Source organism: Rhodomicrobium lacus (genome assembly GCF_003992725.1).
In the GTDB taxonomy this organism is placed as follows: domain Bacteria; phylum Pseudomonadota; class Alphaproteobacteria; order Rhizobiales; family Rhodomicrobiaceae; genus Rhodomicrobium; species Rhodomicrobium lacus.
Window position 1 is genome coordinate 171257 of sequence record NZ_RZNF01000012.1, and the last position, 56142, is coordinate 227398.

General features: G+C 63.9%; 51 protein-coding genes (2 of these 51 only partly in view). 22 read left to right on the forward strand and 29 right to left on the reverse strand.

Annotation, left to right across the window (positions count from 1 at the left end; translation table 11 throughout):
* Positions 1-891: the 5' portion of an FAD-dependent monooxygenase gene (locus tag EK416_RS10235; RefSeq protein ID WP_164729973.1), read on the reverse strand. Its footprint begins 366 nt before the window's first position; 891 of the gene's 1257 nt are visible here — the first part of the coding sequence; its start codon is at positions 889-891; its stop codon lies beyond the left edge, outside the window.
* 87 nt (positions 892-978) lie between these two features.
* Here EK416_RS10235 and tesB point away from each other — a divergent pair, with 87 nt between their 5' ends.
* On the forward strand, positions 979-1845 hold the full coding sequence (gene tesB / locus EK416_RS10240; protein WP_127077399.1) for an acyl-CoA thioesterase II: 867 nt from the start codon (positions 979-981) through the stop codon (positions 1843-1845).
* A 137-nt stretch (positions 1846-1982) separates the two neighbouring features.
* Here tesB and EK416_RS10245 read toward each other — a convergent pair whose 3' ends face one another.
* On the reverse strand, positions 1983-3011 hold the full coding sequence (locus tag EK416_RS10245) for a 5-oxoprolinase subunit C family protein (RefSeq protein ID WP_164729974.1): 1029 nt from the start codon (positions 3009-3011) through the stop codon (positions 1983-1985).
* A complete protein-coding gene (gene pxpB / locus EK416_RS10250) occupies positions 3008-3763 on the reverse strand; it encodes a 5-oxoprolinase subunit PxpB (protein ID WP_164729975.1) in 756 nt (251 codons plus the stop codon). The genes EK416_RS10245 and pxpB overlap by 4 nt, the downstream gene beginning before the upstream one ends.
* 635 nt (positions 3764-4398) lie before the next feature.
* Here pxpB and EK416_RS10255 point away from each other — a divergent pair.
* Together EK416_RS10255 and EK416_RS10260 are read left to right on the forward strand one after the other, a co-directional pair.
* A complete protein-coding gene (locus EK416_RS10255) occupies positions 4399-4812 on the forward strand; it encodes a Ros/MucR family transcriptional regulator (protein ID WP_127079711.1) in 414 nt (137 codons plus the stop codon).
* 197 nt (positions 4813-5009) lie between these two features.
* On the forward strand, positions 5010-5537 hold the full coding sequence (locus EK416_RS10260; protein ID WP_127077402.1) for a PAS domain-containing protein: 528 nt from the start codon (positions 5010-5012) through the stop codon (positions 5535-5537).
* A 290-nt stretch (positions 5538-5827) separates the two neighbouring features.
* Here the strand turns inward: EK416_RS10260 and EK416_RS10265 are convergent, their stop codons facing one another.
* On the reverse strand, positions 5828-7450 hold the full coding sequence (locus EK416_RS10265) for a L,D-transpeptidase family protein (protein WP_127077403.1): 1623 nt from the start codon (positions 7448-7450) through the stop codon (positions 5828-5830).
* Between the two features lie 21 nt (positions 7451-7471).
* Positions 7472-8317, reverse strand: coding sequence for a formylglycine-generating enzyme family protein (locus EK416_RS10270; RefSeq protein ID WP_127077404.1), 846 nt, complete (start codon positions 8315-8317; stop codon positions 7472-7474).
* A 436-nt stretch (positions 8318-8753) separates the two neighbouring features.
* Between EK416_RS10270 and EK416_RS10275 the strand changes: the two genes are divergently transcribed.
* Entirely contained in the window at positions 8754-11096 is a 2343-nt protein-coding gene (locus tag EK416_RS10275) for an NADP-dependent malic enzyme (protein WP_127077405.1), read from the forward strand.
* A gap of 70 nt (positions 11097-11166) precedes the next feature.
* Here the strand turns inward: EK416_RS10275 and dksA are convergent, their stop codons facing one another.
* A complete protein-coding gene (gene dksA / locus EK416_RS10280; protein WP_127077406.1) occupies positions 11167-11583 on the reverse strand; it encodes an RNA polymerase-binding protein DksA in 417 nt (138 codons plus the stop codon).
* Between the two features lie 291 nt (positions 11584-11874).
* Between dksA and EK416_RS10285 the strand changes: the two genes are divergently transcribed.
* Genes EK416_RS10285 through EK416_RS10295 form a run of 3 tightly spaced genes read left to right on the forward strand, consistent with a single transcriptional unit; the run spans position 11875 to position 14856 of the window.
* On the forward strand, positions 11875-12990 hold the full coding sequence (locus EK416_RS10285; protein ID WP_127077407.1) for an ABC transporter permease: 1116 nt from the start codon (positions 11875-11877) through the stop codon (positions 12988-12990).
* Entirely contained in the window at positions 12987-13775 is a 789-nt protein-coding gene (locus EK416_RS10290) for an ABC transporter ATP-binding protein (RefSeq protein WP_127077408.1), read from the forward strand. The genes EK416_RS10285 and EK416_RS10290 overlap by 4 nt, the downstream gene beginning before the upstream one ends.
* The gene (locus EK416_RS10295) at positions 13768-14856 is read left to right on the forward strand and encodes an HlyD family secretion protein (protein ID WP_164729976.1); all 1089 of its coding nucleotides are present in this window, start codon (positions 13768-13770) and stop codon (positions 14854-14856) included. The genes EK416_RS10290 and EK416_RS10295 overlap by 8 nt, the downstream gene beginning before the upstream one ends.
* A 76-nt stretch (positions 14857-14932) precedes the next feature.
* On the opposite strand, the gene EK416_RS10300 is transcribed toward EK416_RS10295, so the two are convergent.
* Positions 14933-15538 (reverse strand): hypothetical protein, encoded by a 606-nt coding sequence (locus tag EK416_RS10300; protein ID WP_164729977.1) that lies wholly within the window; start codon positions 15536-15538, stop codon positions 14933-14935.
* Positions 15539-15747: 209 nt separating this feature from the next.
* Between EK416_RS10300 and rplS the strand changes: the two genes are divergently transcribed.
* Together rplS and EK416_RS10310 are read left to right on the forward strand one after the other, a co-directional pair.
* The gene (gene rplS, locus EK416_RS10305) at positions 15748-16401 is read left to right on the forward strand and encodes a 50S ribosomal protein L19 (protein ID WP_127077411.1); all 654 of its coding nucleotides are present in this window, start codon (positions 15748-15750) and stop codon (positions 16399-16401) included.
* A gap of 343 nt (positions 16402-16744) precedes the next feature.
* Entirely contained in the window at positions 16745-17326 is a 582-nt protein-coding gene (locus EK416_RS10310; protein ID WP_127077412.1) for an LOG family protein, read from the forward strand.
* An 84-nt stretch (positions 17327-17410) separates the two neighbouring features.
* Here EK416_RS10310 and tam read toward each other — a convergent pair whose 3' ends face one another.
* The 3 genes from tam to EK416_RS10325 form a co-directional block, all read right to left on the reverse strand.
* Positions 17411-18178, reverse strand: a complete 768-nt coding sequence (gene tam, locus EK416_RS10315) for a trans-aconitate 2-methyltransferase (protein WP_127077413.1) — start codon at positions 18176-18178, stop codon at positions 17411-17413.
* Between the two features lie 84 nt (positions 18179-18262).
* A complete protein-coding gene (gene rsmD, locus EK416_RS10320) occupies positions 18263-18820 on the reverse strand; it encodes a 16S rRNA (guanine(966)-N(2))-methyltransferase RsmD (RefSeq protein WP_127077414.1) in 558 nt (185 codons plus the stop codon).
* Positions 18817-21138 carry a pseudouridine synthase gene (locus tag EK416_RS10325; RefSeq protein ID WP_127077415.1) on the reverse strand — a complete coding sequence of 774 codons (2322 nt, stop codon included), beginning with the start codon at positions 21136-21138 and terminating at the stop codon, positions 18817-18819. The genes rsmD and EK416_RS10325 overlap by 4 nt, the downstream gene beginning before the upstream one ends.
* Positions 21139-21209: 71 nt before the next feature.
* Here EK416_RS10325 and EK416_RS10330 point away from each other — a divergent pair, with 71 nt between their 5' ends.
* The 3 genes from EK416_RS10330 to EK416_RS10340 all read left to right on the forward strand — a co-directional run bounded on the left by EK416_RS10330 (position 21210) and on the right by EK416_RS10340 (position 23655).
* Positions 21210-22262, forward strand: a complete 1053-nt coding sequence (locus EK416_RS10330) for a hypothetical protein (protein WP_127077416.1) — start codon at positions 21210-21212, stop codon at positions 22260-22262.
* A gap of 218 nt (positions 22263-22480) precedes the next feature.
* Positions 22481-23167 (forward strand): protein-S-isoprenylcysteine O-methyltransferase, encoded by a 687-nt coding sequence (locus EK416_RS10335; RefSeq protein ID WP_127077417.1) that lies wholly within the window; start codon positions 22481-22483, stop codon positions 23165-23167.
* Positions 23168-23181: 14 nt separating this feature from the next.
* Entirely contained in the window at positions 23182-23655 is a 474-nt protein-coding gene (locus tag EK416_RS10340) for a nucleoside deaminase (RefSeq protein WP_127079713.1), read from the forward strand.
* Between the two features lie 27 nt (positions 23656-23682).
* On the opposite strand, the gene EK416_RS10345 is transcribed toward EK416_RS10340, so the two are convergent.
* Both EK416_RS10345 and EK416_RS10350 read right to left on the reverse strand, forming a co-directional pair.
* Positions 23683-24237, reverse strand: coding sequence for an ActR/PrrA/RegA family redox response regulator transcription factor (locus EK416_RS10345; protein WP_127077418.1), 555 nt, complete (start codon positions 24235-24237; stop codon positions 23683-23685).
* Positions 24238-24344: 107 nt separating this feature from the next.
* Positions 24345-25673 carry an ActS/PrrB/RegB family redox-sensitive histidine kinase gene (locus EK416_RS10350; protein ID WP_127077419.1) on the reverse strand — a complete coding sequence of 443 codons (1329 nt, stop codon included), beginning with the start codon at positions 25671-25673 and terminating at the stop codon, positions 24345-24347.
* Between the two features lie 160 nt (positions 25674-25833).
* Between EK416_RS10350 and EK416_RS10355 the strand changes: the two genes are divergently transcribed.
* Complete coding sequence (locus tag EK416_RS10355) at positions 25834-26460, forward strand: SCO family protein (RefSeq protein WP_127077420.1); 627 nt, start codon at positions 25834-25836, stop codon at positions 26458-26460.
* A gap of 122 nt (positions 26461-26582) precedes the next feature.
* The gene (locus EK416_RS10360) at positions 26583-27965 is read left to right on the forward strand and encodes a polyhydroxyalkanoate depolymerase (protein WP_245434017.1); all 1383 of its coding nucleotides are present in this window, start codon (positions 26583-26585) and stop codon (positions 27963-27965) included.
* Here the strand turns inward: EK416_RS10360 and EK416_RS10365 are convergent.
* Entirely contained in the window at positions 27936-28637 is a 702-nt protein-coding gene (locus tag EK416_RS10365) for a DUF1045 domain-containing protein (RefSeq protein ID WP_164729978.1), read from the reverse strand. The two genes, EK416_RS10360 and EK416_RS10365, sit on opposite strands and share 30 nt — an antisense overlap.
* Positions 28638-28748: 111 nt before the next feature.
* Between EK416_RS10365 and EK416_RS10370 the strand changes: the two genes are divergently transcribed.
* Positions 28749-29216, forward strand: coding sequence for an acyl-CoA thioesterase (locus EK416_RS10370; RefSeq protein ID WP_127077422.1), 468 nt, complete (start codon positions 28749-28751; stop codon positions 29214-29216).
* A gap of 165 nt (positions 29217-29381) precedes the next feature.
* Here EK416_RS10370 and EK416_RS10375 read toward each other — a convergent pair whose 3' ends face one another.
* The 8 genes from EK416_RS10375 to EK416_RS10410 all read right to left on the reverse strand — a co-directional run bounded on the left by EK416_RS10375 (position 29382) and on the right by EK416_RS10410 (position 35807).
* Positions 29382-29606, reverse strand: a complete 225-nt coding sequence (locus EK416_RS10375) for a hypothetical protein (protein WP_037232354.1) — start codon at positions 29604-29606, stop codon at positions 29382-29384.
* A gap of 463 nt (positions 29607-30069) precedes the next feature.
* The gene (locus EK416_RS10380) at positions 30070-30699 is read right to left on the reverse strand and encodes a nicotinate-nucleotide adenylyltransferase (RefSeq protein ID WP_127077423.1); all 630 of its coding nucleotides are present in this window, start codon (positions 30697-30699) and stop codon (positions 30070-30072) included.
* Positions 30696-31994: a glutamate-5-semialdehyde dehydrogenase gene (locus tag EK416_RS10385; protein ID WP_127077424.1), complete on the reverse strand. Its 1299-nt coding sequence runs from the start codon at positions 31992-31994 to the stop codon at positions 30696-30698. Before EK416_RS10385 ends, EK416_RS10380 begins: the two co-directional genes overlap by 4 nt.
* A 21-nt stretch (positions 31995-32015) precedes the next feature.
* Positions 32016-32537 (reverse strand): YcxB family protein, encoded by a 522-nt coding sequence (locus EK416_RS10390; protein WP_127077425.1) that lies wholly within the window; start codon positions 32535-32537, stop codon positions 32016-32018.
* 93 nt (positions 32538-32630) lie between these two features.
* The gene (gene proB, locus EK416_RS10395) at positions 32631-33800 is read right to left on the reverse strand and encodes a glutamate 5-kinase (protein ID WP_127077426.1); all 1170 of its coding nucleotides are present in this window, start codon (positions 33798-33800) and stop codon (positions 32631-32633) included.
* A 33-nt stretch (positions 33801-33833) separates the two neighbouring features.
* A complete protein-coding gene (locus EK416_RS10400; protein WP_127077427.1) occupies positions 33834-34334 on the reverse strand; it encodes an Lrp/AsnC family transcriptional regulator in 501 nt (166 codons plus the stop codon).
* Positions 34335-34444: 110 nt separating this feature from the next.
* Positions 34445-35188: an MBL fold metallo-hydrolase gene (locus tag EK416_RS10405; protein ID WP_164729979.1), complete on the reverse strand. Its 744-nt coding sequence runs from the start codon at positions 35186-35188 to the stop codon at positions 34445-34447.
* Positions 35189-35195: 7 nt separating this feature from the next.
* On the reverse strand, positions 35196-35807 hold the full coding sequence (locus tag EK416_RS10410) for a glutathione S-transferase (protein ID WP_127077429.1): 612 nt from the start codon (positions 35805-35807) through the stop codon (positions 35196-35198).
* 289 nt (positions 35808-36096) lie between these two features.
* On the opposite strand from EK416_RS10410, the gene EK416_RS10415 reads away from it, so the two are divergent.
* Positions 36097-37506 carry a sensor histidine kinase gene (locus EK416_RS10415; protein WP_164729980.1) on the forward strand — a complete coding sequence of 470 codons (1410 nt, stop codon included), beginning with the start codon at positions 36097-36099 and terminating at the stop codon, positions 37504-37506.
* Positions 37507-37581: 75 nt separating this feature from the next.
* Here EK416_RS10415 and EK416_RS10420 read toward each other — a convergent pair whose 3' ends face one another.
* Both EK416_RS10420 and EK416_RS10425 read right to left on the reverse strand, forming a co-directional pair.
* Positions 37582-38496 (reverse strand): PRC-barrel domain-containing protein, encoded by a 915-nt coding sequence (locus EK416_RS10420; RefSeq protein ID WP_127077431.1) that lies wholly within the window; start codon positions 38494-38496, stop codon positions 37582-37584.
* 101 nt (positions 38497-38597) lie between these two features.
* Positions 38598-38996, reverse strand: coding sequence for a hypothetical protein (locus EK416_RS10425; protein ID WP_127077432.1), 399 nt, complete (start codon positions 38994-38996; stop codon positions 38598-38600).
* A 711-nt stretch (positions 38997-39707) separates the two neighbouring features.
* Between EK416_RS10425 and EK416_RS10430 the strand changes: the two genes are divergently transcribed.
* Both EK416_RS10430 and EK416_RS10435 read left to right on the forward strand, forming a co-directional pair.
* Positions 39708-40130 carry a dihydroneopterin aldolase gene (locus EK416_RS10430; protein WP_127077433.1) on the forward strand — a complete coding sequence of 141 codons (423 nt, stop codon included), beginning with the start codon at positions 39708-39710 and terminating at the stop codon, positions 40128-40130.
* 60 nt (positions 40131-40190) lie between these two features.
* Complete coding sequence (locus tag EK416_RS10435) at positions 40191-40982, forward strand: hypothetical protein (protein WP_127077434.1); 792 nt, start codon at positions 40191-40193, stop codon at positions 40980-40982.
* A 79-nt stretch (positions 40983-41061) separates the two neighbouring features.
* On the opposite strand, the gene EK416_RS10440 is transcribed toward EK416_RS10435, so the two are convergent.
* The 3 genes from EK416_RS10440 to EK416_RS10450 are packed head-to-tail and all read right to left on the reverse strand — an operon-like array spanning position 41062 to position 44488.
* Positions 41062-42177: a glycosyltransferase gene (locus tag EK416_RS10440; protein ID WP_127077435.1), complete on the reverse strand. Its 1116-nt coding sequence runs from the start codon at positions 42175-42177 to the stop codon at positions 41062-41064.
* Between the two features lie 47 nt (positions 42178-42224).
* Positions 42225-43694, reverse strand: a complete 1470-nt coding sequence (locus EK416_RS10445) for an ATP-binding protein (RefSeq protein WP_245434019.1) — start codon at positions 43692-43694, stop codon at positions 42225-42227.
* Positions 43695-43753: 59 nt separating this feature from the next.
* On the reverse strand, positions 43754-44488 hold the full coding sequence (locus EK416_RS10450) for a response regulator transcription factor (protein WP_127077436.1): 735 nt from the start codon (positions 44486-44488) through the stop codon (positions 43754-43756).
* 177 nt (positions 44489-44665) lie between these two features.
* Here EK416_RS10450 and EK416_RS10455 point away from each other — a divergent pair, with 177 nt between their 5' ends.
* The 4 genes from EK416_RS10455 to EK416_RS10470 all read left to right on the forward strand — a co-directional run bounded on the left by EK416_RS10455 (position 44666) and on the right by EK416_RS10470 (position 53510).
* Positions 44666-45583, forward strand: a complete 918-nt coding sequence (locus EK416_RS10455) for a branched-chain amino acid aminotransferase (protein ID WP_127077437.1) — start codon at positions 44666-44668, stop codon at positions 45581-45583.
* Between the two features lie 275 nt (positions 45584-45858).
* Positions 45859-46596 (forward strand): nucleotidyltransferase family protein, encoded by a 738-nt coding sequence (locus EK416_RS10460; RefSeq protein ID WP_127077438.1) that lies wholly within the window; start codon positions 45859-45861, stop codon positions 46594-46596.
* Entirely contained in the window at positions 46571-49810 is a 3240-nt protein-coding gene (gene addB / locus EK416_RS10465; RefSeq protein WP_127077439.1) for a double-strand break repair protein AddB, read from the forward strand. The genes EK416_RS10460 and addB overlap by 26 nt, the downstream gene beginning before the upstream one ends.
* Positions 49803-53510 carry a UvrD-helicase domain-containing protein gene (locus tag EK416_RS10470; protein ID WP_164729982.1) on the forward strand — a complete coding sequence of 1236 codons (3708 nt, stop codon included), beginning with the start codon at positions 49803-49805 and terminating at the stop codon, positions 53508-53510. The genes addB and EK416_RS10470 overlap by 8 nt, the downstream gene beginning before the upstream one ends.
* A gap of 303 nt (positions 53511-53813) precedes the next feature.
* Here EK416_RS10470 and pufC read toward each other — a convergent pair whose 3' ends face one another.
* The 3 genes in view from pufC to pufL are tightly spaced (at most 14 nt apart) and all read right to left on the reverse strand, a layout consistent with a single transcriptional unit that may run on beyond the window.
* On the reverse strand, positions 53814-54878 hold the full coding sequence (gene pufC, locus EK416_RS10475; RefSeq protein ID WP_127077441.1) for a photosynthetic reaction center cytochrome PufC: 1065 nt from the start codon (positions 54876-54878) through the stop codon (positions 53814-53816).
* Positions 54875-55852 carry a photosynthetic reaction center subunit M gene (pufM, locus tag EK416_RS10480; protein WP_127077442.1) on the reverse strand — a complete coding sequence of 326 codons (978 nt, stop codon included), beginning with the start codon at positions 55850-55852 and terminating at the stop codon, positions 54875-54877. Before pufM ends, pufC begins: the two co-directional genes overlap by 4 nt.
* Positions 55853-55866: 14 nt before the next feature.
* On the reverse strand, positions 55867-56142 hold the 3' portion of the coding sequence (pufL, locus tag EK416_RS10485) for a photosynthetic reaction center subunit L (RefSeq protein ID WP_127077443.1). Its footprint extends 549 nt past the window's final position; 276 of the gene's 825 nt are visible here — the last part of the coding sequence; the start codon falls outside the window, past its right edge; its stop codon occupies positions 55867-55869.

A 56142-nucleotide genomic window follows, 5' to 3' on the forward strand; every position in this document is an offset into this window, starting at 1 on the left:
GAAGCGCGGTCGCACGAAATCGCGCGCCAGCACCATCGACAAAGGAAACGCCTGCGGGATCGACAGCAGCGTCAGCGCGCCGAGTTCCGGGCCAAAACGCTGCGACAGCTCGGCCAGCACGGTCTCGCGATCCTGCGCAAGGATGCGCCGGGCGACGGCCGCATACTCGGTCCACACAACGGACGCGCGATTGCCGCCATCCGGCCCCGGCGTCATCGGCAAAATCGCGAACGGTCCCGCAGGCAGGAAATGCTGCCACGCCGTGCCATTGTGAGGCCGTTCGATGCCGACGGTGGCCACGATGCCGACCTTGTCCGATGGCCAGCTTTGCGTCCGAATGCCGATCATCTCGCGTAAAGCCGAGTTGCGCCCGTCCGCCGCAACGAGAAGCTTCGCCGAGAGCACAGCCCCGGAGCGCAGCGCGATGGACACGTCCTCATCGCGCGTCTCGAAACGGTCGATGGCGTCCGGCGCGAAGAGAGACACGTTCGGCAAGCCGTCGAGCGAGGCGAGAAGCGCGGGCAGAAGCGCCGCGTTCTCGATGACGTAGGCGGTCGGCTCGCCCGTGGGGGTATCCGCCGCGTCGAGGCCGATAAGGCCGGGACGCACGGGCGATTCGAGCGGTGAATCGGTCAGGACGATGCGGCGCACCGGCTCGGCCCTGTCGGCGATGCGTTCCCATATGCCGATTGCCTGGAGCATCGCCCTTGCTGTAGCCGTGAGCGCGACGGTGCGCGGGTCGGCGGTGGCGGCGGCGAGCGTGCGTTGCTCGATGACCGCGATGGCGAACGCGCCGGGCGCCGACGTTTCAAGCGCACGGGCCAGCGCGAGCCCGACAAAACTGCCGCCGCTGATGACGATGTCGAACCGGCTCTTCTGAATATCGTTCACGGCCACCTCGCGTCAGGCTTCCGACTAACTTGACAGATTTCGAAGGAGAACCGTTATCTCGGATGGAGAAGCTTAGGAAGGGCACCCATGCCGGCGGTCGATCAACTTCTGTCGATACTCGATCTTGAACAACTGGAACACAATCTGTTCCGTGGACGAAGCCCGCAAAACGGCTGGCAGCGCGTTTTCGGCGGTCAGGTGGTCGGGCAGGCGCTCACCGCCGCCTATCGCACGGTCGAGGATCAGGATCGCGTGGCCCATTCGCTGCATGCCTATTTCCTGCTCGGCGGCGACCCGAAAGTGCCGATCATCTACCACGTCGACCGCATCCGCGACGGCGGCAGCTTTACGACGCGTCGCGTGACGGCCATTCAGCACGGGCGGCCGATCTACACGATGGCCGTCTCGTTCCACGCACCCGAGACGGGCTTCGAGCATCAGATCGAGATGCCGAAAGTCGCCCAGCCGGAAGAGCTGCCGTCGGAAGAAGAGTTAAAGGCGCGCCTGCTGCCGATTCTGCCGGACGTCATGCGCCTTTACTGGGAGCGCGACCGGCCCATCGAACTGCGGCCCGTGGATCTCTCGCGCTTCTTCTGCAAGGAGAAGCTCGAACCGAAGCAATATATCTGGTTCCGCGCGAACGGCGCGCTGCCCGACAATTTCCGGCTGCATCAATGCGTGCTGGCCTATGCGTCGGATTTTTCCCTGCTCGACACCGCGCTCGTCGCGCATGGCCGCTCGCTGTTCGAGCCGGACCTGATGCTTGCGAGCCTCGACCATGCGGTGTGGTTCCATCGCCCGTTCAAGGCGGACGAGTGGCTGCTTTATGCGATGGACAGCCCAAGCGCTCAGGCCGCGCGCGGCTTCTGCCGGGGCAGCATCTTCTCGCGCGACGGGACGCTCGTGGCATCGGTGGCGCAGGAAGGGCTGATCCGAGAAAAGGCCGCGAAGTAGGCGGCGGCGCTGCCGTCTCGCGACTTCGCCGCGCATCGAGTGTCCCGAAAGCCGCGCACACGCGCCGCCGCGAGGCTGAAGGGGGCCGACGCGGCTTTCCGACACAACCGCGAAAAAACAGAAAGATAGTGCGCGCTCTACATCTCGCCCGCCGTCACGCCGCCGATGAGGTTTTCGCCGAGAAGGCGTTCGGAGGTGAGGGCGTCTTGTGGCGCCGCGCGAAGGCGCGACGGCAGCGCGGCCAGCCACTCGGCCCGCGCCTTGAGCGCCGCAAGCGCCTCTTCGCGTCCAACCTCGATGAAACGCACCGCCATGCCCGGCGCGAGCCGCCCAGCCGCCGCGATATCGGCGCCGATCACGGTCGCGATGCGCGGATAGCCGCCCGTCGTCTGCCGGTCCGCCAGCAAGAGGATCGGCTGCCCGTCCGGCGGAACCTGAAGCGCGCCCGCAGTCGTGCCTTGCGACGGGATCTCCCCGGAATTGAGCCGGTCGAGCGCTTCCCCCTTGAAGCGCAGCCCCATGCGGTCGGAAGCGGGCGAAACGGTGTAAGGAGCGCCTGCCAGAGCCTCGAACGCGCGCTCCGTGAAATAATCCGCATTCGGCCCACGCATCACGCGAATGCTCTTCGGCGCTTCGAAGCTCGCGTCGAGAAGAAGCGTCGGCGCGACGGGGGCGGCCTTACGCAAGAGCGGTATCGCATCGCCCACCCGAAGCGTGCGGCCTTCGATGCCGCCGAGGCTGGCGCGCGCGTAGGTCGAGCGGCTGCCAAGCACGGGGGGAATGTCGAAACCGCCCGCCGCCGCGATGTAATAAACCGCTCCGTTCTTCGGTGGCGGAAATCGCAAGACGTCGCCCCTATGCACCGTGACGCCGCGGAGCGGGCTCGCTGAAAGCACCGCCCCTGCACCCTCGATACGGAACGGCGCGGCGCAGCCCGCCAAGGCCAGCGTCGCGCTCTCGGCATCGACGCGCAGGCGAAGCCCCGCGCCCATCGCCTCGATCGTGGCGGAGCCGGGCGCATTGCCAACGAGGATATTGGCTGCCGCTAGCGCTTCCGGATCGAGAGCGCCCGACACCGGAACGCCGAAACGCTGCCAGCCCACGCGCCCGCGATCCTGGATGGTCGCAGCGAAGCCGGGGTCGAGAATTGTCAGCGCTGGCCTCAAACTGCGGCCTCCGGAGCGGGCACCCATCCCTCGGCGACGCGAGCGCGCAGCGCTTCCGCCTGCTGCGCGTCGACCGCCTCGAAGCGGACGCGGTCGCCGGGCGCGAAAAGCGGCTCCTCCTGCCGGGACACATCCCACATGGGCACGGGTGTCCACCCGATGAGGTGCCAGCCGCCGGGGCTTTCGAGCGGATAGATTGCCGTCATGCCGGACGCGATGGCGATGGACCCGGCCGGAACGCGTGGGCGCGGCGTAGCCCTGCGCGGCAGGCGCAGCCGCTCGGGGAGTTCGACAAGATAGGCGAAGCCGGGAAGGAACCCGAGCATCGAAACGACATAAGTCTGGCTCGCGTGAAGAACGGCGGCCTCGGCCTCCGAAACCCCGGCCTCGCGGGCGACATCGCCAAGGTCCGGACCCGAAGCGCCACCATAAACGCAGGGAATCGTCCAAAGACGGCCGCCAGCGCTTGTTCCGGGTGGCATCGCGCACGCCGATTCGATTGCCGCGACGAGGCTTTCCCTCGACAGCACAAGAGGATCATAGGAAATCGTGAGAGAAGACGCCGCCGGTATGCTTTCCACATAGCCTTCGAGATGGCTGCCATGCAGCCTCTGCGAGATTTGAAGGATGGCAAGACTGATCGATTTGCTGTAGCCGACATCAAACTCCACGAGGACGGCGCTTTCGCCGCAGTCGTATACCTTCGGAGTCAAGGAAGATGGGGGGGCGGCGGCTCCGTCTTCTGATGGCATACGGTCATCCCCTTGATTTGAAGCAGGCGGAGCAAACGCCGGACCGGAAGCTATGACCGTGTGCGCAATCCGCGACGACATAACCGCGTTTCGCAAAAAACCTTGATGAAATTAGGTCCACCCCGAAGGCAATACAAGCGCATCTCGCCAATCAAATGAACTTAACCCTCAACGTAGCGGTCGCTACCCGAAGCAAGCGGCCAATATAGCGCCTCAGCTCTCAGGTTGCGGTCTGTATCTTTTGCGCAACTGCACAAACGTTTTCCGCGCGCAGGCGCAGTCGAATCGCGGAGCCTATGATTTCCGCCGAGTTACCGCTGCGACATTGCGTACACGCGAAGCAGAGTTTCCACGACGACAAAAACGGGCCTGTTTTCCGAAAGAAGCGCTCAATCCGCGTACAAATTTGAGACCAGAATCCTTGAATGAAATCTTGAGTGGTTCCGGTGGTATGATATATAGCATGTATTCCGTCCAAATACGAAAGGCAGACGATTGTGAAACAAGCAAATAAGGTCAAGGATCTCGGCACAAAGCGTAAATCCGAGCCGCGCTGGCTTGACAAAGCGGAAATCCAGAGCAATCCATACAAAGGATTGGAGAGTGCAGCTCAAGGCCGAACCAGGAGCCCGCAAATGCTTGATGAGACGTTTGAGAATAATGAACTGGTCGAATTCACGACCCAAATCGTTTCTGCCTATGTTAGCAATAACGCAGTCGTTGCGGGTGACTTGCCCAGCCTTATCGGCGAGGTTCATTCGGCCCTTACTCGCGCCTCATCGAATGTCGTTGCAGTACCGAAGGAAGAGCTGAAGCCGGCTGTCGCCGTGAAGAAATCGTTGACGCCCGACTACATCATCTGCCTCGAAGATGGCAAGAAGTTTAAATCGCTGAAGCGGCACCTGCGCACGCATTATAATATGTCGCCCGAAGAATATCGGGAAAAATGGGGTCTGGAACCGAATTATCCGATGGTTGCCCCGAAATACGCCGAAGCTCGCTCCAATCTTGCCAAGAAAATGGGCCTCGGTCAGCGCAAGGGCCGCTAGAGCGCCCTTTCACATAGAATCTTCCTCCTTCGAGACCTGTTGTCGCCGCTGCTCCGCCCCTCGATCACGTGTTCTTCGATTTGAGGGGCGCAGTCCGGCTCGAATGACTTGCACTGCAACATGCAAATCACCGATAGTTCGCGAAACATGGTGGTCGGCGCTGGTGGCGGACCTGCGCGCGGACATCGGAGGGTTGGATGGCTTCGGAAATCGATTTCCGGGCGCAGGCTATTATGCGCGAGCAACAGGAGCTTTATGGCTATTGGCGGGCCTGCGCACAGTCGCGTCCGCTGCCATCTCGCTTCGACATTGACCCGATCGCTATCCCTCATCTTCTCTCGGGCCTGAGCCTTCTCGATTGCGGTGACGATCTCGAGTCCTTGCGCTACAGACTGGCCGGCACGCGTGTCGGCGCGATTTACGGCGCGGAAATCACGGGGCGCGCGGTTTTCGACATCGGCTTCCAGCACAAGCGCGACTATTGGCGCACGGTCTACCGCAGCGTCATCGAAGACCAAATGCCGATGCAAGGCACCGTGCGAGGTCCAGCCGCGGGCCGCGAACATCTCCTCCTCATCTGGTTGCGCCTTCCGTTGAGCGGCCTTTCCGGCAAGGTCGAGCGCATTCTCGGCTACGACGCCGCAATACCGGCCACTTTCGCACATGGAGCGCCGCAAGCGCATATCGTCGGCGAGCGCATCGAGAAGCGGCGCGCGCGTCTTTAATCGGCCAGCATCGGTCGGCCCCGTCCGCGAGCCGCACTGTTAAGGCAGCTTCGTCTTGAAGGCCGCGTCGCGGCTCACCCAGCGAATTCCCGAGTGCTTCCGTGTCGTTAAGCCGGAGGATGAATATCCGCGAGTCTACGCGACGGTTCCGCGAACGCCTTGTGGATCGGGCGAGCCCCTGATCGTGTCAAAGCCGCGCTTAATCTTTGCCTGGTAGAGCTTCTGAATTTGACATCTGAGCGAGAGTTTCTCGGCAAACGGAACTCAAATATCAAATTCGCTCCGCTCCACTAGAACCCGCCGAAGAAAGACGGGAAACCGCCGCGCGACCAGCCGCCGCCTCCGCCGCCATATCGGCGCGGGCGCGGATTGCCCCAGAAGTCGCTCTCGCCACCGCTCCGTCTTGCATAACCCTGGCTCGGCGCGCGCTTGCGGATCGCCATGCTGCCCGCCGGTTCGCCGCTCATGAAAACGACGAAATCGGTATCCTTACCCGTTTCGACGCTTGGGGCTTCATCGGTGATGATGAGCGACGAGCCCGGCAGCACCACGGCTGAAATCTTTTCAAGCGCTTCCTGCGGCACCGTGAGCCGTTCGAGAGCCGCGCTCGCGGCGGCGACATCGGTCGGGTGCGGCGGTGCGGGCGGCTGCTTCTTCTTAGAAGCCGCCTGCTCCTTCGTCTTCACATACGGCTCGACGTTGAGCGCGTCCTTGTACATCGAAACCACGTTCCAGTTCAGCGCGCCCGACCGCGACGTGTCGACAGCCGTGTAGACGAAAGAGCCGATGGGCTTGTCGGCATCGCGGATCGAGACCGGGCCTTCGTAGATCGGTTGATTGGCCTTGCGAATATAAAGACGATGCGTCTTGCGGCTGATGAGCACCGAGACCGGCGCGGTGTTGAGTTCCGCCTCCTCTGCGGCACCCTGCGCCACGTTCTTCGCCTCTTCGGCCGCTTCCGCCTCCTGCCTTGCCGTTGCCGCTACGGCTGCTTTCGCCTCGACCTGCGCCTTCGCCTGCGTAAGCCTTTCGCGCGCGGAAGCGAGCTTCGTGGTAGCCAGTTCCTTCGCTTGCGCCGCCTTTTCCGCCTTGGCATCGGTGTCGGCGGTCTCGATCAGCTTCGCCGTCGCAACGAGGTCGGCTTCAGCCTTCGCCACATCGCGCTCGGCGGCGGCGACGACCTTCAGCGCGGGCGCGGCCTCGGCTGCCTTTTTCTGCGCTGTCTGTTTCAGCTCCCTCTCGCGCCGGGCGGCGGCTTCCGCTTCGCCCGTCTTCGCCATCGCGTTGAGGCGCAGACGCTGCAAGAGGTCTGAGCCGTTATCGCGGCCGACGCTCACCGGAATACCGAGAATCGAAGTCTCGCCTTCGCTTTCGTTCGCGACTTCGCGCGTTCCGAACAGGAAGGGCTGCGCGATCGGAGCGGGAGCGATGTCTTCGCGTGTCACGATCACGCGCATGCCCATGTTTGTCAGGCCGAACAGACGCTGTGCGAACGAGCCCGGCAGCCGGATGCAGCCATGGCTTGCGGCATAGCCCGGCAGAACGCCCTCGTGCAACGCGATGCCCGTCCACAGGAGACGCTGCATATAGGGCATCGATGCATCGTCATAGAGGTTGGAATGATGCTCTTCCTTCTTCTGGACGATGCTGTAGATGCCGGGCGGCGTCTCATAGCCGGTCGCGCCGCTCGATACGGGAGACTCCAGCATCTTGCCGCGTGCGTCGTAGAGCGTGATGCGCTGCTCCTTCAGGCCGACGATGGCGAGAACGGGCGCGGCGCCATATCTCGGCCGCGTGTAATCGTCGTCGATGTAGCGGTTCGAACGGGCATCGGCAGGCGTCAGCGCGGGAGCGGTCAGCGCCGCCGTGACGAGAACGGCAAAAGCACAGGACGTGATCAGCTTCAATTTCATGTCGTGGCCCTCAGAGATGCATCAAAGCGGCCTCGCGACGCGAAACCCGAACGAATTGAGACGAATGGTGCCGGGCGTGGCATACCGATAAGCCGAACGCAAAAGCCGGGGGTGATAGTTCCAGGAGCCGCCGCGCAAAATGCGAAGCTCGCAGGCGGCCTCCTGTACGGCCGCGCCGTCCGTCGGCGCACCTTCGTAGGTCGGGCGATAGCAGTCTTCCACCCATTCCCAGGCATTGCCGTGCATGTCGTGCAGACCGAAGGCGTTCTTCTGGAATGAGCCGACATCGGTCGTCTTCTGCCGGTATTCGCCCTGCTGACCGCCGGGATAGACGAAATTGGCGTCGTAATTCGCCTGTCGATAGTTGATGGTTCGCCCCGTGGAGAAGGGTAACGCGCGCTCGGCGACGGTCGTCTGAGCGCGTGCGGCGTATTCCCACTCCGCTTCCGTGAGCAGGCGATAGGGCTGGCCGGTCTTGCGCGAGAGCCACGAGACATAGGCTTGCGCGTCGTCCCACGAGACGTTGATGGCGGGCTTGCGGCCGCGTCCCCATCCCTCGTCGCCGGGCTTGTAGGCACAGCCGCCATCCGCCACGCAGGCATCATATTCGGCGAAGGTCACTTCATATTTGCCCGCAGCGAAGGCCGGAACCGACACGCGGCGCTGCGGCCCTTCGTCCTTGTTGCGGCCGCGCTCCGTCTCGGGCGACCCCATCAGGAACTCGCCGGCCGGAATGGGCACCATCTCCGGACAGTTCGGGCAATCGCGAAGTGTCTTGGGAGCCTCGACCCGCGCGGAACGCCGCTGTGCATCGGCGCTTTGCGGCATGAACAGAAGAACAAGCACAACGATAAATGCGCCAATCATGGGATGCTTCCAATCGATACACTGCTCCACGTCTACTCCATGCATCGTTACCACGCGCTGAAATCGGGCGTGCAGGGCCGCCAACCGATGGAACGACCCGCAGGTGTCGCAGGTTTTCGCAAGCCATGCCTAAAACTTTGCTTCAATATATGATCAACAAACTGGAATAAAAACCGATCGCCCGGAAGCAAAATATTCTTTATACGCCCTATGATTGCACACGCGGCGCGCCTCGCCCGCAGGCTGCGCGCGCAACGCCTTCGGTGCTGCTGAACGCCATCGTCAAAAGCTGTTATCAATCGAAAGGTTGAGGCGAAAAGGTTCAGCATGAGACGCCAGCGCGCTTGTGTGGCCGGTTCGCCGGCGCTAACGTCCAACCCAAAAGCGTTCCGGCGTGCGAGACCGGGCCGCGTCCCCATCTCATCAGAAGATCGACATGTCCGTTTCCAAAAACACGTCGCCGACGCGACCGAAAGCCGTTTCCGAAGGCCAGACCGGCGATAATCGCCATGCCACGCCGGTCGCCGCACCGCCAAAATTCACGCGGCAGGAAGCGCTCCAGTTCCACGCGGAAGGCAAGCCCGGCAAGCTCGAAATCGTGCCGACGAAGCCGATGGCGACCCAGCGCGATCTTTCGCTCGCCTATTCGCCCGGCGTGGCCGTGCCGGTGGAGGCCATCGCCGAAAACCCGCGCCTCGCCTACGACTACACTGCGAAGGGCAATCTCGTCGCCGTGATCTCGAACGGCACGGCTATCCTGGGGCTCGGCAATCTCGGCGCGCTCGCCTCGAAGCCCGTCATGGAAGGCAAGGCCGTTCTCTTCAAGCGTTTCGCCGACGTGGACGCCATCGATCTCGAAGTCGATACGCAGGACGTCGACGCCTTCATCAATGCCGTGCGCTATCTCGGGCCGTCCTTCGGCGGCATCAACCTCGAAGACATCAAGGCGCCCGACTGCTTCATCATCGAGCAGCGCCTGCGCGAACTGATGGACATTCCCGTTTTCCATGACGACCAGCACGGCACCGCGATCATCGCGGCGGCAGGGCTCATCAATGCCGTCCACCTCACGGGCCGCGACATCGCCGATATCAAACTTGTCGTCAACGGCGCAGGCTCGGCCGGCATCGCCTGCCTCGAACTCATGAAGGCGTTGGGCGTGCGCCACGAGAATTCGATCCTGTGCGATACCACGGGCGTGATCTATCGCGGCCGCGAGAAGGGTATGAACCAGTGGAAGTCCGCGCATGCGATCGACACGAAGGCGCGCACGCTCGCCGACGCAGTCGAAGGCGCGGACGTTTTCTTCGGCCTGTCCGCGGCTGGCGCTCTCACGAAAGAGATGGTCGCCAGCATGGCTGACAAGCCCATCATCTTCGCGATGGCGAACCCCGACCCGGAGATCACGCCGGAGGAAGTGGCCGAAGTGCGCAGCGACGCCATCGTGGCGACGGGACGCTCGGACTATCCGAACCAGGTCAACAACGTGCTCGGCTTCCCCTATATCTTCCGTGGCGCGCTCGACGTGCAGGCGAGCACGATCAACGAGCCGATGAAGATCGCGGCGGCTTATGCGCTTGCCGAACTCGCGCGCGCCGACGTACCGGACGCGGTGGCGAAGGTCTATGGGCGCCGTCTCCGCTACGGACCGGATTACATCATCCCCGCACCTTTCGACCCGCGCCTCATCACGTCGATCCCGTCCGCCGTTGCGAAGGCGGCCATGGATTCGGGCGTCGCGCGCCGTCCCATCGTCGACATGGAAGGTTACAAGGTGCGCCTTTCAGCCCGGCTCGATCCGGCGGCGGGCTTCATCAATTCGATCTATGACGCGCTGCGCCTGCGCCCGAAGCGCGTCGTCTTCGCCGAGGGCGAGGAAGAGCAGGTCATACGTGCCGCAAGTTCTTTCGCGAACCAGAAGCTCGGCACGCCGATCCTGATCGGCCGCGAGGCGCAGATCCGGCAGGCGTTCTTCATGGCGGGCGTGAACAATCAGGAAAGCTTCGAGCAGCACAACATCGCGACGTCGGAGTACAACCAGCAATACGCGGAATTCCTCTACCAGCGGCTTCAGCGCAAGGGCTATCTCTACCGCGATTGCCTGCGCCTCGTGCACAACGAGCGCAACGTCTTCGCCGCCTGCATGGTGGCGATGGGCCACGCCGACGCGATGGTGACGGGCGTCACGCGCAACTGGTCGACCGCGCTTCAGGACGTGCGCCGCGTGCTCGATCCGATGCCGGGCCGTCGCGTGATCGGCGTCTCGGTGATCGTGAGCCGGGGTAAGGTGGTGCTCATAGCCGACACCTCCGTGCACGATATGCCGAATGCTCAGGAGCTTGCCGACATCGCGGTGGAAGCCGCGGGCGTGGCAAGCCGCTTCGGCATGACGCCGCGCGTGGCCATGCTTGCCGCCACGACCTTCGGCAACCCGCAAAGCGATCGGTCGGATCAGCTTCGCGGCGCGGTGAAGCTGCTCGACGAGCGGGGCGTCGACTTCGAGTATGACGGCGAGATGGCGGCGGATGTGGCGCTGAACCGCCGTGCGATGTCGCTCTATCCGTTCTGCCGCCTGTCGGATACGGCGAACGTGCTCATCATGCCCGCCTTTCATGCCGCGAGCATCGCAACGAAGATGCTTCAGGAGCTGGGCGGCGGGATCGTGATCGGCCCGATGCTGGTCGGCCTGTCGAAGCCGGTGCAGATCGCCTCCCTCGGCTCGTCCGATAACGACCTCGTGAACATGGCGGCGCTCGCGGCCTTCGACGTCACGGGTTGATCGTTCGCAAAGAGAAACCCGCCGCTTTTGCAAGCGGCGGGTGCGATGGCAAACAAGAAGTTCGATACGATCAGTCGTCGCGATAGATCCGCTCGCGGCGCTCGTGCCGCTCCTGCGCTTCGAGGCTCAGCGTCGCGACGGGGCGGGCGTCCAGCCGCTTCACGCCGATGGGCTCGCCAGTCTCCTCGCAATAGCCGTAGGTGCCGTCCTCGATCCGGCCTAGCGCCGCATCGATCTTGGCGATGAGTTTCCGCTGACGATCGCGCGCGCGAAGCTCTATCCCGCGATCGGATTCGTAGCTCGCACGGTCGGTCACGTCGGGATGCTGGGTTGAATCCTGAAGAAAATCGAGGGTTTCCTTGCTTTCGCGAAGAATCTCGTCCCGCCAATCCAGAAGTTTCTTCCGGAAATAAGCGCGCTGGCGCTCATTCATGAAAGGTTCGTCTTCAGATGGCCGGTAGTCCGGAGGCAGATCGACTGCTCCCATGTCGCCCCCTATCGCACGAACTCCCGCCAAGTCTGGCGGGGTCTTGAAGACGCTAAAAACTTACAATCGCGATGATTGCAGCCCTTATGACGTTCAACGCGTTCCAAGTCAAGATCGTAGCACTGCCGCGAAGGCCCGTTACACTTCGCCCGCATCTTGCCACAGTTGTTTGTTCATTCGCCCCTCTATCAGAAGTTGGGCGTTCATATTTGCCGACCCACGGCGCGTTGCAGATTTTGCTTCGGAACCCGCCCTTCGCAGCGCCAAAGGACGGATACCGCCCGCGTTCATATGGTTACCAAACTCGCAATACGCAACCTCGTTCACGATCGAGCCCGCTTTCTCGTGACGCTTGTCGGCATTCTGTTTGCCGTCGTCCTGTTGGCGGTGCAGCTCGGGCTGTACCTCGGCGCACGCAAGATGATCGTCGATACCATCGATCACGCGGGCGGCGACATCTGGATTGCCGCCTACGGCTCGAACAGCTTTGAACAGGCGACGATCCTTCACGGGCGCGAACGCTTCGCGGCGCTCTCTGTTCCAGGGGTCACCGCCGTCGAGCCCATCGTGGCCTCCTTTGCTCCGTGGACGCGGAGCGACACAAGCACGACGAGCGTCGTCATCGTAGGGGCTGACGGCACGTTGCCGCCGTGGAATGTGGTGGAAGGCGCGGTGTCCGCCATCTCGCCCGATGGCGTCGCGGTCGACCGCACCTATGCCGACACGCTGGGTATTTCCGGGATCGGCTCTGTGGCCGAGATCAATGGCCAGCGCCTGCGCGTGGATGCCTTGACGGATGGCATCCGCTCCTTCACGACCTCGCCCTATATCTTCATGTCGCTGGCAAAAGCGCGGGAGCTTCTTTCGGTACCGTCCGACCAGGCGACGTTCTATCTCGTGACGGTGCAGCCGGGCGTCGACATCTCCGGCGTGAAGCGGGCGCTCGAAAAGAAGCTTCCCGGCACGTCGATCTTCACCAAGGCCGAGTTCCGGCAGACAAACCTCGACTACTGGCTGTTCGGCACCGGCGCGGGCGTGGCGTTGCTAGGCGGCGCGGTGCTCGGTCTCATCATCGGCACGGTTGTCGTCGCGCAGACTCTCTATTCCAGCACCAAGGATCACCTCGCCGAGTTCGCCACCCTGCGCGCGCTCGGCTCCTCGTCCTTCTATATCCACAAGGTGATTCTCACCCAGGCGACTGCGAGCGCTTTCCTCGGCTATGGGCTCGGCATCGCGGTCTCGTTCGCGGTGGCGCGGGCAAGCCTCCATACGCCCATGCCGATCATGCTGACCCCGCAGCTCGCCGCAATGCTTCTCGTCGTCACCGTCGTCATGTGCGCGGTGTCGGCCCTTTCCTCCATTTTCAAGGTGACCAAGATCGATCCCGCCATGGTGTTTGCACGATGAGAGCGTTTCCCATTCTCGAAGCCCGCCAGATCGTGAAGGAACTCGGTCAGGGCGAAGGCAAGGTGCAGGCGTTGAAAGGCGTCGACCTCGCGCTCTGCGAGGGAGAATTCACACTGCTGATGGGCCCCTCCGGCAGCGGCAAGACCACGCTGCTGTCGATCCTCGGATGTCTGCTGACGCCCACATCCGGCACGCTGACCCTCGGCGGCGAGACGGTCACCCATCGCTCGGCGGAAGATCTTGCCGACCTGCGCCGTCGCCATCTCGGCTTCATCTTCCAGTCCTACAACCTGTTTCCGACGCTTTCCGCGCTCGACAACGTGCGGCTCGGCCTCGACGTGCGCGGCTTTTCCGCTCGCGAGTGCAAGGAGCGCGCGGCAGAAGCGCTGATCGAGGTCGGCCTCAGGCACCGGCTCAAGGCTTATCCCGGCACGCTGTCGGGCGGCGAGAAACAGCGCGTCGCCATCGCGCGCGCCATCGCCCCGGAGCCGCCGGTCATCCTCGCCGACGAGCCGACCGCTGCCCTCGATACCGAAAACGGTTACGCGATCATGGAGCTTCTGAGCCGCGTGGCAAGAAAGGACGGCCGCGCCGTCCTCGCCGTCACGCACGATCCCCGCACCATCCCCTTCGCCGACCGCGTGATCGAAATAGAGGATGGCTGCATCTCGGGAGAGCGGAAGAAGCACGCCGCGACCGTCATCCCGGCACGGCCGAGACAAGCGCAGGCGGCCCACGGCAATGCCGCCGCCTATCAGGAGAGAAAGAGACAAGCGCATGCTTAATTTCCGCCTTGGTTCAGTAGCGCTCGTCTCCGGCTCGGCCGGGCTCGGCCTCGCCATCCTCATCGCCACCGGTGTCTACCAGCCGGGCGGCGCCCCCGCTTGGTCGGAGCCTCAGCCCGCCTCGCCCGCGACGCCACTCTGGGCGGCAGCCGCGCCGGGCCGGGTCGAACCGAAGGGGCGCGAGCTTCGCATCGCCGCGCCGGTGCCAGCCGCGATAAAAGACGTTCTGGTCAGCGCGGACGATCATGTGCAGCAAGGCGACCTGCTGTTCCGTCTCGATGACGGGGAACTGGCCGCGAGGCTCGCGGCGCTCGAAGCGCAGGTGGCGGTGAAAATCGCCGACCGCGACGACGCGAAAGCGAAAGGCGGCGCGCTCGACCGCCGCAAAGCCGAAGACGCGGTCTACGATGCCGAGCGCGAAGCCTTCGACGCGCGTATGGACCTCGATGCCACGCTTGCGAACTGGAAGCACTACAAGGCGAGCGAGCCCGATGTCGCGAAGGCGCGCACGGCTGTCGCGAATGCCGCCGACCGGCTCGAACGCGAGCGGCAGAGGCTCCGGCGTGTGGAGGAGCGGGATCTTCCGGCGCTGACCCGCGAGGAAGCGGCCCTCGCCGCCGCGCGCGCCGAAGTGACCGCCGTTTCCGCGAACCTCGAACGCCTGCGAGTCCGCGCTCCGGCCGATGCGAGCGTGCTCAAGGTCGATGCGCGCGCCGGAGAGATGGCCGCAGCCGGCGCGCCGCTCATCCTGCTCGGCGACAGCGACCACATGCAGGCCCGCGCCGAGGTGGAAGAGCGCGACGTCCGCAAGGTATTCGTCGGACAGCGCGCGGTCGTGAAGTCCGAGGCGTTCCCGGATCGCGTCTTCGATGCGCGCGTCTCGTCGATGGCGAAGACGCTCGGCAGCCCGCAGCTGACCTCGCGAGGCCCCCGCAAGCATACCGACGTCGACATTCTGGAAGTGGTCCTCGACATGGAACCCGGCGGACCGCTGCTTCCCGGCATGCGCGTCGATGTGATGTTCCGCGACGCCGAGAGCACCGAGCAGACATCTCTCGCGACCGGCTCGGCCACGCGGTAGACGGCCCGGGAAACAGCCATTCCGGTTCGATCACTGCGAATGGCTCCGCCGGTGCTCGGCGATCAGCCGTAGCCGCCTATTGGACAGGCGCGGCCGGAGCGGGGTTGAGGAAGGGCTTCAGCTCGTTTTCCTGCGGGGCCGTCGGCTTGTCCGGCCTGGGACGATAGGGCAACGCCGCCCCGTAACCGGTAAACGGCAGCGGCGCGAACAGGCGATCTACGTCCGCAACCGAGAGATACCGGCCCGCGCAATCGGGTTGCCACCCCGCGCGAAAGCGCACCTGGATATCGCGGTAGGCGACGTTCACCTCTTCGCCGCCATAGGACGCGGTGCCGAAGAACATGTGGCTCGACGGCAGGCAGAAGCCCTTCACCAGCAGCTTCAACTGATCCGCGAACCCCACGAATCGCTCGGCGAAGCTCCGCCCGACGCGATCGTAGGTCATGACCGGATTCGAGCCGGGCCATATGAAAAGAAAACGGAATGTGTTTGCGGAAACCGGCGTGATGTTCGTCAGCGCGGCGTCGGGCTGACGGCGCGAGACTTCAAACAGCTCCGTCATGCTCTTGGGATCGAGCGAATTGATGATCGTCTTCGCCTGATCCCCCGCGCTGGCTGGGGAATGGACCACGAAAAGCGCAATGAATGCGGCGGCGGGGGCCCGGAACGAAAGATGTCGCATCATACTCCTGATATGGGGGCTACGTTGCATTTCCGCCAACATAATCCAGCTATCTTGCGCGGAAATCGGCCCTTCACCGAAATGTTGCAATCGACAAGCCGGATTTTTTCGCTTACACAGGCGAAATTCCAGCTCAACTGGCGCGGCGGCTTGCGCTTTTCAGCGCGGCAAGAAGGTGCCTTTGATCGCCGTAGAAGGATTTCGCAGAGATGAACATCATCCAAACGCTTGAAAAAGAGCAGATGGCGCAGCTTGAGGCAAAGCGCCGCATCCCCACCTTCCAGCCCGGCGACACGCTGCGCGTCAACGTGAAGGTGGTCGAAGGCAGCCGCGAACGCGTTCAGGCCTATGAAGGCGTCTGCATCGCGCGTTTTGGCGGCGGCTTCCAGGAAAGCTTCACCGTCCGCAAGATTTCCTATGGCGAAGGCGTGGAACGCGTGTTCCCGCTTTACTCGCCGCTCATCGACAGCATCACGGTCATCCGCCGTGGCAAGGTTCGCCGCGCGAAGCTGTATTACCTGCGTGGCCTGCGCGGCAAGGCGGCCCGTATTCCGGAGCGCACCGACAACCGCGCCAAGGCGCTCAAGGCCGAATTCAAGGGCTTCAAGCGTCCGAAGGGCAACCCCGACGACCTCAAGCTCATCAAGGGCCTGCAGGCTGCTGACGAAAAGCGCCTCGCCGAGATCAATGTGATCAAGTTCGAGCAGCTTGCGAACCTCACCGATGAGGAAATCGCCCTCGTCGACGATTACCTGAAGCTTGGCGGCCGCCTCGAACGCGAGGATTGGCCGGGCCAGGCGCTGAAGCTGCTCGCCGAAACCACGGCCAGCGAAGTTCCCGCCGAGGAAACAGCCGAGGCGTAAGCGCTTCGCGGCGAGCTTCGCCGAATACCAGATTGGCAGCGGCATCAGAACCGCTCAAGGACCGCTCCGGCGGTCAGCTCCGGCCGGGCAACGCCCGGCCTTTTTTGTGCCCGCCGTCTGTCGACATCTGAAATGCGATGCGCCGGGTACGATTCAGGCATGATGTGCCACCCGATGCCGCCACGGCAGGCCGGGGAATTGCGCCGCTTCCATCTTCCGCGAAAAATGGTACACAGCCGCCTCGGCACGATCCGGGAAAGCGGCGGCGCTTGCGCAATTCGTCATGCGCGACAAAGCTGGCGCGCCTTCCTTCGAATCGGGCAGGGCAATGCAGGATGACATCATGAAAAGGCTTTGTGTTTTCTGCGGATCGAGCCGGGGCGTCCACCCCGCTTATGCCGAGGCCGCGCGGCTGCTCGGCGTCGCGCTCGCAGAGGCCGAGATCGGGCTCGTCTATGGCGGCGCCGCCGTCGGCCTGATGGGGGTTCTCGCGGATGCCTGCATGGAGGCAGGCGGCACGGTGACGGGCGTCATCCCCGAGGCACTGGTGCGCAAGGAAGTCGGCCATGCCGGCTTGTCGGACCTTCGCGTTGTCGGCTCGATGCACGAGCGAAAGGCGCTGATGGCCGAGCTTTCGGACGGCTTCGTCGCGCTGCCGGGCGGCATCGGCACGCTTGAGGAGATTTTCGAGGTGTGGACGTGGGCGCAGCTTTCCGACCACGAGAAGCCCTGCGCGCTCCTCAACGTGAACGGCTTCTACGACGGCCTGAGCGGTTTTCTCGACCACGTCGTGGCGCAGGGCTTCCTTCGCCCGCTCCACCGCGACATGCTGATCGTGGCGGACGAACCGGGCGCGCTGCTCTCGGCGCTTGAAGCTTACCGCGCGCCCGCCGCCGTCAAGTGGATCGGCGAGGACGAATATTGAGGCCGCACCGCCGCGCCCGTCGAAAGCGGTATCGAAATCAAGCGACTGTTCCAGAAGTCGCGTTGCAATAAGGCATCGGAACGGTCACCGCGTCGCGACGAGGAAGAAGCGCGGGAACGGCAGCAGCACGGTGCCGTCTTCAAGCGCCGGGTAGCCCTTCGTCAGTTCTTCGCGATAAGCGGCGAGGAAAGCCGTTTGCTCATCCGCGTCGAGCGGCTTCAGGAACGGGCGGGCTCCGGTGCCCTTCACCCATTCCACGATGGCGTCGTGGCTCTCCATCACGTGCAGATAGGTCGTCCGCCAGATGTCGACGCGCGATGCATAAGGCTTGAGCAGGCGGTAATACCACTCCGCGCGCGGCAAAGGGCTTCGGGCCTTGATCGCCTTGCCGAGCTTCGCAACATAGACGGGCGTGGCCGCCACCGCGCGCAGGCTCGCATGCGACGGCTCGCCGAGGTTGTCCGGCATCTGCACGGCGAGCGAGCCGCCTTGCGAAAGCCGTTCGGCGAGCCTTGGCAACAGCCGCTCGTGCTGACCGACCCATTGCAGCGACGCGTTCGCATAGATCAGATCCCATGGCCCCGGTTCGCTCCACTCCTCGATGCGACCGAAACGGAACTTCACGCCGGGAAGGCGTTTCCTCGCCGCGTCGAGCATATCGGCGGAACTGTCCACGCCGACAATGTCGGCTTCCGGGAAGCGCGCGGCGATGAGTTCGGTGGAGTTACCCGGCCCGCAGCCGAGATCGGCGGCCCTCGCGATCACATCGGCCGGAACGGCATTGAGCAGGTCGCGCGCTGGGCGCGTGCGCTGATCCTCGAATTTCAGGTATTGCTCGGACGACCACGGCATGCACGCCTCCGATTGCGCCCCGCTCAGGCGTTCGGCGCGTGCGGGAAGCTTATCATGCGTCGGGACGTCGAAAAAAGCCGCTGTTCAGGGCTTGCGGAAAAAATGAAGCGCGGTGTCGCCGTAGACGCGCGTATCGACCAGCTCGAAGACTTCCGGCAGCGCGACAGCCACGTCTGCACGCTCTTCCAGTACGCAGATCGCGCCCGGCGCGAGCCAGCCGCCGTCGAGCGCGGCTTTCAATGCAAGTTCGCCGAGACCCTTCGCATAGGGCGGATCGGCGAAGACGAATTGAAAGGGCTGCATCGGCGCCGCAACCCCGAGCTTCGTCGCATCGCGCCGCCAGAGCTTGCTCGCGCCCGTCAGCCCCAGCGCCTCGATGTTCTCGCGGATGGCGCCGCGTGCCGCCGCCTCGTCCTCCACGAACAGGCAATAGGCCGCGCCGCGCGAGAGGGCTTCGAGGCCGAGCGCGCCCGTGCCCGCGAAGAGGTCGAGCACCCGCGCGCCTTCAAGCGGCGGGCCGTCGACGCCGTGCGCCAGAATGTTGAACAGCGATTCGCGGACGCGGTCCGAGGTGGGCCGCGTCGTCATGCCGTCGGGCGCGGCGATGGCGCGCCCGCGAAATCGCCCGCCGACGATCCTCACGCCTTATCGCCGCGCGGCTTGCGGGGGCCTCCGCCCGTGCGAGGCTTCGACGGGCCGGCGCGCCGGGTGAAAGGTTTGCCGCCCTTTCCGCCAGCGCCGCCGCCGGGCTTGCCGCCGCGTGCGCCGAACGACTTGCGCGCGCCGAAAGATTTGCGTTCGCCGCCTTCGCCACCACTGCTGTCCCTTGCCGGGGCATCACCGGACCTGGCCCCGAAAGGCTTGCCGCCCGCACCGCTCCGGCCCGAAAACGACTTTGCACCGTCTCGTGTACCGAACGGCTTCTTGCCGAACGACCGTCCACCGCCCGAAGCGCGTTCGCCCTCCCCTTGCGGGGCACGATCGCCGAAACCTTCCCGCCGCTCGCGGAAAGGCTTGTCGAAGCTCTTGCGCTCGCCGCCCGCGCCCGCGTCGTTGCTGCGGCTCCGGTAGGCGGGACGCTCGCCGCCCGCACGATCGGGCCGTGGCCCGCGCGCGGTATCGCCGCCGTCCTCCGACCTGCGAAAGCGCGGCCTGTCTTCGCCCGCGGCACGCGAAGGCCGCTCCGCGCGGTCTCCCTCGCGTTTGCGGAAAGTCGGGCGGTCGCCCCCTTCGCGAGGGCCGAAACTCTTGCGCTCGCCGCTGCCTTCGCGCGGACGGAAGCTCCTGCGTTCACCGCCCTCGCCATCTCTCGCGAAACGCGCGGGGCGCTCGCCATCGCTGCGGCTGCGGAACGCCGGGCGCTCCGCACCATCTTCACGGCGCACGAACGGCCGACGTTCGCCGCCCGCATCGCCGTCGCGCGGCTTGCGCTCGAAGCGGCCCTCGGGGCGTGCATCGCGGTTGAACGGACGGCGCTCGCCACGCGCATCGCTCGGACGCGACGGCCTGCCTTCGCCGCCTTCCTCGCGCCTTTTGAAGCGCGGCGCCGAATGCTCCTCTGTCGTCGCGTCGATCCGGGGCGCCCATCCGCGCGTCGGCGCGTCGCCGCCTCGATCCGCGCCGCTCTCCGCCTCGCGCCGCCGGAAAGGCGGACGGTCGCCGCCGTCCGTACGAGAAGGACGCTCCGACCGGGCGCCGTCGCGTTTGCGGAAAGCGGGACGGTCTCCCGCATCACGGGGGTTGAAGCGGCTCTCGCCCTCCCCTTCGCGCCGCGTCCGATACGGCTGGCGCTCGCCGCCATCGCCGTCTCTCGCGACACGGGGCGCGCGGTCGCCTTCGGCGCGGCTGCGGAACGCCGGGCGCTCCCCGCCGCTATCCTCGCGACGCGCAAACGGACGACGCTCACCGCGATCGCCATCGCGCGGCCTGTCGAAACTCCGTTCGCCCCGATCACGTGGGGCGAAATCGCGCTTTTCTCCGCGCTCTGCGCGCGGCGGCTTCGGCACCGGCACGAGTTCGACGATGAGCGCTTCCGTGGCGTCTTCGGACAGCACGCGCCGCTGCCGCATCTGCGGCTCATCGGCGACGCGGCGCGGACGCTCCAGCTCGGCCGGCTTGCGGCGCAGATAGGTCGGCTTGCCGCGCGACGGCGTCGGAAGGCGCTTTTCCTCGCGCACGACCTCGCGGCGAACGCCGAGCGAGCGGGCGAGGCGCGGGCCGAGCTGGTCCTTCAGGACGCTCGTTTTCACTTCCTCGACCTGACCAGGTTCCAGATCGCCGAGCATGAACGGGCCGAACGAGATGCGAATAAGCCGGTTCACGGTAAGGCCGAGGTGCTCCATGATGCGGCGCACCTCGCGGTTCTTGCCCTCCCGGATCAAGAGCGTGATCCAGACGTTGTCGCCGGTCTCGCGTTCGAGCGACGCTTCGACGGGGCCGTAATTCACGCCCGCGATCTTCACGCCGTCTTTCAGCTTGTCGAGCGACGCCTGATCGATTTCGCCGAAAGCGCGCACGCGATAGCGCCGCGCCCAGCCGGTCGACGGCAGTTCCATATGGCGCGCAAGCTCGCCGTCGTTGGTCAGGAGCAGCAGCCCTTCGGTGTTGAAGTCGAGACGCCCTATGGAGATGAGGCGCGGCAGGTTGTCGGGCAGCGCCTCGAACACCGTCGGGCGGCCTTCCGGGTCCTTATGGGTCGTCACGCGACCCTTCGGCTTGTGGTAACGCCACAGGCGCGGCGGCTCGCGAGCGGGCAGCGGATGGCCGTCTACGGCGACTCGGTCGGTGGGAGAAACGTCCAACGCGGCGCTTTCTATGATCGAGCCGTTGACGGAAACCCGCTTTTCCCCAATCAGAACTTCAGCGTCTCTTCGAGAGCAAAGCCCTGATCTGGCTATGACTTTTGCGATCCTCTCGGCTCCCGCAGTGTCCTGATCGCGTGTATCGTTCGGTGAAGGCATGATGTGAACCAATAAAAAAGGCTAACCTTCCGAAAACCGCAAATGATTCGGCGAGGTTAGGAGACAGAGACATGCGGCGAGAGAGGATTATAAAGGCTGTCAACAGTTTGCGGGAAGCCCTTCATGCCGCGCAGATTCGTGAATTGCTGCGAGTCGCTCGAACCGGCCAGCAGGCCGATGGCGTGAACCGCACGCAACGCATACTTCTCGCATATAACGAGTTCACGCGCCACTATCAGCAGTTCGGCGACGAAGAAAAAGACCTCATGACATTTTTCGGGCTTAACCCGCTGCTGGATCTGGCTTTCTGGTCGAGCCTCATCGATGGCGAGCAGGCCGTGAACCGGAAGCTTCTGTCTGATGTCGATGTCGGTGCGTACAACGTCATCTTCGTCATGCCGAAGCTGCGGGAACTCCTTACGCGCGACACGGACAAGGGCGAACTCGTCATCGCCGACGCGCAGGGCGTGGAGCGCGAGATCAGGCGCGTGCGCGTGCTGATCGCCGAAAAGGAGCGCTCGCTGACCGATCCGCAGATCGTCATCAACGTCATCCGTTCCATGGACGAGCTTTACGGCTCCCTGTCCGCGCTCCATCCCGATATGGGCGTGAGCCTTGCCATCGGCTCCATCGACTCGGGCGGCGCGAAGTCCTTCGACTTCTTCGGCGCAGGCGTCGTCATGGACGACCTGAGCACGCTGCTCGTCAACGTCTGGGACCGTGTGAAATACTCGCCCGAGGAGAATTTCCGCTATCAGATCGAGGTGGCCATGATGGCGGCGGGTTTTGTGTCGCGCATCAAGGAGGCGCAGGCCCAGCAGATCATCGGCGAGGAACTCGCGCAACGCACAATGCGCGTCGTCGCGAAGTCCATCGAGACGCTGTTCCGCTCGGGGGCCTATACGGAGGAGATGGACGCCGGTCGCGAGGTGCGCGCAAGCACCGTGCTGAAGCCGCGCACACAGCTCATCGAGTTCAAGCATGAAGACCGCGCCGACGTGAAGCGCGACGATGCGCGGCTCGAAGCGCCCGGGCCCTCAGCCGTGCCGATGCCGAAAGCCGCCGACATCCTGCGCGATCTCCAGGATCAACTGGATCTGAAGGAAACCGCCGAGGCGGCTTGACCGCGCTGAGATCGACAGAAGACAAATCCCGGCCGTTGTGCCGGGATTTTTTTGTCGCGATCCATTCTTGTTTTTATTCTAACGCGTTGTTTTTTATAGATTATCTCTCTTAAACCTCTTAACCGGTCCGGCAACTTGTTATATAGTCGCCAGAGCCCCGCTTGGTCGCGCGCGGTTTTAAACGCTGGGTTGTTTCGATGGCTGTTCAGAAAAAATCGATGATAAGGAGTGGAATTGGCGCCATCACCTCGCTGATCGGGATCGTGTTGCTCGTTCTCGCCGTTCTCCGCTGGCGCGAAATCGAGTGGCCCGCGATGCTGTGGCTCATCGCCTTCTTCGTTCAGACGGCGATCCGCGCTCCTTACTCCATCCGCAACGCGAAAAACACGATCTCGACTTCACAGAAGGATGCCGTCGAAGTGGCGCTTCTTATGGGGATGTTCGCCACGATGATGGTTCTGCCGCTTCTCTACCTCGGACTCGGTGTCTTCTCGTTCGCCGATTACGGGCTGCCTGAATGGGCGGCAGCCGTTGGCGCGGCGCTCATGGCAATTTCGCTCTGGATCTTCTGGCGTTCCCATGCCGATCTTGGCCGCAACTGGAGCCCCGGCCTCGAAGTGCGGGATGGACATGAACTCGTGACGAACGGCATCTACGCCCGCATTCGCCACCCGATGTATGCGGCGATCTGGGGTGCCGCCGCCGCACAGTCTCTGCTCGTCCAGAACTGGATCGCGGGATTTCTTGTTCTTCCGACTTTTGCTCTGATGTGGTTCATTCGTGTTCCGAAAGAGGAAGCGATGATGCGGCGGCAGTTCGGCCCGGCTTACGACGCGTATTGCGGCAGAGCCGGACGGGTGTTTCCGAAAAAGATTTTCATGAAGGGGCAGGCTCAAGGCGCGTGAAACCGAACAGATACATGCAGGAAGCGCTGACCGAAGCGGAGCGGGCCGCCGCTCTGGGCGAAACGCCGGTGGGTGCCGTTGTCGTCGCGCCGGATGGAACGATCGCGGGGCGCGGTCACAACCTTGTCATCTCGGTGCGCGATCCTTTCGGTCACGCGGAGATGCGGGCGATCCGACAAGCCTGCGAAGCTGCCCAGAGCGAGCGCTTGCCGGGATACGATCTCTACGTGACGCTGGAACCATGCACGATGTGCGCCGCGGCGATTTCGTTCGCGCGAATAAGGCGGCTGTATTTCGGCGCGTGGGATGAGAAAGGCGGCGCGGTGGAAAACGGCGTGCGCTTCTTTTCGGCGAGCACATGCCACCACGCGCCGGAGATTTACGGCGGGATTGCCGAAGCCGAGGCAGCGGAGTTGCTGCGAGCCTTTTTTCGGGAGCGTCGCGACGAGCGCGCCCAGGTCAACGCGTCGCGAACGCATCAAAATTAGAAACGGAGGGTTTCCGTCCCGTACCGATTATTTCGGTGCCCGCTTCGCGAGAATGCGCTGAAGCGTCCGGCGATGCATGTGCAGACGGCGCGCCGTCTCGGAGACATTGCGGTTGCAAAGCTCGTAGACGCGCTGGATGTGCTCCCAGCGAACTCGGTCGGCCGACATGGGGTTTTCCGGCGGCTTCGGCTTCGTCTCGCCGGATGCGGTAAGCGCCGCGAGGATATCCTCGGCGTCTGCCGGCTTCGACAGATAGTCCACAGCGCCGAGCTTCACGGCCGTGACGGCGGTGGCGATGTTGCCGTAGCCCGTCAGCACGAGGGAACGGCAATCCGGCCGCGTCTCCCTGAGAAGCTTGATGACTTCGAGGCCGTTGCCGTCGTCGAGCCGCATGTCTACCACCGCGTAAGCGGGAGCGGCTTCGCGAATCGCCTGCTTGCCGGCTTCAAGCGTGTCGGCGGTCCGCACGGCATAGCCGCGAGCCTCCATGGCTTTCGCAAGCCGCGAGAGGAACGGCTTGTCGTCATCGACGATCAGGAGCGAGTTGTCTGTCCGTAGGTCCGGACTTGCGAGAGTTGCCATGAGCTGCCCATTTACCTTTTTGTCACATCTCACATTGTGTCGCACTATACGCCACAAAAATGCGACGCACAAAATTTAAGCGACACAAGCCAAATCTTTCCTGCAACTTACAGCGCTGCAGCAAGTCTGTCACGCGGCCAGGAAATCTCAACGATTGCGCCCGTCTCGGGTGCCGGACGGTTGGCGATACTGATTGAAGCGCCCGAACGCTCCAGCAGCGTTTTCGCGATGAAGAAGCCAAGCCCCATGCCGTGCTCCTCGTCCTCCGCCTCGGCGCGTGGCCGGTTCGTGACATACGGTTCGCCCAGGCGATTGAAGACCGTCGGATGAAAACCGGGGCCGTCGTCGGCTACACGCACCTTGACCTCCTCGGCGTTGTAGGTGGCATCTACCGTGACGCGCGTATTCGCGAATTCGGCGGCGTTGTCGATCAGATTTTCCAGGCTGTGCATCAGCCCCGGATTGCGCAATATGATCGGCTCGGAAACCGATTTCCCGGCCGGAGACGTGTCGCCGACCGTCACGATGATGTCGGTTTCCGGCGTTCTCAGCGGCGCCACGACCTCTTCGAGCAGATGACGCAGGCGCATCTGCGAGAAGATTTCGTCCTGCTCCTCCTCGCGACCCGCGCGAGAAAGCTGGCTCAGGATCTCCCGGCAACGCGCGGCCTGCGTCTGAAGCAGTTCGATATCGTCGCGGATGGGTGCGTCTTTCGGGATTTCGCGTTCCAGTTCGCGGGCGACGAGTGTGATCGTCGAAAGCGGCGTGCCGAGTTGATGCGCGGCGGCGGCGGCGAGGCCGTCGAGCGCGGTGAGACGGGTCTCCCGCGCCAGAACCATTTCGGTCGCGGAGAGCGCCTGCGCCATCTCGCGAGCCTCCTGTTCGATGCGCCACGCATAGATTGCCATGAAGACGATGCAGGACACGACGGCCGCCCACAAGCCGACCTGATAATCAGGCGGAAGCACCGGCGGCTCGCCCGCCCAGGGAAGCGGCCAATGCCATATCGCGAGGATCGTCGCGAGCACCACGGTCAGCGCCGCAAGCGAAGCCGTAACGCGAAGTCTCTGGGTGGAGGCCGAAACGGCGACCGGCACGATCAGAAGAAATATGAACGGATTTTCTATGCCGCCGGTGACGAGCAAAAGCCCGGTCAACTGGAGCATGTCGAAGCACAACAGGGCCGCGGAATAGCGCGTGGAGAGGAGTTGCGAGCGCGGAAACGCCACGCTCAGCACAACGTTGAGCGCAGCCGACAAAAGAATGAAAACGAAGCAGGCAACGAGAGGCACCGGGAATTTGAACCCGTAATACAGAAGCAGGATCGTGCCCGTCTGTCCGGCTACGGCGAACCATCGGTGCCTGATCGTCGTACGAAGACGCAGGCGGCTCGCCTGTGCACGAGGGCTGTCTGCCGGAAAGCGCAGGATGTCCATGAGTTGAACCTGTTTACTTGGCGCTGCCAGCCGCGTTAGATCGTAACAGCAGCGCGCTTTCTTACGTCATCGACGGCAAGTGAGTTGTGCCGCGACGACCCTTCTAGGCCAAGCGCGGCCGAAATCAATGGCGTTCCCTATTCAATCGATGGAGTACACCATGAAACGCAACTCCGTAATCGTGATAGCGCTCGCCCTTCTCGGGGCCGGGGGGGCGGGACTTTATGCATGGTCGCCCCCCGCGATTACAGGCCCAAGCGAGACAAGGCCGCTGATCGGCGGCGCTTTTTCACTTGTCGACACGAACGGCAAGCGCGTCACCGACGCCGACTTTCGCGGCAAATTGATGCTGGTATTCTTCGGCTACACTCACTGCCCGGATGTCTGCCCGACCGGGCTTCAGCAGGCGGCGGATGTGCTTGCGAAACTCGGGCCCGATGCGGGCGAGGTCGTGCCGGTGTTCATCAGCGTCGACCCCGCTCGCGATACGCCATCGGTCATGAAAAGCTATGTCGAGCAGTTCGACCCGCGCATCGCAGGATTGACCGGCGACGCAGCCGAGGTGGCCACCGCCGCCAAGGCTTACCGCGTCTTTTATCGCAAGGCGGGGAGTGGCGACGACTATTCCGTCGATCACTCAGCTTACGTGTATTTGATGGATCGTAACGGAAAGTTTATTACGAATTTCATGTTCAACGCCCCCGTCGATGTAATGGTCGACGGACTTAAAAAGCAGATCGCCGCCGACAATGCGCGAGAGGCAATTGCGCCCCCGACTAAAAGTTAATATCGATAGGCGTTCTACCCGCGTACCCTTGGAGTTGTTCATGGATCGACTTTTGTGAGGTCGATCTTTGACGCGATTGGCGGGTTGTCCTTCCAATCAAGCATTTCCGAGGGGAGGATCCGGTGCTTTATCATCTCTATGAGCTGGGCCACGCGGCCATGTCGCCGGCTCGAATGGCAGCAAGTTCCACGCGCCTTATGATGCGAAATCCGCTCAATCCCCTTTCCTATACCGAGATGGGACGCAATGCGGCTGCCGCCGCCGAACTCGTGGAACGGACCACCCGCCGTTACAAGAAGCCGGCCTTCAACCTGCGCTCATGTACCGTTGGCGGCCAGAGCGTCGCGATTGCAGAAGAAGTCGTCTGGAGGAAGCCGTTCTGCAACCTCATCCATTTCAGGAAGGCGATGCCGGAAGGTGCGCGGCATGACGCGCCCCGCGTTTTGATGGTCGCGCCGCTTTCAGGCCATTACGCCACGTTGCTGCGTGGCACCGTTGAAGCGATGTTGCCTCACGCAGACGTCTACATCACGGACTGGACCGACGCGCGGCTCGTGCCGCTTCGCGAAGGCGGGTTCGATCTCGACGACTACGTCGATTACATCATCGAAATGATCGAGCTTTTCCAGGGCGACGTGCATGTGATGGGCGTCTGCCAGCCGGGCGTGCCCGTCATGGCGGCGGTGGCGCTGATGGAAGCGCGCAACCATCCTTTCGTGCCGAAAAGCGTTATTCTGAAGGGAAGCCCCATCGACACGCGCGTCAGCCCGACGGCCGTCAACCGGCTCGCCGAGGAGCGCGGCACGAACTGGTTCCGCCGCACCGTGGTGACGTCCGTTCCGTGGCCGAATGAAGGCGCGGGGCGTCTCGTCTATCCGGGATTCCTGCAACTCACGGGCTTCATGGCGATGAACCTTGACCGCCACGTGAAGGCTCACAAGGATCTGTTCTTCGATCTCGTGAAGGGCGACGGGGACTCGGTCGAGAAGCACAAGGAGTTCTACGACGAATATCTCGCGGTAATGGATCTTGCCGCCGAGTATTATATCCAGACCATCGATCAGGTCTTCGTAAAACACACCTTGCCGAAGGGAGAGATGCGCCATCGCGGTCATCTGGTAGACCTCTCGGCCATTCGCCGGGTGGCGCTCATGACGATCGAGGGCGAGAAGGACGACATAACCGGACGCGGCCAGACCGAGGCGGCGGTTCATCTCTGCACCGGGCTGCCGGAAACGAAGAAACAGCATTACACGCAACCGGGTGTCGGCCACTACGGCATCTTCAACGGCTCGCGCTATCGCACCGAAGTCGTGCCGCGCATTTTCTCCTTCATCGCCGACCATGACGAGAGAGGCGATTCCACGGATGCGCGCGGAGGAAGCCTCACCCGGCTCTGGCACCCGTTTGCAGGCGACGGCGAGGAAATCGGCGCGACAGCCGGCGAACGCGCGGAAGACTGCGAAAAGATCTCTTCAACGGTCTTCGAGGCTGCCTCTGCCTGACCATGCAGCGCGCCCGAGCTCAATCAACCGGGCGCGCCATGCTTTGCCATCATCCGGCTCGCCGAGGAGGGTCAGCGCGTCGATGCGAAACGGCTCCCGCAGGATCGGCGCGAGATGCGGCTCCAGCGCTCGCCGAACGGCTTCCCCGTCGCCTCGCTCAAGGGGCCCGGCAAGGGAGATGTGGAACCGAAACGCGCTCAGCACATAGGGGTAGCCGAAATCCTCCAGATACGCCCGTTCGCGCCCCGTCATCGTGTCGATCTCGCGGGCGGCGCGATCCGCGCCGGTGAGCGGCGCTCGGAAGCGGTCGAAATGCGTCACGCATTCGGCTGCGAGCCAGTCGATGGCGGCGGTTTCATCGCCAGGTGCCAGAACAACGTAACGCTGATGCCGCATGAAGGGCAGCGACGCAGCCTGCGGCACGCGTCGCACCTTGCAGAACGCGTCGAGCGCGCGCTGCATATCCTCGATGGTCATGCCTTCGCGGAGACGGAACGGCGCCTTGAGCGTGGCATGCAGGCCATACCGCGCTGGCGCCCGTTTCGCGCGCTCGGCGAGAGCGGGATCGAGACCGAAATTTTCGCCCCCGAACCAGGCCGAACCGAACGCATCGAACGCACTGCCCGGTTCCGGCGTCCAGTAGATCGCATAGCGGCGGAAACAGTCGGTCATTCTTGATCCAGATTTTCGTTCGACGCGGCTTCTTGACCTGAGCGAGCGCTTCACTTGCCCAGGAAACGCTTCGCCCCTGAGCGTTCCGCTGTAAGATGAGCGGCGTATCGGATGCGGAGGGATTTCGTGAGCGACACGACCAGAAAGGACACGGCCATCCGTGCCGACTATCCTCATCATGCGCCCATCCAGACACGCTGGATGGATAACGACGTTTATGGCCACGTCAACAACGTGACGTATTATTCCTATTTCGACACCGCCGTGAACCGCTATCTGATCGAGGCGGGTGCGCTCGACATCGAGAAAAGCGCCGTAATCGGTCTCGTGGTCGAAACGTCATGCCGTTATCGCGCGCCGATCACCTTCCCGGAAGCGGTGACAGCGGGCATCCGCGTTGCCCGCATCGGAACCTCGTCGGTGCGTTATGAAATCGGTCTGTTCCGCGAAGACGAAGACATCGCCTGTGCCGAAGGCCACTTCATCCACGTCTATGTGGATCGCGCGACGCGCCGCCCCGTGCCGTTACCTGATGGGTTGAGAGCCGCGCTGATGCCGCTGCGGGTATCGGAAACCTGATGGGTTGGCCCCTTCCGGACCAGGCCAGCCGCCGCCCGGAGAACCTTCCGAAAAACAAGACCACGCTGCGGCGGCCGAACCGCAACGTGGTTGCCAGAAGGCATCCGTGAGCGTCGCTGATCCCCCCGGAAGACGACACTCGCGGACTTGACGTTACGAATGGAGTCAGGCGGCCTTTTCGCCCTTCCTCATCGGAATGATGTAGGGGCGCTGGCGCCACAGTTCGCGCGCGGCCTTTTCGGCGTGGAACGGGCTGGCAAATTCGCGGCCTTCGAGATCGTTGAAGGCGTGGAGCGCAGACAGAAACCGGAAGGTATTCGGCTCGTGCTTCTGACGCACGATGATACCCACGGCGTTACCTTGCAATTCGATGACGTATGCGTCGGACATGGAAGTTCCCTTCGCCGGAGAAAACCGGCGTTTCAAGCTGAATGAGGTCTTTGAAAACGCTGGAGCGCTAGGCGCGGGAACACATCGCGGTGACGGCCGAGAAGTGCCGGAGGGAGTGTTTATGCATGATTTTGTTCTGCATTGTCTTTAGGACCCGATGCGATGTGGCGAGAACATCTCACAGCGCTTCGCCCGGATCAAAGATTTTATTCGCGTGTGAAAGGGTGTAGAGCCAGGAAGGAGCAACAATTTTTCCGATAGCGCGACTATATATGCAACAATTCTAGCGCAAACCTTACGGAGCCGCGAAAAGGCGGAAAAACCCGACAAAAAAGCAATATTTTTTCGAGGACCGGCGTTATTAAAGACCTAAAGCGAAAATTATTCTAGATCGCACTATGCTTCGGAGGATAGGCTCAGCGCATCGGTCGGCGCTCGCAGCATCTCCACCGCTGCCGGCACCTCACCGCTCGCGCCGCTGTTCACGAAGAGACGTCGAAGAAAGCGTCGATAGCGGACCGGACAGATAAGACCAGGCCGGGGGCTTCAGGTTCGGAAGCGCGGCTGCACAACTCTCCGGCACCCGCGAGCACGCGAAGCGATGCGCCGCGGGCGATGCAAGCGCGCGATGACGCCAATGGGGGCGATCCTCCACCGCGATCGGCACCGTCTCGAAGATTGTTTCCCACTCGTTCCAGCGATGGAAACCAGCGAGGTTGTCCGCGCCCATGAGCCAGACGAAGTGAGCGCGCGGCATGCGGCGCCGGAGGTGGCGCAGCGCGCCCGCCGTGTAGGCCGTGCCGATGGCCGCCTCGAAGGCCGTGACCTCGATCTTCGGATGGCGCGACACGGCGCGCGAGCAGGCGATGCGCTCGGCGAGTGGCGCCAGTTCGCTGTGATCCTTCAGCGGGTTTCCCGGCGTCACCATCCACCAGACGCGGTCGAGGCCGAGCCGCTTCATGGCGTTGAGGCTGATGAGCCGATGCGCGGCATGCGGCGGATTGAACGAACCGCCCAGAAGACCGATGCGCATGCCCGGCGCGGCATGCGGCGGCCTCAGATCGGCATCGCTGATCCCGGCGGGGCGGGTCATGCCGGGCGCGTCTGCCCGTCGCCGCGCACCACATATTTGAAGGTGGTCAGTTGTTCCACGCCGACCGGCCCTCGCGCGTGGAAGCGTCCCGTCGCGATGCCGATTTCCGCGCCCATGCCGAACTCGCCGCCGTCGGCGAACTGTGTCGACGCGTTGTGCAGCACGATGGCGCTGTCCACCTCGCGCAGAAAGGTTTCGGCCGTGGCTGTGTCCTCGGTGACGATGCTGTCGGTGTGATGCGAGCCGTAGCGCTCTATGTGCGCGATGGCTCCCGCGACGCCTGACACAACCCTCGCGGAGATGATCGCGTCGAGATATTCCGTGGCCCAGTCCTGATCCGTGGCGGCAACGACGCGCGCATCGACCGCGCGCACAGCCGCGTCGCCGCGCACCTCACAGCCCGCGTCGAGAAGGGCAACGATGAGCGGCGCAAGCAGGCGATCCGCCGCCGCTTCGTCCACGAGCAGCGTTTCGGCGGAGCCGCAGACGCCCGTCCGCCGTAGCTTGGCGTTGAGCACGATGGCACGCGCCTTCTCCGGGTCGGCGGCCTTGTCGACGTAGACGTGGCAGATGCCTTCGAGATGCGCGAACACAGGCACGCGCGCTTCCTTCTGCACGCGCTCGACGAGGCTCCTGCCGCCACGCGGCACGATCACATCCACTGCGCCGTCGAGCCCTTCAAGAAGAAGCCCGACAGCCGCGCGGTCGGTGGTGCCGATAAGCTGGATCGCCGTTTCGGGAAGACCGGCAGCGCGCAAGCCTTCAACGAGGCAGGCATGGATCGCGCGGTTGGATGCGATGGTCTCCGAGCCGCCGCGCAGAATAACGGCATTGCCAGCCTTCAGCGCGAGCGCGCCCGCATCCGCCGTCACATTCGGGCGGCTTTCGTAGATCATGCCGATCACGCCGAGCGGCACACGCACGCGGCTGATGCGAAGGCCGTTGGGCCGTTCCCATGCCGTGACGGTCTCGCCGACAGGATCGGCGAGCGCCGCGACATCTTCGAGGCCCTTCGCCATGGCTTCGACGCGGGCGGGCGTCAGCGTCAGGCGGTCGATGAAACTTTCCGGGCGACCCGAAGCGCGCGCCGCCTCCCTGTCTTCGGCGTTGACTTGGAGGATTTCGTCAGAGCGCGCGCGAAGAGCCGCCGCCGCCGCAAGAAGGCCCGCGTTTTTCTGCTCCGTTGGCGCGAGAGCCAGCGCGCGGGCCGCTTTTCGCGCGTCCCGCCCGATCGCGAGAAGTTCGGTTTTCAAAAGGCGCTGGTCGAGTTTTGTGTCGGCGATGGCGAGCGTCATGGCTTCCGTAAGGGTCGGAGTTCAAGACTCCTTATTAAGCGCAACGCTGCGTTCTGCCAACCGGCTGCGCAAATAGAGGCGGGCTTCGTCGAACGCCGCCGGTGTCTCGAATCCTCGCGCAGGGAGCGCAATTCCATGCCGCTCGCCGAAAACGACCACAATCGTCTCGGGCAGAAACGCCGCGTTGGAAACCTGTTCCCAACCGATCAGGCCGCTCGCGCCGCTTTTCTCCCATTGGATGCCGTCATGGCGGAGATCGAACGCGACCGGCTGCTGCGCCATGCCGCTTTTCCGAAACGCCGCTTTCTCGATGAGGTTGGCGCGAACGACAACCTCCACCGCAACGAGAACGCCCGCGAGCGCCACCGCGAACCAGAGCCGCCCGTTTTGAACAGCCGTCAAAGGAAGCGTGATGATGAGCACCGAGGAAAGCACGGTGGCCGCAAGCAGATGCAGGCCGAACCGCGTCAGGAAGCTTTGCCCCCGCAGCGTTCTTGCGATGTCGAGATAGTCGCCGAGTGCGTAAATATAGCTGGCCTTCATCCCCTGCCCGCCGCATCGATTGGAGCGTCGACGCCCTCATTGCCTCTTGCGTCGCGTCGTCCGAAAAACCGCGCAAGCGCCTCGCGGCAATGCTTAATCGAGGTCGTGCAGCAGCGCCAGATCGTCGCGATGGATCAGCGCCGCCCTGCCCTCGTAACCGAGCGTCGCCTCGATCTCGTGCGAATTGCGCCCGGCGATCCGCGCGGCCTCATCGGCGCTATAGGCGATGAGCCCGCGTCCGATCTCCGCCCCGTGCCCGTCGCGGATGATGACCGCCTCGCCGCGCTCGAATGCGCCGCTTACGCCGGTTACGCCCGCAGGCAGCAGGCTGCGGCCGGAGCGGAGCGCCCGCGCCGCGCCGTCGTCGATGAGCACGACCCCCTTCGGCTCAAGCGTGCCCGCGATCCAGCGTTTGCGAGCCGCGACCGGGTTCGCCGAAGCGAGAAACCATGTGCAGGGCGCGCCGTTGGCCAGCGCGCGCAGCGGATGATGCCCCTTGCCGCTCGCGATCACCATGTGGGTGCCAGCAGAGACGGCAAGCTTCGCGGCGGTGATTTTCGTCACCATGCCGCCGCGTGAAAGTTCCGTGCCCGCGTCGCCCGCCATGGCCTCGATTTCGGGCGTGATCTGCGTCACCACGCCGATGTGCTTCGCGTCGGGGTTCTTTGCAGGCGGCGCGGTATAGAGGCCGTCGATGTCCGACAGAAGCACGAGGCAGTCCGCCGTCATCATGGTCGCGACACGTGCCGCGAGGCGGTCATTGTCGCCATAGCGGATTTCGGCGGTGGCCACCGTATCGTTCTCGTTCACCACGGGAACCGCGCCGAGTTTCAGAAGCGTCGCGATGGTGCTGCGGGCGTTGAGATAGCGGCGGCGCTCTTCGGTATCGCCCGGCGTCACGAGGATCTGCGCCGTGGTGATGCCGCGCTCGCGAAACACCGTCTGATAAGCGTGCGCAAGCGTCACCTGTCCGACCGCTGCCGAGGCTTGCGCCTCTTCGAGCTTGAGCGCGCCGGGAGCCAGCCCCAACGCGCGGCGGCCGAGCGCGATGGCGCCCGACGACACGAGAATGACTTCGCGCCCTTGCGCCTTCAGCTCCGCCACGTCGTCGCCGATGGCTTCGAGCCACGCCTTTTTCAGCGTGCCCGTTTCACGGTCGGTCAGCAACGCCGAACCGATCTTGACCGCGATGCGGCGTGCGTTTTGCCATTCGGGCCGCGTGTCGATTGCAGAGCGCGCGGCATGTGTCTCGGAGAGCGTCATGATGGCCTGAAAAACGCCGAATTGCGCCGTCCGTCAAGCCGGTTGCGTTTGAGGCCGTTTAGACGCGGCGGCGGCTGCGAAGGACAGCGGCAGCGCGGTCGTGAACTTGATCTGCTCCATCGCAAAGCTGGAACTGACGTCTGTCAGGTCAATCTGCGAGATGAACGCCTTGTAGAAGCGATCATAGCTCGCGATGTCGGGCACGACCACGCGAAGCTGATAATCCACGGCGCCGCTCATCCGGTACGCCTCGACGATCTCGGGGAAGCTTGCCACCACTTTCTGAAACCGTTCCAGCCAGACGGCATTGTGCTGATTCGTGGTAATGGCGACGAAAACGGTGACGCCCGCACTGACGCTCTTCGGATCGAGAAGCGCGACGCGGCGCTGGATTACGCCGTCCTGTTCGAGCTTCTGGATACGCCGCCAGCACGGCGTCGTCGACAGACCGACCTTCTTGCCGATTTCCGCGACAGGAAGCGTGCTGTCTTCCTGCAAAATGGTGAGAATTTTGATGTCCATCAGGTCGAGCATGGGCAAATCCAGTAAATTCTTTCCGCAATGCGCCTGTCTGCGCAATCAGCGCCCACACTACAATTGATCGGCGGCCTTGACTAGAATATTTTTTCCCAACGCCCCCTGCGTTAAATAGTCACCTTCAAGCCGTCATCGGCCACCATGCAAACGCGCGTATCGATGCGGCCCAGCGCAGCGAGCATTTCGTCGCTCATATGGGTCAGGAGATAACGCTTTGCGCCAATGGACGGAAATTTCGCCGCCAGCCTCAGATAGTCGAGATGCATGTCGACCCTCGTGCTGTACGTCGAACATTCGACGAGATAGAGATCTGCGCCCCGGCCGGCCGCGATCACGCCGCCGCAAAACCCGCTATCCCCGGAAAAGCTGAACTGCTTGTCGCCGTCGCTGACCGACAAGGCGAGCGAGGGCGTACCGGAAAAATGGTCTACCTCGAACGCCTCTATCAGAAGGCCGCGCCATTCGACGGCGAAACCCGGATTAAGGTCGCGAAAGAGAATCTCGAACCCCTTCTTCCCGCCTAGAATGCCGGGGTAGACGCATTCCATCAGGTTCCCGAATCGATTTTCGATGCCGGAGGGACCGAGGATTTCCATCGGCTTGTCCGACCGGTCGATGAACATGCGTTCGAGAATGAGGGACGGCAGGCCGCCGAAATGATCGCCGTGACAGTGCGAGATCAGGATCGCGTCGGCATCGGCGGCGCGGATGCCGGCCCTTTTCAACGCGTGCGGCGAAGTCGCCCCGCAGTCGATCATGAGGCGGCCGTGTGAAGTATCGAGAAGATAGCAGCTGTTGAACCGGCCGCCGGAGGCGAAAGCGTCGCCACAGCCAATGACTGTCAGATCCATACGAACCTCATGCTTTGGATGAAGGACGGGCGGCAACATCGGCATACCACCGGGCGAAATGCGGCACTCCGTCTGGCACGGCAAGCCGGGCGGGCTTCATGAAATCCGTCGCGACCATGGCTGTAATGTCGGCGACCGAAAAGCGCTCCCCCGCGAGGTACGGCGTTTCGGACAGCCTGCGATCGAGGGTGCGAATGATGTCGGAAACGCGCGGCTTGTTGGCCTCGGCCCAGGGGGCGACCTGCGGAACCTCCAGGCTCGCCATCGCCGGGTGGGTATGCCGGAAATAATGCATGACCGGAAAAAGGAAATTTATCTCCGCAATGCGATTCCACATTTCGATGGTGCCGATTTCGAGCGGGGTCTGCCCCAAAAGCGATGGCTCGGGTTGCAGCGCCTCGAAGTAACGGCAGATGGCCATCGATTCACAAATCGCCGTTCCGTCGTCCAGAACAAGAACTGGAACGCGCCGCACCGGATTAACCCGGCCGAACGCCTCCGACTTGTGAGCGCCGGTCATGATGTCGACGTCCTGGTAAGGAACTGCAATGGCTTTTTCAGCCAGAAACACACGGACACGGCGGGGATTTGGTGCACGCTTCTCGTCGAGGATCTTCATTTTTTTAACCAGGCTCCGCGAAAGTCTCAAGTGTCGCGGAACAAAAACGACCTTTCAAGCGGATAAACAAATATCAACGCAATATTAGCACTTTGGCGCGATCCTTCAGGAACGGCGCGTGCCTTGGGCAGCAGAGCGCAGAACTCCCTCCAGAAAAGTGGATGATGGGTTGATGAGTACCGCTCGTTCCTTGAGATGGCGTCGATTCAAGCAAAATACGAGCAACGTTGTTCCGCAACAGAGTGAAACCCCTGCGGTCAAGCACGATTTCGCCTACGACCTGTTGATCATGTTCGTACGCAACGAAACCGTTGCTGCGTTGACCGTTCCCATTCTCGCCATTTTCGTCGCCGCCACCATGCTGAACTGGGCGGCGGAGCCGCGTCAGCTTCTCCTTTGGCTTGCGACCATCTTCATTTCCGAGGGCATCCTTCTCGCCCTCTGTCGCCGGTTCAAGCGCCAGCCACGCGAGACGGTCGATCTGGTGCAATGGCGGCGCAACCTTGCGGCTGCTGAATTCCTGTACGGCGTCTGCTGGGCGGCTGTGGCTTTCACGCCGTTCGTGGTGCAATCGCAGGCAGCTTTCTTCTTCCTGTTTGCGGCGCTGACCGTCGTTACCGCGATCAGGATGATGTTCGCCGCCTCCGTGATGCAGATTCTGCATGCCGGGACGGCGCCGGTAACGGGCGCGCTCGTATTGCGCTTCCTGATGACGGGCGAGCCCTTTTACTGGGCCCTCGCGGTCGTTGCGGTCGGCATCCACTTCTACTTCGTCTTCCTCGTGAAGAACCTCCAGCGGACCGCGCTTTCAATGCTCGATTACCGCGCGGAAAAGGACAGGCTCATCGATGAACTGGAGAAGGCGAAAGCTGCCTCCGACGAGGCGCGCGTAAGGGCGGAAGCGGCTAACGTGGCGAAGTCGAAGTTCCTCGCCAACATGAGCCACGAGCTTCGCACGCCCCTCAACGCGATCATGGGCTTCTCCGAGATGATCAAGGATGAAGTTCTGGGCCCGATCGACAACGAGAACTATCGCTCCTACGCCGCCGACATCCACGAGTCCGGCAGCCACCTTCTGAAGCTCATCAATGAGATCCTCGACCTGTCGCGCATCGAGGCCGGTCGATACGAGCTGACCGAAAAGCCGATCGACGTCGCCGCGACAGCGCTCGAAAGCCTGCGGCTGTTGCGCATCGATGCGCATGCGAAGAACCTGCGTGTCGTGACCGACTTCCGGCCCGACATGCCGCGAATCATGGCCGACGAGCGCGCGCTCCGCCAGATCTGCCTGAACCTTCTTTCCAACGCGATCAAATTCACGCCCGAAAGCGGCCTGATCGCGGTTCGGGCGGGTATCCTGCCGAGCGGCGAGGCCGTGCTTTCCGTGCGCGATAACGGCCCCGGCATTCCGGAAGAGGAAATCTCGCAGGTGTTGCGTGCTTTCGGGCAGGGATCTCTCGCGCTCAGGACCGGCGAAAGCGGAACGGGCCTCGGACTTCCCATTGTCAGCGGCCTGGCCGAGCTTCACGGCGGACGGTTCGAACTCCGCAGCAAGCTTGGCGTTGGCACCGAAGCTTCGCTCATTCTGCCGAAGGCCCGCGTCCTGCCAGCCGTGCCCCAGCCGCGAAAGCCCGCGCCTGCTCCGCAACCGGCCCCGACCGCCGATGCGGTTCCGTATCTGATACGCGGCGCCGCCTGACGCCTTAGCCATTCCGCAGAATCGCATGAAAATGGCCGGGCGATAACCCGGCCATTTTCATCTTGGTCCTGGCACCTATCGCGTCTGCTGGCCGCTTCTGGTGTCGGGAAGATTGCGCACCTGATCGCTGTTCAACCTCAGCTTGATGCGGTCCGCCATCTGCTGAAGCTCGTCGGAGGTGATGTTCACCACCCGCTCGCCGAGGCCGAGCAAGCGGCCGATTTCGATCTTGACCGACTTGATGCTCCCGTCGGGTGCGCGGTCGACCTGCACGACCTTGCCGAGATTGACACCGTCCGAGCTGAACACAGGCATGTTGCGCATATCCGACTTGCCGGATTGCGCTTGCTGTTGGCCCTGGCCGTTATCCGCCGGTGCGTTACCCGATGCATCCATGCGGCCGCCTTGCGCCGACGCCATCATGCCGGGATACTGCTTCGCGGCGGCGACGATCATCTGACACGAAGGCGGAAGCGACGAAACCTTCTGCCCCATGCAGGCGTCACGGTTTTCCGCGTCACCGCATTGCGTGCGGATCGCGGCGCGGCAGGAATCGGCGACGTCGCGGACGGCGGTCTGGATGGATCGCGACACGCGCCGCAGCGTGAAGCGGCAACGGCGGCTCAACTGGTCCGAATAGGCTTCCATGCAAGACGCGATGCGCCCGCGCCCGGGCGTCACTTCTCCGCAGAAACGGTCGATGTCGTCGCCGCACGCGTCCTCGATGCGGCCCATGGCCATTGCAACGCGGTCGCGAAGCTCGGAGCGGGACAGGCGGTCGAGGATGTCGTCGCGGCGACTGGTGCGGGAGCCTTCATCCATGCCGCCGCTCGATCCTTCGCGCCGCTGCATGGCCCCACCCGTCGGGCCTCCCCCCATATCCATCTGCTGGCCGCCGCCGCTCTGGCCGCGCTGCTGCTGCGGCTCCTGACCCATCGCGGAAAGCGGCGTCAGCGCGAGCGCCGCCACAAGAAGCACTGCTTTGTACATGGTCGTTCTCCGTATTGTTTGGTGTCGGTCCTCCCCGCCCCGACCCGGCTCGAAGCTCACGACTGCGTCGCGGCTCGTCCGATTTTCAGAAAAATCGCCGTTCAGAGTTTTCCGTCGTCGTCGTCATCGTCGCCTTCATCGGAGTCTGGCGCGACCCGATCCTGAATCCGCGCAATCAGAAGCCTTACCTCTCCATTGTTCCGCAGCCTCTCAAGAATGAGTTCGCGGATATCGTCGCTCCGGTCAGCCATGCGATTGGCACCGGACTGAAGGCGCTCTTTGATGCCTCCCTGCATTTCACCGCGCATCTCGTCACGCATGACGCTCCGGCCCGGGCAATCGCCACGTCCCATCATCCCGGCCCGATCGCGCATGCGATCCATCATGTCGCTGCGCGGAGCGCCCGATCGATCGTACATACCGCCCTGCATGCTGCGTTCACGCATGGCCTCGACCAGCATCGCGCGCAATTCCGCGCGGGCCTCGGGGTCGGCCAGCATTTCGCGGAGAGCGGCGCGCCGCTCACGCCTTTCATAATCGTCGCGCATGCGATCCCTGAGGCGTTCGCTCCATTCGCCGGCGCGTTCACTCATGTCGGCGCGCGCGCCCGAATAGTCCGAGGCGTCCCAACCGCCGGCAGACGCGGATACAAGCGGCAGACAAAGTGCGCAAGCGGCAACTAGAAAAGCCGCCCCCGGTAGCATCGATTGTCGTCTCATGGCTGATTTCCTCTGCTCCTAAACTGCGTTGATGCGATTTAGGGCAAAAAGTGCCATGGAAGTCCACGATACTTGGAGGAACATCGCGGAACAGGCGACGATTAGTGAAGTATTGTATAATAGAGTATTTCCTTTAGTCTCCATTTTTGGAAAATTGGTGTGTTTCATCCAAGACCTCTTCGCGATGCGGCGGAACCGCAGCCGAGCCAGGCGCCTTCATGACGAAGCCGCAATTACCGCGCGGAAAACCTCGACATTTGCCTCAGGCGTGGATATGCGATGACCCGAGCGAAAGGGCGATGGCTGCAATCGGAGTACCAGCGCCGTTGCGATCGAGCGCGGGCGCAAAGGGCTTCTTCAAACGGCCCGGCACAAGACGACCTGCCCAAGCGTTGTGAAACGCTTTGATGTGGCGCGACGTCCGGAGCGACCTGTGTAGGGCGCTCGTTCAATTCCCTCGGCCTCGGGAAGAGTGGATTCAGGAAGATTCCAATGGCAACGACATATTCCCTGCAAAATATCCTCGCGCCCGACACCGGCGAGGCGCGCCAGCGCCCTTACGATCGGGTTCTCGTGCGCGACCTCGTTTTGCCCGCCCGTATCGGCATCTGGAACGAGGAAAAAGGCATCGAGCAACGCGTGCGCTTCACGGTCGAGCTTTCCGTGCTCCCGGGCGCGCATCGGCCGGGCGATCTGTCGAGCGTCGTGTCATACGATTTCATCATCGACGGGATTCGAGACGCGGTGGCCGCGGGGCACGTCCTTCTGACCGAGACGCTGGCCGAGCGCGTCGCCGAGCATTGCCTCTCGCACCGGCGCGCGATGGAAGTGCGCGTCGTCGTGGAGAAGCTTGACCGCGTCCCCGGCGCCTCGCTCGGCTGCGAGATTATCCGCTTTCGTCCACATCAACCTTGACGTGCGCCGTGGATATCAACCGCTACCCATGATAGAGCGTTCCGGTGCGGAGGATTGCCCATGACGAACGCTGGCGCGCAGATCACGCTGAACGTGTTTTCGAATTGCTCGGAAGTGGATGTCCGGAAAATCCCGTTGCAGGAGACGGTGGAAAGCTTCGTTGCCTGCTTCGGCCGCGACGCAGTCGCGCGGACGCGCTATTTCGTCGACCCCTTTCCCTTCAAGCGGAGCTACGATGCGCTTTGCCGGCGGATCTCGGAGTTTCACAAGCCGCTCGGCCCCTTCGAGATTCATTACACATACGGCCTCGCCTTCGGTTATCGCAAAAGCATCGTGCTGAGCGAGACGGATTACGCCTTCCAGCTCGAACATGACTGGCGTTTCAACGCGCCGCTGATTCAGCATTCGATCGAAGATCTGCTCGCAGCCATGCGGACGGGCGGGATCGATCACCTCCGTTTCAACCTGCGTGCAAACACCGTCGACCGGTACGATGTCGAACTGGAAGAGGCGAATTTTGCGTCGGTGCCGATGCTGCGCACGCCGATGCGATCCAACAACCCGCATCTCATCCACGTTCCCACCTATCGCGAGAAATGGCTGCATCTGATCGACCCGGCGCGTGGCAAGTCGCGAGGCGTCGAGGAAAATCTCTGGCGCGTTCCGAACTCCGCGATCTACGGACCGCTGAACCATCCCGCCACGATTGAACACAACGACGGACGCAGGCGCCTTCGCAAGCTCGGCAAGCGGCTTGGAAAGCCGACCTTCAATTTCCTGATCCGCAGCGGCGCCATGGAGGCGGCCTTTACGGTCGAGGATTTCCTGAAGCGCCGCCTCGGGCACGCCTGAAGCGCTCCCCGGTGGATTTGGACGCTTTCAAGCGCTCTTCAGCCCGCTTGCGGGCGGCCATGGTCGCCCCCTTCAGCGGTCAATAACCATCGATCTGCCGGTAGTACTCGTATTGAAGCGAGAAGATCGCACCGAGCACGCCCGCCGCGATGGCGATGTTGCGCCCCCCTTCGAGAGCGCTGAACTTGAACCGGCGCATATCGAACGGTGCGAACAGCGGCGCAACGATCAGCTGGAGGACACCGCGCACGAACCGAGACGCGACCTCCGGCCCATGCTTGCGCAGCGCGGCACCGAACCCTTTCGTCTCGCGGAAATGGGCAAACTTCCGCCCACCATGCGCAAGGCCCCGCGCAACATACCGCCTGTAGGTCAGGCGCGAGCGGTGCACCTCGTCCATCACCACCGGCAGGCGCGACCAGGCGACAACGGCGCCCTTCGAGCGCGCACGGGCGAAAAAGTCTGTATCTTCGCCGCCCGCCAGCGCGAGGCGCTCGTCGAAACGCAGCGCCATGCCTTCGGGGCGGATCAGGCGCGCTGAGAACATCACGCCGCATGTCCCGGCGGAGCCTCGGAGTCGTTCGGAGAGGGGCGTATCTGTCTCCACCAGCTCCACCACCCCCGTGTCGCCGGTCGCCCAGAACGGCGGCGGGTCCGGAAAGATCGGCACGATGTGCGGCTGCACCACGTCCGCGCCGTCGCGCCTCGCCGCATCGAGATGTTTCGCGAGAAAGGTCGGGTGTGCAACCTGATCGTCATCGAGAAACACGACGTGATCTGCATTCATCGCCAGCGCCGCGTCGAGTACCCGGTTGCGGGCCATCGGGATGCCGCGCCTTGGCTCGTGAATATATTGGACGGGAAAATGGGACGCGGCGGCGCAGGCCTCGACAATGGCCTTGCATGCGGGCGCGGTGTCGTTTTCCACGACAACGATGCGCACGGCATGACTGTCGACGCCTTTCTGGGCGGCAACCGAGCGGATACAGCGCTCCAACATCCGAGGCCGCCTGACCGTGCAGATGCCGATGCAAATCGTGGCGGGCGAAGGCGGCGCGTCTTGTCGGATGCGCGCGCCTGGCGAAAGTGCGGAGGAGCGGGGCGCTTCCGCAATGTCGATGACAGGTGTTGATCCCATGGGGGTTGCATAACCGCCGCTGCCTGCGCGAGGCTTGCCCGGCGAACGCGGCGACATAACGACCGAGGGAAGGGGTTCATTCCGGCGGGCGGTTTGGCGTCGGCCTAATCGGCGGCGACGTCCTCGCTCACGTGCTTCGACGGAATGCGGATCACGGCCTTCAGGCCGCCGAGATTGCTTTTGTCGAGCGTAATGTCGCCGCCGTGGCTCCTTACGATATCGCGCGCGATGGCGAGCCCCAGCCCGGAGCTTTTCTTGTTCTGGTTGCGAGCGGCGTCGAGGCTGTGGAACGGGCGGAACACGACTTCCCGCTTGTCCGCCGGAATGCCGGGGCCGTCATCCTCCACCACGACCGTAAGCCATCCGTGCGAACGCAGCGCGCGAATCTGGATCGTGTTCGCGTAGCGCGTCGCATTGGTGACGAGGTTCAGCACCGCGCGCTTGAACGCGTTGCGGCGCAGCGCCACGATCAGCGGATTCTGCCGCACGTCGAGCCGAAGCGTCTTGCCAGGCTCTTCCACCGCCGCCTGCAATTCTTCGAGAATGCTGCGGACATCGACGCGTCGGATCTTCTCGCCCGCGGCACCCTTCGCGAAGGCCATGTAGTCTTCAAGCATCTGCTGCATCTCGTCGACGTCGCGCTTCAGCGCTTCGATCTGCGGTGCGCGCATCATCGCAAGCTGGAGACGGAAGCGGGTGAGGATCGTGCGCAGATCGTGGCTCACGCCCGCGAGCATTATGGTACGCTGTTCGACATGGCGCTCGATGCGGTCGCGCATGTCGAGAAAAGCTTGCGCCGCAAGCCGCACCTCGCGCGCGCCGCGAACCCGGAAATCCGGTGGCGCGGGGCGTCCACGCCCGAAGCGGTCGGCGGCGTCGGCCAGCGCCAGGATCGGGCGGATCTGGTTCCTCAGGAACAGGATGGCGACGATGAGCAGGATCGTCGCCGAGGTCACCATCCACACGATGAAGAAATGCGTGTTCGACGGGATGAGTTGCGCGCGCTGGGCAAGCACCCGCATCACCGCACCGTCAAGCTTGATGCGTACTTCGATGTAGTTCGACGAGCCGACCGTGTCGATCCAGTATGGCCTGTTGATGCGGCGGCTGATTTCGCCCGAAAGGTAGCGGTCGAGAAAGCCGAAGAATGGCTTCGACCGTGTAACCGGCAGTTGATCGCCGGGAAGGAAGCGGACCGAAAGCGAGAGATTTTCGCGCGCAAGACGGGAAAGGCGGTCGAGATCGTCCGGGGTTTTCGCCGTCATCGCCTCGTAGGTATCGGCGAGCATCGCGATATCCTGCGCGGTTGCGACGGACAGGCGGCGCGTCACGACCTGCCAATGCCGGTCGAGGAAGACGAAGGCGAGGATCGATTGAAGGATGACGATCGGCGCGATGATGATGATGAGCGCGCGCGTATAGAGGCCCTTCGGCGCGAGCGAGCCGAGAACGGAAAACACGCGCGAAAGGAATGACGCGCGCGCCAGAGGCTCGCCTTCCTGCACCACGGAGGGCGTGACGGTGGCGGCTGTGCCGCTTGCCTTATCGGTCAGGTCCAGCGAAATGGCCCGCACCCCTCTGTTTGGCGCCGTCCGGCGTGAGGCGGTCTGCGCGCAGCAAACCGCATACGGCCTCAGTCCAGATAGAGAATATAGCCCTTGCCCCGCACCGTATGGAGGTAGGCGGGGTTTGCCGGGTCGGTCTCGATCTTCTGACGAAGCCGGTTGATCTGCACGTCGACGGCGCGCTCGTTCTCATACTCGCCAAGCCTCGCGAGATCCTCGCGCGAAACGAGTTCTCCGCCGGCCAGCGCAAATTCGCGCAGCACCTCCCGCTCGCGGTCCGTGAGCCGGATCGGCTCGTCGCCGCGCTTCAACTCGTTTTTCTTGAGGTCGAACACGAAAGGCCCGAAGCGCACCTCTCCATGCTTCGTCTTGGGCGAAGCGTGGCGGCGCAGGATGTTCTGCAGGCGCAGGAGAAGTTCGCGCGGCTCGAAGGGCTTCGCCACATAGTCGTCCACGCCGAGTTCCAGGCCGCGCACGCGGTGCTCCGGCTCCGAGCGCGCGGTCAGCATCAGGATGGCGACGTCGGATTCCGTCCTCAACCACTCGGCGATGTCGAAACCGCTCTCACCCGGCATCATGACGTCGAGGATGAGGCAGTCGAACGCGATGCTACGAAGCTTCGCGCGCGCGACAGCGCCGTCGCTGGCCTGCGTCACGCGAAACCCGTTCTGACGGAGATATCCCGCGAGCAGATCGCGAATGCGCTCGTCGTCATCGACAACGAGAATGTGCGGAGCGTCGTCGGAAAGCGGGGGCGCGTCCATCTCGGACGCCGACACGTCGGACGCTGTCACGGAAGTCATGGGCAGGCGGGCCTCATTCTTTGCAAGAGCTTGACGATAAGTGATGATAACTTTTGACTGGACGCAAGCGATATTGAAGCGCTTTATTTCATCCACTTCGGCATTTCCGAGGCTGGATTCGTGTGCGTTGCGCACCGATTTTCGACGAACAAGACCAAGAACGAATGGAGACTTACGATGGCTGGCCCAGCCCCTATTCCTTATGACCAACGCGACGGTTTCATTTGGATGGACGGCGGCCTCGTACCGTGGCGCGATGCGAAGGTTCACGTCCTGACGCATGCACTCCATTACGGCAGCGGCGTGTTCGAAGGCGCGCGCATCTATGAAGGCGAGGTTTTCGCCTCCCGGCGCCACTCCGAACGGCTTCGCGCGTCGGCTGAAATCCTCGGCTTCGAGGTTCCCTATTCGGCCGAGCAGCTCGATCAGGCGTATCGCGACGTGATCAAGGCGCAGAAGCTCGACGAAGGCTACATCCGTCCGATCGCATGGCGCGGCCCGGAAGAGATGGGCGTCGCTGCCAAGCACTCCAAGATCCACGTCGCCGTCGCGGTCTGGGACTGGGGCTCATACTTCCCGATGGAGGAGCGGCTGAAGGGCATCCGCCTTTGTTTCGCGCAATACCACCGGCCCGATCCGGCCACCGCCCCTTCCACCGCGAAGGCCGCCGGGCTTTACATGATCTGCACCATCGAGAAGCATCGCTCGATGGACCTCGGCTATAACGACGCGCTGATGCTCGACTGGCGCGGCTACGTCGCCGAGGCCACGGGCGCAAACGTCTTCTTCGTGAAGGATGGCGAGATCCACACGCCGAACGCCGACTGCTTCCTGAACGGCATCACGCGCCAGACCCTCATCGCGCTGGCGAAGGCGCGCGGCATCACGGTGCATGAGCGCCGGATCCAACCGGAGGAGATGGCGGGTTTCGAGCAGTGCTTCCTGACCGGTTCGGCCGCGGAAGTGACGCCCGTCTCGGAAATCGGCGAATATCGCTTTACCGTCGGCGAGATCACGAAATCGCTGATGGAAGAATACAGCGCGCTTGCGCGGCCCAGCACCCGGCCGGACAGGCTGCGCCATCTGGCGGTGTGACGACGGCAAAGACGACGCGATGGCCGGGGCTTCCCGGCCATTTTCATGTCGAGCGCTTGCTTTCGCAGCCGCCCGACTTCCAGCAGACTGCCAGCCCGGGCACCCACGCCAGACCAGTGTCCGCTGACATATTTCCCCGCGCAAAACGCGAACCGCCATGCTCACGGCAATTTTCTGCGCTCCTTCGCCCTTTGGCAGACGCGGCGCGGGGTGCGGCTAGCGGTGTGTGACCGCGAAGCTTGCATACCGGCTCGCGGCCTTTTCGTGGAGATGGAATGGCGCGCGAAGACAAGATCAATACCGCGATGGTGCTGGCTGCGGGCTTCGGAACGCGCATGCGGCCCATCACCGACACGATCCCGAAGCCGCTCGTCCGCCTGGACGGGCGCGCGCTGATCGATCACGCGCTCGACCGGCTGGCGGAGGCGGGAGTCACCCGCTCCGTGGTGAACGTGCATTATCTCGCGGACCTGATCGAAACTCATCTCCAGGGGCGACTCACGCCGGAGATCGTCGTTTCCGACGAACGCGACGCCGTACTTGAAACCGGTGGCGGCGTCGCAAGGGCCTTGCCGCTTCTGGGCCCGCATCCCTTCATGGTGCACAATTCCGACAGCGTCTGGAAAGACGGCGGGCGCTCGAACGTTGCCGCGCTGACCGCCGCGTGGGAGCCGCATCGCATGGACGTGCTTCTCCTGCTCGCGCGACGCGACCGGAGCCTTGGCTATGACGGGCGCGGCGATTACACTCTGGGCGAGGATGGCCGCCTCGCGCGGCGCCCTTCCGAGGGCGGCGCGGCGCATGTCTATGCGGGCGTGTCGATCCTCGACCCGGCGCTGTTCGACGGTATCGCCGATCGGGCGTTCTCCTTGAACCGAATCTTCGACAAGGCTATGGCTCAAGGTCGATTGTTCGGGGTGGAACTGGATGGAACGTGGATGCATGTCGGCACGCCTGAAGCCCTGGCGGATGCGGAACGGTTCCTGAATGAGGGACGGCGGCGCACAGCTTGAACTTGGGTTTTCGGCCGCGCGCGCCGCTGCCGCCCCTGTCTTCACCTGTCCGCCGCACCGCCCGTTTCTGCCCGCGCTCGCCGCCGCGATCCTGGACGGCGCGTTTTTCGGCGAAGGCGAGCCCGAGCCGCACGACCTCCCCGCGCTGAATGTCTATGTGCCGTCGCAAGCCGCCGTCACGCCGCTGAAGCTCGCGCTCCTCGACCTGAGCCCCTGCGGTGCAACCTTCCTTCCGCGCATCCGAGTGCTGGGCGACGCCGATCCGCTCGACATGTTCGCGGCCTACGCCCCACATATGGACCCAGGGGCCGCGCTCGCCCTCCTCCGCGAGGCGCTGGACGTGCCGAAACCTGTCGGGGATATCGAACGCCGCGTCCATGTGAGCGCTGCGGCGATGAGGGCCGCGCGAGACATCCACAGCACGCGGATGGAGCTTGGCGAGCAACTTTTCTCTGCCGTGACGGCGGCGAGCGCGGCGAAGATCGCGGCGGACATAGCAAGCCTCATCGACGATGCTCACCGCGAACGGGCCGACCTCTCGAAAATCGACCGGCTCGACAGGGGCCACGCTTCCGGCAGCGAGCAGATCTCGCTGCAGATCCTGCGCGCCGTGCGCAGGGCTTGGGATGCGCACAAGAAGCGCAGCCGCCGTCTCGACCGCGAAGAACGGCGCAATCGCCTCATGGCGCTTGAGGCGGCGTTCATCCGAGCGAGCAGCGCGCCGGTGATCGTCGCCGGGTCGACCGGCAGCGTCGCCGCGACCATGGGACTGATGGAGGCGCTTGTCGGGCGCGCGCGCTCGGCCGTCATTCTGCACGACCTCGACCGCGCGCTCGATGACGCATCGTGGCAGACCATCTCACAGCACCCGGAGCATCCGCAGCACGGCCTGTGGCAGTTGCTCGCGCGACTTGGCGTCGACCGCGACGGTGTGCGCGAGATCGAAACCGCGCGCGCTCTGCCCGCTGGCGGCGATCCGATCCGCGCGGCGTTCCTCAGCGAGGCCCTGCGGCCCGCCTCCGCGACGGCGAGATGGGCGGAATATGTGGCAGCCCGGAAGACCGAGGCAGGCCGCGCCGACGCTGGCGCAGAGGCAACCGGCCGCGAGGTCTCCTCCGACGTTTCCTTGCATGCCGCGCCGCGCGGCACGCTCGCGCCGGGGCTGACGCTCGTCGAAGCCGAAACGAGTCAGGAAGAAGCGGCGGTCGTCGCGCTGATCCTTCGCGCCGCGCTCGAAGATGAAGCTGCGCATGTCGCGCTCGTCACGCCCGACGACGCGCTGAGGGCTCGCGTCCGCCATGCCCTTGCGGGGTGGGGAATGGCAAGCGAACCACCCACCGCGCCGCGCCATGCTTTCGCCCTGCGCGTGGCGGCCGCCGTGTCAAGCGGCAAGCCCGAGGATTTCACGGCGCTGCTCAGGCTCGCGCATGGCGCGAACCGCGCCCGTTTTCTTCGCCTCGCCGAACTCGTTGATCTCGGCGCGGCGCGGCAAATGTGGCGCCCGGCCACCATGGACGGCATTCCGGCGGCGCTTGCCCGCGCGCAGCACGCCGTTGCGAGCGGCGAAGCCCGGCACCCGGCCATGCGCAGGATCGGCGCCGAGGAATGGGAAGCCGCGCGGCTTCTCGCGGGCGACGTGCTCGATGCGCTGTCGCCGCTGACCGCGAACGCCGCGGACCCGGCACCGGAGCACGGCGACACCTCCCCCCTTCCCTTCTTCCGCTGGGTGAGCGTGCATGACGAAGCGCTGGGGCGTCTCGCCGCTATCGGCCTCGTGTGCGATGAGGGCGGAGAGAGATCTTCGCTTGCCGACGTGTTTGCCGTCGACGTGCCGACCCTCGCGCTCGACATAAAGGAATATGCCGCCTTTTTCGCCGAACTGGCGCGGACGGAACCGACATCCGACGCGCATAGTCCGCATCCCCGCCTGTTGCTCCTGAGCCCTCTCGACGCGCGCCTTCTTGCTGCCGACGTCGTCGTGCTCGGCGGGCTGAACGAGGGCGTTTGGCCGCAGACGCCGGGGCCGAGCCCTTGGCTGAACCGGCAGGACCGGGCTATCGTGGGCCTCTCGCCCGAGGAACGCCGCATCGGGCAGGCCGCGCATGATTTCGCCTCGCTCGCCGCCGCCGCACCGCGCGTCGTGCTCACCCGCGCCAAGAAGGCGAACGGCAGCCTTGCACGCCCCAGCCGCTGGATCGCGCGCATCGCCACGCTCGCGCGCGGCGTGGGCCGGTTCGCGGAGATCGACACCGGCGCGGCATGGCTCGAATTGGCGCGGGCGCGCCGCGCTCCTGCGGCGGTTACGCCCGTCGCGCCGCCGGAACCGCGTCCGCCGCTCTCCGCTCGCCCGCGCCGCCTCTCCGTCACCGCCATCGAGACGTGGTTCGCGAACCCCTATGCGGTCTATGCGCGTTCCATCCTCGGGCTCGAACCGCTGCGCCGCATCGGCGAGACCCACGACGCCCGCGACAAAGGCACGCTCTATCACGCGGCGCTCAACCGCTTTTTCGAGGCCTGTCCCGACCGCATGCCGGACGATGCGGCGGCACGCCTCGTCGCATGCCTCGACCGCGCGGCTGAGGAACTTGGCTTCGACCTCGACTCCGCGCCGTTCTGGCGTCCACGCTTCGCCCGCTTCGCCGACTGGTTCGCGGCGACGGAAGCGCAAAGGCGAAAGGGCCTGCGGCTCCTGAAGAGCGAGGTCGGCGGCAACGTGAAGCTAACGGCAGAGGGAGCGGCGGGACCGTTTGAAGTGACGGCGCGAGCGGATCGCATCGACCTTGGCGAGGATGGTTCGCTGCGGATCTTCGACTTCAAGACCAGCGCGAATGCGGCAACCACATCCGCGCGGAGAGGCGCGCCTCAGCTCGCGCTGGAAGGCATGCTCGCCATCGAAGGCGCGTTCGCTGGACTGCCCGCGAACAGCGCGCCCGACCTCTGCTATATCGTGGCGTCGGGCGGAGAGCCACCGGGCGACATCGTCACGCTGAAGATGCCGTGCGGGGAAGCCATCGCCGCCGCGAAGGCGGGGCTGCTCCTGCGCATCGCGCGCTTCGACGACGAGGCGACGCCTTACACCTATGAGGCCCGCGCGATCTTCCGCGACAAGGCCGACAACGACCCGTATGCGCATCTGGCGCGCGTCAAGGAATGGTCGGCGGCGGCCGGCGGTGAAGACAGTGGAGAGGAAGACGGAGGCGGCGGCGATGACTGACGCAATCCGCGAAGCCCGCCTCGCCGAGGCCAGTCGCAAGCAGCGGTCGGCCGCCGATCCTTTCGTTTCGGCTTGGGTGCGCGCGAATGCGGGAACCGGCAAAACGCACGTTCTCGTCCAGCGCATCCTGCGGCTTTGTCTCGCGGGCGCCGCGCCGCGCTCGATCCTTTGTCTGACCTTCACCAAGAACGCCGCCGCCGAGATGGAGGCGCGCGTGCTGAAGACGATGGGCGAATGGGCCACCGCCGATGCGCCCACGCTGGATGCGGCACTTTCGGCGCTGCTCGACCGGCCGGCCGAAGCTGACGAGCTGGACGCCGCGCGCACGCTGTTCGCGACTGTGACGGATGCGCCGGGCGGCCTGCCGATCATGACCATTCACAGCTTCTGCGAACGCCTGCTGCGCCGCTTCAGCTTCGAGGCCAACGTGCCGCCGGGCTTCAGCGTGATGACGGAGGAGGAGGCGCGCGACGCGCTGGCGGCTGCGAAGGCGGAAGCCTTCTCCGGGGCGAAAACCGGCGCGATGCGCGATGCGCTCACCACCGCGGTCGCCCATGCCGCCGAGGACGAATTCGGTCGCGTGCTGCAGGAGATGCTCGGCCATCGTCGCACGATCCGCTATCTTTTGAGCGTCGGGCCGGAAGGGGACCGCATAGCGCCGGTGGAAGCGCGGCTTCGGCGTATCTTCGGACTTGCGGCGAACGAAACCGCAGCCGGTCTCACCGATCGCGCGGCGGAGGTGCTGAGCGATGACGCGATCCGCGAGATCGTCGCCGTTTTTGCCGAGGGGGGGAAGACCGAGGCCGAGATCGCCGCGAGTTTGCGTCTGGCGATGGGCGCGCCGGACGCTGCATCCAGATGCGCCTGCATCAAAGTGGCGCTCGGGACGAAAAGCGGGGAGCCGAAAAAAAGGCTGGCCACCGCTCCGACCCAGCGCCGCGCGCCTGCCTTGTGCGAGCATCTTTCACGGGCTCAAGCCGTCTTCTTCGACCTCGACCGAAGGATCTGCGCCGCCAGGGTCGTCGCGGCGACGGCCGCGCTGTTTCGGCTCGCGGCGGCGATCTTCGATGCCTACGAGACCGAGAAGCGCGCGCTGGGCGCCGTGGATTTCGACGATCTCATCGAAAAGACGCTGGAGCTTCTCCGCCGCGACGACGCGGCTGAATGGGTGCTCTATCAGCTCGACGGCCGCATCGATCACGTCCTCGTCGACGAGGCGCAGGACACGAGCCCCGAGCAGTGGGCCATCGTCAACGCGCTGACCGCCGAGTTCTTCTCCGGCGAGAGCGCGCGCGCGAGCATGCCGACGTTGTTCGCGGTCGGCGACGAAAAGCAGTCGATCTACGGCTTTCAGGGCGCACGCCCGGAATTTCTGGCCGCTTTCGGCGAGGCTTACTCGGAGAAGGCGCGCATGACGCAGATGCCGTTCCGGACCGTGGGCCTCGACCTCTCGTTCAGGACACTCGCGCCGGTGCTTTCGGCGGTCGACCTCGTTTCCGCGGCGCTGGGCGATGGCTTGAGCACCGCGCCCATGCCGCACATCGCCAATCGCGACGACGATGGGGGCCTTGTTGAGCTTTGGCAGCCCGAACGCGGCGCCCGGCAAGACAAGGGCGATGTCTGGACGCCGGAAGGAGACGCGGCGGCCACCGCCAAACCGGCGGAAGCGCTTGCGGCGCGGATCGCGGCGAAGGTGCGCGCCTGGCTCGACGGCGGCGCCGCGCTCGGCCGCGCGGGCCGCCCCATCGAGCCGGGCGACATCCTGATCCTCCTGAAGAAGCGGCAGCCAATGGCGAGCCTGCTTCAGGCCGCGCTGAAACGCGAGGGTGTGCCCGTAGCGGGCGCGGACAGGATGTCGCTCGTGGACGACCTCGCGGTGATGGACCTGCTCGCGCTTGGCGATGCGCTGCTCCAGCCGGAAGACGACCTGGCCCTCGCGGCTGTGCTGAAAGGTCCGCTGTTCGGATTTTCCGACGACGACCTGTTCGCGTTGCGCCATCCGCCCGGAGGCTCACTTTGGACCGCGCTTGGCGTAAGCGGCGAGGCTGGCTTAGGTGCCCGCTTCACCGAAGCAGCCACACGAATCGCTTTATGGCGCGATCTGGCACACAGTCTTTCCCCGTTCGATTTCTACGCCCGCATCCTCGATCATCCGTTGCCTGCGGCGTCCGATCCTGGCGAGGGAAGCCGCTCAAGGAACGGCGGCGCGCGCATCGACGGCCTTGTCGACGGCCGCGTCGATGGCCGCTCGGTCTTCGGCGCAAGGCTCGGCGCGCAATGCTTCGATGCGATGGACGAGCTTTTGAACCTCGCTGAAAACTTCAGCGCGGCGGAGCGCGGAGGGCTCGCGGATTTCCTCTGTTTTGTGCGTCAGGGCGCGGCCGAGGTTAAGCGCGAGACGGATCAGGCGCCCCGGGAAGTGCGGATCATGACGGTTCACGGGGCAAAGGGCCTTGAGGCGCCGGTCGTCATCCTTGCCGATGCGTGCAGCACGAAGGCTGGACGGCAGCCACCCGTGCTGGCTCTTGAAGATCCCGCCGATGGCGTTCGCGTGCCCGTCTGGGCGATAAAGGGTTCGGGCGCGCTTTCGCCCGTCGCAAATGAAAAAAGCGAGCTTTCCGAAGCGTCGAGGCGAGAATCGGCGCGCCTTCTCTACGTAGCCATGACGCGAGCGCGCGACCGTCTCTGTATCGTGGGCACCCATACGGGCGAGACGCTGCCCGAAGGCTGCTGGTTCGACACGGTGAAGACGGCGCTTGAGCCGCACGCGGTCGATGGCGTCGACGATAGCGGCCGAGCGTTCTGGTGCTTCGGATCGGTATTGCCGGGCGTCGGCTTCGCCGGGCGAGACTTCGGCGGATCAAAGTTGACCGCCTTGCCCGACTGGGCTCGCAGGACGCCTTCCACGGGGCAGAGCCGCATGCTTCTCGCCGCGTCCGCGCTCGAAAGTGTTTGCGCCGCGCCGGGATCGCCTTCTGGCGATCCGTCCGCCAATTTTGATGGGGATGCTCTCGTTTCTCTCCCCGGCGCCTTCGCCGAGCCGGCGCTGGAACTCTTTGGATCGGAGTCGGCCACACCGCAAGACGCCATCCCGCGAGAGGTTGCACGGAACACCGGCCTTCTCGTTCACCGCCTTCTCGAAATCCTTCCCGGCCTGCCCGCAGATAGACGTTCCGAGGCTGGCCAGCTTATGGCGGCGGCGTTCCGCGACAGTCTTCCCGACAACCGCATCGAAGCCGCCCTGGCAAGTGTCGGGATGTTGCTTGCCATGCCCGGCCTTCGGCGATCCGGCGACCGGGTGCTCACGGAGGCCGGCATTGCCGTCGTGCTGCGAACAGAAGAACGGCAAGCCGCAATCCTTGGACAGTGCGACCGCATCTCGTTCGGCGGGCGCGACGTCGAGCTTCTGGACTACAAATCGGGCGCGCCATCGGACGGCAAGCAACTGCCTGCCGCTTACGTTGCGCAACTGACAGCCTATCGCCTGGCGCTCAGGCAGCTCTACCCCGCTGCGAACATCCGCGCGTCGCTTCTCAACACCCGCACCGCTTCGATCGTCGAAGCCGAGAAAAAGGCGCTCGATGCGTGTTTGGCGTCGTTGGCGCTTGGCGTGTCTCTGGGCGCGGATTGTGGCGACGCCCCCCGCATCCGCCGCCTTGGATCGACGGACATGGGCCCCTCGTTTGAAGACCGCAGTTGAGTCTTCCCGCAGCGCGCCCGACAGAAAGTTCGGGCGTTTTCCAACTTTCGGAAACGCAAGAAGGTTGAGGCGTCCGTTCGGATCGCGATGGTCGCGGGGCGGTCGGGCGGCCACGTCATCCCGAATAAGCCGGACAATGCGCGAAGGCCGATGAATGCGACGCGGCCCGAACGGACACTGCCTCAGGGCGCACTGGCCTCTCGACCGGGCGCGAAAAACAAAAACCCCCGCCGGAGCGAGGGTTTCTGTTCTTGAGCAATGGCAAAAAGATGCCGGCGGCAAGCGCCGGCATCTGTCTTTGAGTTACTGCGTCTTCACCGCACCGGAGGGACCCGCGAGCACGGGATAATCCTTCAGCTGGCTCACACCACGGAGAGGCTTGAAAGCACCCTGGTGGCAGGTCGAGCAGTTCGCCTTGGCGATGTCGCCAGCCGGGCCCTTGCGGCCTGGGACGTTCGCGTAAAGCGGCGTCAGCGGATTGATGTAGTTGTTGTTGATGTCCCGAACCAGACGAATGCCATACCAGGCAGTCACACGCTGCGGGGAGCTCGCTCCCCAGGATGCGAAGTCCTGAGTATTGTGGCAGTACGTGCAGTTCACGCCGAGCGCCTTCGAGAAGGAAATCATCAGCGCGTAGGTCCATTCCGCCTGCTTGAGCGACTGGCGGTTCGTCGTCGGCAGGGCGGTCGGACCCGTGACGCGGATCTGCTCGCTCTTCACGAGGAAGGGCGTGAACGGATCGAACGGCAGCGATGTCAGGCCGACGGCCGGAGAGCGCTGGTTCTGGCCGGCGAGATTGCCGAGCAGAGCCTTCGAGAACCGAGGTTCGACCGGGGTATACCAGACGTTCTTCGGGACCGGATTGCCGCGGTGGCAGGTGTAGCAGGTGACGCCCTGTCCCTTGATAGCAACGTGAGACTTCCATTTCGCGTTGATATCCTGGGTCATCTGGATCATGCGGCGAGAAACGATCTTGGTGTAGACGTTCTCGTCAGCAAAATCCGCTTCGTTGTGGCAGTACGCGCAGCCCTGCTCCGGCGCCACCCACTTGGTGATCGCCGTCATGAACCGCAGGAACTCGTTCGAGTCGAGATCGCCGAGAACCTTGACGTTCTGATACACGGCCGAAGCCTTCGTGCCAGCCGGATCGATTTTCTCTTCCGGCTCGGGGACAGCATGCAGCGCCTTCTGCTTCGGGCTGTCGATATCGCGGGAGTTGACGATGTGCACCAAGCCCGTACCGCGATACCCCCACTGCAGCCATTCAACGGTAGGACGCTGCAGCGTGTAATAGGCAAAGACAACCAGGAAGACCGCCAGTGCCGCGCCCGCAAGGGCAAGGGTCAGGATTCGTTGCTTGTAACTCATTTGGGAGCTCCCGGAAGAAGGGCCGGGTCAACGACGACGGGCAGAGTCTCGGGATAAACGGGCACGATACCGTGCTTGATGCCCCAGAGGTACCAGTTATCGACGACAGTTCCGGTCAGAAGGATACCGATAGCGCCAGTGGCCGGGCAGAGAACCGCAAACCACCAAGCCCAGCGATGGATCGATTCCATGGACGCATTGAAGCCCATGGTCCAGCGCCAGAAGAGACCTGCGCGCTCAAGCGCGGTGCCGCGATCGGTCGACTGTTCGATTTCGCGCTCACCGCCGAAACGGCTGACCGCGAGGATCGTGGCGCCGTGCATCCCGAAGAGAAGCGCGGAACCGTAAAGGAAGGCGATCGAGAGCATGTGGAACGGGTTGTAGTACAGGTTCCCGTAGCGGATCGAAAACGCCGTTGTCCAATCGAGATGCGGGAAAATGCCGAACGGAACCGCTTCACCCCAGGTGCCCATGAGGACGGGGCGGAAAAGACCGAGCGACAGCATCAGGAAGATCGCGGAAGCGAAAGCCCAGGCGATGTGCGTGCCCATGCCGAGCTGACGGGCGCGGAGGTAAGTACGAGCCCACCACAAGAGCACCGAAGCCGTCATGAAGAAGCCGGCCCAGAGCCACCAGCCGCCTTGATTCAACGGCGGGATTTTAAGCCCGTTCTCCGGTGCCGGCGGCTCAAGGGCGAGCCAAGGAAGCTGCTTCACGAACTGCGCGGGGCTCCAATCCACCGAGGCGGCCATGTTGAGACCGATGATCTCGATGGCGATGAACCCGAAGATGATCGAAGCGACGCCGGTCAAGCCGAGATAGATGGGGCCGATCTGCGCGTCACCGATGATGCCGAGCAGATAGACGTGGAACGGTTTGCCGGTGCGGCCATACTGGTCGCGATAGAGGGGCACGCCCAGATGGGCCGGTCCCTTAACTTGAACTTGCGTAAAGATATTTTGATATTCGGCCATGGTATGTTCCCCCCCTAGCGCCAGACTGGGATGTTGAACCACCAGTTCCACCACTCGGGCCAACCCTTGGTCCAGAAGGGTCCGCTCAGCAGGATGCAGAGGGCGCTAAAGAGAACCGCCATGATCGCTGTGAAAACACCGAGTCTATGAATGCCGATGGTGCCGACGGAATAACCCAGAAGATCGCGTGTGAAGGCGTTCTCGTGCTCGGGGGTCTTCACGACATCGCGGTCACCGGGATTGAGGGCCGAGAGAATGAGACCGCCGTGCATCGCGAGTAGGAGCGCCGT

What these genes read in the sequence shown, in the direction of transcription:
- tesB (WP_127077399.1), top strand. Translation starts at nt 979, where the DNA reads ATGCCGGCGGTCGATCAACTTCTGTCGATACTCGATCTTGAACAACTG.
- pxpB (WP_164729975.1), bottom strand. Translation starts at nt 3,763, where the DNA reads ATGCCATCAGAAGACGGAGCCGCCGCCCCCCCATCTTCCTTGACTCCG.
- EK416_RS10255 (WP_127079711.1), top strand. Translation starts at nt 4,399, where the DNA reads ATGCTTGATGAGACGTTTGAGAATAATGAACTGGTCGAATTCACGACC.
- EK416_RS10260 (WP_127077402.1), top strand. Translation starts at nt 5,010, where the DNA reads ATGGCTTCGGAAATCGATTTCCGGGCGCAGGCTATTATGCGCGAGCAA.
- EK416_RS10265 (WP_127077403.1), bottom strand. Translation starts at nt 7,450, where the DNA reads ATGAAATTGAAGCTGATCACGTCCTGTGCTTTTGCCGTTCTCGTCACG.
- EK416_RS10270 (WP_127077404.1), bottom strand. Translation starts at nt 8,317, where the DNA reads ATGATTGGCGCATTTATCGTTGTGCTTGTTCTTCTGTTCATGCCGCAA.
- EK416_RS10275 (WP_127077405.1), top strand. Translation starts at nt 8,754, where the DNA reads ATGTCCGTTTCCAAAAACACGTCGCCGACGCGACCGAAAGCCGTTTCC.
- dksA (WP_127077406.1), bottom strand. Translation starts at nt 11,583, where the DNA reads ATGGGAGCAGTCGATCTGCCTCCGGACTACCGGCCATCTGAAGACGAA.
- EK416_RS10285 (WP_127077407.1), top strand. Translation starts at nt 11,875, where the DNA reads ATGGTTACCAAACTCGCAATACGCAACCTCGTTCACGATCGAGCCCGC.
- EK416_RS10290 (WP_127077408.1), top strand. Translation starts at nt 12,987, where the DNA reads ATGAGAGCGTTTCCCATTCTCGAAGCCCGCCAGATCGTGAAGGAACTC.
- EK416_RS10295 (WP_164729976.1), top strand. Translation starts at nt 13,768, where the DNA reads ATGCTTAATTTCCGCCTTGGTTCAGTAGCGCTCGTCTCCGGCTCGGCC.
- EK416_RS10300 (WP_164729977.1), bottom strand. Translation starts at nt 15,538, where the DNA reads ATGCGACATCTTTCGTTCCGGGCCCCCGCCGCCGCATTCATTGCGCTT.
- rplS (WP_127077411.1), top strand. Translation starts at nt 15,748, where the DNA reads ATGAACATCATCCAAACGCTTGAAAAAGAGCAGATGGCGCAGCTTGAG.
- EK416_RS10310 (WP_127077412.1), top strand. Translation starts at nt 16,745, where the DNA reads ATGAAAAGGCTTTGTGTTTTCTGCGGATCGAGCCGGGGCGTCCACCCC.
- tam (WP_127077413.1), bottom strand. Translation starts at nt 18,178, where the DNA reads ATGCCGTGGTCGTCCGAGCAATACCTGAAATTCGAGGATCAGCGCACG.
- EK416_RS10325 (WP_127077415.1), bottom strand. Translation starts at nt 21,138, where the DNA reads ATGCCTTCACCGAACGATACACGCGATCAGGACACTGCGGGAGCCGAG.
- EK416_RS10330 (WP_127077416.1), top strand. Translation starts at nt 21,210, where the DNA reads ATGCGGCGAGAGAGGATTATAAAGGCTGTCAACAGTTTGCGGGAAGCC.
- EK416_RS10335 (WP_127077417.1), top strand. Translation starts at nt 22,481, where the DNA reads ATGATAAGGAGTGGAATTGGCGCCATCACCTCGCTGATCGGGATCGTG.
- EK416_RS10340 (WP_127079713.1), top strand. Translation starts at nt 23,182, where the DNA reads ATGCAGGAAGCGCTGACCGAAGCGGAGCGGGCCGCCGCTCTGGGCGAA.
- EK416_RS10345 (WP_127077418.1), bottom strand. Translation starts at nt 24,237, where the DNA reads ATGGCAACTCTCGCAAGTCCGGACCTACGGACAGACAACTCGCTCCTG.
- EK416_RS10350 (WP_127077419.1), bottom strand. Translation starts at nt 25,673, where the DNA reads ATGGACATCCTGCGCTTTCCGGCAGACAGCCCTCGTGCACAGGCGAGC.
- EK416_RS10355 (WP_127077420.1), top strand. Translation starts at nt 25,834, where the DNA reads ATGAAACGCAACTCCGTAATCGTGATAGCGCTCGCCCTTCTCGGGGCC.
- EK416_RS10365 (WP_164729978.1), bottom strand. Translation starts at nt 28,637, where the DNA reads ATGACCGACTGTTTCCGCCGCTATGCGATCTACTGGACGCCGGAACCG.
- EK416_RS10370 (WP_127077422.1), top strand. Translation starts at nt 28,749, where the DNA reads ATGCGGAGGGATTTCGTGAGCGACACGACCAGAAAGGACACGGCCATC.
- EK416_RS10375 (WP_037232354.1), bottom strand. Translation starts at nt 29,606, where the DNA reads ATGTCCGACGCATACGTCATCGAATTGCAAGGTAACGCCGTGGGTATC.
- EK416_RS10380 (WP_127077423.1), bottom strand. Translation starts at nt 30,699, where the DNA reads ATGACCCGCCCCGCCGGGATCAGCGATGCCGATCTGAGGCCGCCGCAT.
- EK416_RS10385 (WP_127077424.1), bottom strand. Translation starts at nt 31,994, where the DNA reads ATGACGCTCGCCATCGCCGACACAAAACTCGACCAGCGCCTTTTGAAA.
- EK416_RS10390 (WP_127077425.1), bottom strand. Translation starts at nt 32,537, where the DNA reads ATGAAGGCCAGCTATATTTACGCACTCGGCGACTATCTCGACATCGCA.
- proB (WP_127077426.1), bottom strand. Translation starts at nt 33,800, where the DNA reads ATGACGCTCTCCGAGACACATGCCGCGCGCTCTGCAATCGACACGCGG.
- EK416_RS10400 (WP_127077427.1), bottom strand. Translation starts at nt 34,334, where the DNA reads ATGCTCGACCTGATGGACATCAAAATTCTCACCATTTTGCAGGAAGAC.
- EK416_RS10405 (WP_164729979.1), bottom strand. Translation starts at nt 35,188, where the DNA reads ATGGATCTGACAGTCATTGGCTGTGGCGACGCTTTCGCCTCCGGCGGC.
- EK416_RS10410 (WP_127077429.1), bottom strand. Translation starts at nt 35,807, where the DNA reads ATGAAGATCCTCGACGAGAAGCGTGCACCAAATCCCCGCCGTGTCCGT.
- EK416_RS10415 (WP_164729980.1), top strand. Translation starts at nt 36,097, where the DNA reads ATGTTCGTACGCAACGAAACCGTTGCTGCGTTGACCGTTCCCATTCTC.
- EK416_RS10420 (WP_127077431.1), bottom strand. Translation starts at nt 38,496, where the DNA reads ATGTACAAAGCAGTGCTTCTTGTGGCGGCGCTCGCGCTGACGCCGCTT.
- EK416_RS10425 (WP_127077432.1), bottom strand. Translation starts at nt 38,996, where the DNA reads ATGCTGGCCGACCCCGAGGCCCGCGCGGAATTGCGCGCGATGCTGGTC.
- EK416_RS10430 (WP_127077433.1), top strand. Translation starts at nt 39,708, where the DNA reads ATGGCAACGACATATTCCCTGCAAAATATCCTCGCGCCCGACACCGGC.
- EK416_RS10435 (WP_127077434.1), top strand. Translation starts at nt 40,191, where the DNA reads ATGACGAACGCTGGCGCGCAGATCACGCTGAACGTGTTTTCGAATTGC.
- EK416_RS10440 (WP_127077435.1), bottom strand. Translation starts at nt 42,177, where the DNA reads ATGTCGCCGCGTTCGCCGGGCAAGCCTCGCGCAGGCAGCGGCGGTTAT.
- EK416_RS10450 (WP_127077436.1), bottom strand. Translation starts at nt 44,488, where the DNA reads ATGACTTCCGTGACAGCGTCCGACGTGTCGGCGTCCGAGATGGACGCG.
- EK416_RS10455 (WP_127077437.1), top strand. Translation starts at nt 44,666, where the DNA reads ATGGCTGGCCCAGCCCCTATTCCTTATGACCAACGCGACGGTTTCATT.
- EK416_RS10460 (WP_127077438.1), top strand. Translation starts at nt 45,859, where the DNA reads ATGGCGCGCGAAGACAAGATCAATACCGCGATGGTGCTGGCTGCGGGC.
- addB (WP_127077439.1), top strand. Translation starts at nt 46,571, where the DNA reads ATGAGGGACGGCGGCGCACAGCTTGAACTTGGGTTTTCGGCCGCGCGC.
- EK416_RS10470 (WP_164729982.1), top strand. Translation starts at nt 49,803, where the DNA reads ATGACTGACGCAATCCGCGAAGCCCGCCTCGCCGAGGCCAGTCGCAAG.
- pufC (WP_127077441.1), bottom strand. Translation starts at nt 54,878, where the DNA reads ATGAGTTACAAGCAACGAATCCTGACCCTTGCCCTTGCGGGCGCGGCA.
- pufM (WP_127077442.1), bottom strand. Translation starts at nt 55,852, where the DNA reads ATGGCCGAATATCAAAATATCTTTACGCAAGTTCAAGTTAAGGGACCG.